Annotated in this window: 56 protein-coding genes and 1 riboswitch (1 of these 57 only partly in view); of the genes, 25 read left to right on the top strand and 31 right to left on the bottom strand. The window is 63.8% G+C overall.

The genetic code is table 11. The annotated features are described in order from the left end of the window. A partial coding sequence (locus tag A9K71_RS19680) for an IS630 family transposase (protein ID WP_156752724.1) occupies positions 1-499 on the top strand: 499 nt, incomplete at its 5' end. 182 nt (positions 500-681) lie between these two features. Here A9K71_RS19680 and A9K71_RS19685 read toward each other — a convergent pair. Beyond that, complete coding sequence (locus A9K71_RS19685; RefSeq protein WP_066999543.1) at positions 682-1,161, bottom strand: isoprenylcysteine carboxylmethyltransferase family protein; 480 nt, start codon at positions 1,159-1,161, stop codon at positions 682-684. Further along, the gene (locus tag A9K71_RS19690; protein WP_066999546.1) at positions 1,158-2,159 is read right to left on the bottom strand and encodes a DUF1624 domain-containing protein; all 1,002 of its coding nucleotides are present in this window, start codon (positions 2,157-2,159) and stop codon (positions 1,158-1,160) included. The genes A9K71_RS19685 and A9K71_RS19690 overlap by 4 nt, the downstream gene beginning before the upstream one ends. 226 nt (positions 2,160-2,385) lie before the next feature. Between A9K71_RS19690 and A9K71_RS19695 the strand changes: the two genes are divergently transcribed. Further along, a complete protein-coding gene (locus A9K71_RS19695) occupies positions 2,386-3,585 on the top strand; it encodes an MFS transporter (RefSeq protein ID WP_066999549.1) in 1,200 nt (399 codons plus the stop codon). Here A9K71_RS19695 and A9K71_RS32680 read toward each other — a convergent pair. Together A9K71_RS32680 and A9K71_RS32685 are read right to left on the bottom strand one after the other, a co-directional pair. Next, positions 3,554-4,177 carry an SRPBCC family protein gene (locus A9K71_RS32680; protein WP_245299685.1) on the bottom strand — a complete coding sequence of 208 codons (624 nt, stop codon included), beginning with the start codon at positions 4,175-4,177 and terminating at the stop codon, positions 3,554-3,556. The genes A9K71_RS19695 and A9K71_RS32680 overlap by 32 nt on opposite strands. Next, on the bottom strand, positions 4,177-4,752 hold the full coding sequence (locus A9K71_RS32685) for an aromatic ring-hydroxylating dioxygenase subunit alpha (RefSeq protein ID WP_245299686.1): 576 nt from the start codon (positions 4,750-4,752) through the stop codon (positions 4,177-4,179). Before A9K71_RS32685 ends, A9K71_RS32680 begins: the two co-directional genes overlap by 1 nt. Before the next feature lie 140 nt (positions 4,753-4,892). Here A9K71_RS32685 and A9K71_RS19705 point away from each other — a divergent pair, with 140 nt between their 5' ends. The 5 genes from A9K71_RS19705 to cobO all read left to right on the top strand — a co-directional run bounded on the left by A9K71_RS19705 (position 4,893) and on the right by cobO (position 8,022). Next, the gene (locus tag A9K71_RS19705; RefSeq protein ID WP_066999553.1) at positions 4,893-5,579 is read left to right on the top strand and encodes a gamma-glutamylcyclotransferase; all 687 of its coding nucleotides are present in this window, start codon (positions 4,893-4,895) and stop codon (positions 5,577-5,579) included. A 70-nt stretch (positions 5,580-5,649) separates the two neighbouring features. Beyond that, positions 5,650-5,848: riboswitch (cobalamin riboswitch) on the top strand. A gap of 36 nt (positions 5,849-5,884) precedes the next feature. Then, the gene (locus A9K71_RS19710; protein ID WP_066999556.1) at positions 5,885-6,064 is read left to right on the top strand and encodes a CbtB domain-containing protein; all 180 of its coding nucleotides are present in this window, start codon (positions 5,885-5,887) and stop codon (positions 6,062-6,064) included. A 15-nt stretch (positions 6,065-6,079) separates the two neighbouring features. Next, positions 6,080-6,877 carry a CbtA family protein gene (locus A9K71_RS19715; RefSeq protein WP_066999559.1) on the top strand — a complete coding sequence of 266 codons (798 nt, stop codon included), beginning with the start codon at positions 6,080-6,082 and terminating at the stop codon, positions 6,875-6,877. Continuing rightward, positions 6,870-7,391: a bifunctional adenosylcobinamide kinase/adenosylcobinamide-phosphate guanylyltransferase gene (cobU, locus tag A9K71_RS19720; RefSeq protein ID WP_066999562.1), complete on the top strand. Its 522-nt coding sequence runs from the start codon at positions 6,870-6,872 to the stop codon at positions 7,389-7,391. The genes A9K71_RS19715 and cobU overlap by 8 nt, the downstream gene beginning before the upstream one ends. Position 7,392: 1 nt before the next feature. Then, positions 7,393-8,022, top strand: coding sequence for a cob(I)yrinic acid a,c-diamide adenosyltransferase (gene cobO / locus A9K71_RS19725; RefSeq protein WP_066999565.1), 630 nt, complete (start codon positions 7,393-7,395; stop codon positions 8,020-8,022). A 6-nt stretch (positions 8,023-8,028) separates the two neighbouring features. On the opposite strand, the gene cbiB is transcribed toward cobO, so the two are convergent. Next, positions 8,029-9,018: an adenosylcobinamide-phosphate synthase CbiB gene (gene cbiB / locus A9K71_RS19730; protein WP_066999568.1), complete on the bottom strand. Its 990-nt coding sequence runs from the start codon at positions 9,016-9,018 to the stop codon at positions 8,029-8,031. On the opposite strand from cbiB, the gene cobD reads away from it, so the two are divergent. After that, complete coding sequence (gene cobD, locus A9K71_RS19735) at positions 9,017-10,066, top strand: threonine-phosphate decarboxylase CobD (RefSeq protein ID WP_066999570.1); 1,050 nt, start codon at positions 9,017-9,019, stop codon at positions 10,064-10,066. The two genes, cbiB and cobD, sit on opposite strands and share 2 nt — an antisense overlap. Before the next feature lie 2 nt (positions 10,067-10,068). Beyond that, positions 10,069-10,578: a tyrosine phosphatase family protein gene (locus A9K71_RS19740; protein WP_066999573.1), complete on the top strand. Its 510-nt coding sequence runs from the start codon at positions 10,069-10,071 to the stop codon at positions 10,576-10,578. Between the two features lie 15 nt (positions 10,579-10,593). Here A9K71_RS19740 and A9K71_RS19745 read toward each other — a convergent pair whose 3' ends face one another. Both A9K71_RS19745 and A9K71_RS19750 read right to left on the bottom strand, forming a co-directional pair. Continuing rightward, positions 10,594-11,391, bottom strand: coding sequence for a creatininase family protein (locus A9K71_RS19745; protein ID WP_066999576.1), 798 nt, complete (start codon positions 11,389-11,391; stop codon positions 10,594-10,596). Positions 11,392-11,457: 66 nt separating this feature from the next. Continuing rightward, the gene (locus tag A9K71_RS19750) at positions 11,458-11,841 is read right to left on the bottom strand and encodes a RidA family protein (protein ID WP_066999580.1); all 384 of its coding nucleotides are present in this window, start codon (positions 11,839-11,841) and stop codon (positions 11,458-11,460) included. A gap of 253 nt (positions 11,842-12,094) precedes the next feature. On the opposite strand from A9K71_RS19750, the gene A9K71_RS19755 reads away from it, so the two are divergent. The 7 genes from A9K71_RS19755 to A9K71_RS19785 all read left to right on the top strand — a co-directional run bounded on the left by A9K71_RS19755 (position 12,095) and on the right by A9K71_RS19785 (position 18,778). After that, positions 12,095-13,099 carry an ABC transporter substrate-binding protein gene (locus A9K71_RS19755; RefSeq protein ID WP_066999582.1) on the top strand — a complete coding sequence of 335 codons (1,005 nt, stop codon included), beginning with the start codon at positions 12,095-12,097 and terminating at the stop codon, positions 13,097-13,099. Positions 13,100-13,114: 15 nt separating this feature from the next. After that, positions 13,115-13,933: an ABC transporter ATP-binding protein gene (locus tag A9K71_RS19760; RefSeq protein WP_066999585.1), complete on the top strand. Its 819-nt coding sequence runs from the start codon at positions 13,115-13,117 to the stop codon at positions 13,931-13,933. Further along, positions 13,920-14,771, top strand: coding sequence for an ABC transporter permease (locus tag A9K71_RS19765; protein WP_066999589.1), 852 nt, complete (start codon positions 13,920-13,922; stop codon positions 14,769-14,771). The genes A9K71_RS19760 and A9K71_RS19765 overlap by 14 nt, the downstream gene beginning before the upstream one ends. A gap of 12 nt (positions 14,772-14,783) precedes the next feature. Next, the gene (locus tag A9K71_RS19770; RefSeq protein WP_067000839.1) at positions 14,784-16,082 is read left to right on the top strand and encodes a cytosine deaminase; all 1,299 of its coding nucleotides are present in this window, start codon (positions 14,784-14,786) and stop codon (positions 16,080-16,082) included. Between the two features lie 2 nt (positions 16,083-16,084). Further along, entirely contained in the window at positions 16,085-17,482 is a 1,398-nt protein-coding gene (locus A9K71_RS19775; RefSeq protein ID WP_082980613.1) for an FAD-binding oxidoreductase, read from the top strand. A gap of 127 nt (positions 17,483-17,609) precedes the next feature. After that, on the top strand, positions 17,610-18,191 hold the full coding sequence (locus A9K71_RS19780) for an NAD(P)H-dependent oxidoreductase (protein ID WP_066999594.1): 582 nt from the start codon (positions 17,610-17,612) through the stop codon (positions 18,189-18,191). Next, positions 18,191-18,778 carry an NAD(P)H-dependent oxidoreductase gene (locus A9K71_RS19785; protein WP_066999596.1) on the top strand — a complete coding sequence of 196 codons (588 nt, stop codon included), beginning with the start codon at positions 18,191-18,193 and terminating at the stop codon, positions 18,776-18,778. The genes A9K71_RS19780 and A9K71_RS19785 overlap by 1 nt, the downstream gene beginning before the upstream one ends. Positions 18,779-18,923: 145 nt before the next feature. Here the strand turns inward: A9K71_RS19785 and A9K71_RS19790 are convergent, their stop codons facing one another. The 5 genes from A9K71_RS19790 to A9K71_RS19810 all read right to left on the bottom strand — a co-directional run bounded on the left by A9K71_RS19790 (position 18,924) and on the right by A9K71_RS19810 (position 26,593). Continuing rightward, positions 18,924-21,371: an FAD-dependent oxidoreductase gene (locus A9K71_RS19790; protein WP_066999599.1), complete on the bottom strand. Its 2,448-nt coding sequence runs from the start codon at positions 21,369-21,371 to the stop codon at positions 18,924-18,926. Beyond that, complete coding sequence (locus A9K71_RS19795; RefSeq protein ID WP_066999602.1) at positions 21,368-22,549, bottom strand: pyridoxal phosphate-dependent aminotransferase; 1,182 nt, start codon at positions 22,547-22,549, stop codon at positions 21,368-21,370. Before A9K71_RS19795 ends, A9K71_RS19790 begins: the two co-directional genes overlap by 4 nt. Beyond that, positions 22,549-23,448, bottom strand: coding sequence for a homocysteine S-methyltransferase family protein (locus A9K71_RS19800; RefSeq protein ID WP_066999604.1), 900 nt, complete (start codon positions 23,446-23,448; stop codon positions 22,549-22,551). Before A9K71_RS19800 ends, A9K71_RS19795 begins: the two co-directional genes overlap by 1 nt. After that, positions 23,445-25,898 carry an FAD-dependent oxidoreductase gene (locus A9K71_RS19805; RefSeq protein WP_066999607.1) on the bottom strand — a complete coding sequence of 818 codons (2,454 nt, stop codon included), beginning with the start codon at positions 25,896-25,898 and terminating at the stop codon, positions 23,445-23,447. Before A9K71_RS19805 ends, A9K71_RS19800 begins: the two co-directional genes overlap by 4 nt. A gap of 107 nt (positions 25,899-26,005) precedes the next feature. Next, positions 26,006-26,593 carry an XRE family transcriptional regulator gene (locus A9K71_RS19810; RefSeq protein WP_179294566.1) on the bottom strand — a complete coding sequence of 196 codons (588 nt, stop codon included), beginning with the start codon at positions 26,591-26,593 and terminating at the stop codon, positions 26,006-26,008. 235 nt (positions 26,594-26,828) lie between these two features. Between A9K71_RS19810 and A9K71_RS19815 the strand changes: the two genes are divergently transcribed. Further along, complete coding sequence (locus A9K71_RS19815; RefSeq protein ID WP_066999610.1) at positions 26,829-27,533, top strand: nitroreductase; 705 nt, start codon at positions 26,829-26,831, stop codon at positions 27,531-27,533. Between the two features lie 27 nt (positions 27,534-27,560). Here A9K71_RS19815 and A9K71_RS19820 read toward each other — a convergent pair whose 3' ends face one another. The 5 genes from A9K71_RS19820 to A9K71_RS19840 form a co-directional block, all read right to left on the bottom strand. Next, positions 27,561-29,003 carry an MFS transporter gene (locus tag A9K71_RS19820; protein ID WP_066999614.1) on the bottom strand — a complete coding sequence of 481 codons (1,443 nt, stop codon included), beginning with the start codon at positions 29,001-29,003 and terminating at the stop codon, positions 27,561-27,563. Positions 29,004-29,200: 197 nt separating this feature from the next. Beyond that, positions 29,201-29,788, bottom strand: coding sequence for a sarcosine oxidase subunit gamma (locus tag A9K71_RS19825; RefSeq protein WP_067000845.1), 588 nt, complete (start codon positions 29,786-29,788; stop codon positions 29,201-29,203). Between the two features lie 22 nt (positions 29,789-29,810). Then, entirely contained in the window at positions 29,811-32,804 is a 2,994-nt protein-coding gene (locus A9K71_RS19830) for a sarcosine oxidase subunit alpha (protein WP_066999618.1), read from the bottom strand. Continuing rightward, positions 32,801-33,094, bottom strand: coding sequence for a sarcosine oxidase subunit delta (locus A9K71_RS19835; protein ID WP_066999621.1), 294 nt, complete (start codon positions 33,092-33,094; stop codon positions 32,801-32,803). Before A9K71_RS19835 ends, A9K71_RS19830 begins: the two co-directional genes overlap by 4 nt. 12 nt (positions 33,095-33,106) lie before the next feature. Further along, positions 33,107-34,366, bottom strand: a complete 1,260-nt coding sequence (locus A9K71_RS19840; protein WP_066999623.1) for a sarcosine oxidase subunit beta — start codon at positions 34,364-34,366, stop codon at positions 33,107-33,109. Positions 34,367-34,571: 205 nt separating this feature from the next. Here A9K71_RS19840 and A9K71_RS19845 point away from each other — a divergent pair, with 205 nt between their 5' ends. The 5 genes from A9K71_RS19845 to A9K71_RS19865 all read left to right on the top strand — a co-directional run bounded on the left by A9K71_RS19845 (position 34,572) and on the right by A9K71_RS19865 (position 41,778). Continuing rightward, entirely contained in the window at positions 34,572-37,061 is a 2,490-nt protein-coding gene (locus A9K71_RS19845) for a mechanosensitive ion channel family protein (protein WP_066999626.1), read from the top strand. 142 nt (positions 37,062-37,203) lie between these two features. Further along, positions 37,204-37,467, top strand: a complete 264-nt coding sequence (locus tag A9K71_RS19850) for a hypothetical protein (protein WP_066999629.1) — start codon at positions 37,204-37,206, stop codon at positions 37,465-37,467. A gap of 352 nt (positions 37,468-37,819) precedes the next feature. After that, positions 37,820-40,381, top strand: coding sequence for an FAD-dependent oxidoreductase (locus A9K71_RS19855; protein WP_066999631.1), 2,562 nt, complete (start codon positions 37,820-37,822; stop codon positions 40,379-40,381). A gap of 92 nt (positions 40,382-40,473) precedes the next feature. Further along, the gene (locus tag A9K71_RS19860; protein WP_066999634.1) at positions 40,474-41,322 is read left to right on the top strand and encodes a DUF1194 domain-containing protein; all 849 of its coding nucleotides are present in this window, start codon (positions 40,474-40,476) and stop codon (positions 41,320-41,322) included. Positions 41,323-41,436: 114 nt separating this feature from the next. Further along, positions 41,437-41,778, top strand: coding sequence for a peptidase inhibitor family I36 protein (locus A9K71_RS19865; protein ID WP_067000849.1), 342 nt, complete (start codon positions 41,437-41,439; stop codon positions 41,776-41,778). Positions 41,779-41,921: 143 nt separating this feature from the next. Here A9K71_RS19865 and A9K71_RS19870 read toward each other — a convergent pair whose 3' ends face one another. From A9K71_RS19870 to A9K71_RS19875, 3 genes are all read right to left on the bottom strand, one after another. Further along, positions 41,922-42,860: a GlxA family transcriptional regulator gene (locus tag A9K71_RS19870; RefSeq protein WP_348626470.1), complete on the bottom strand. Its 939-nt coding sequence runs from the start codon at positions 42,858-42,860 to the stop codon at positions 41,922-41,924. 340 nt (positions 42,861-43,200) lie between these two features. After that, positions 43,201-43,335, bottom strand: coding sequence for a hypothetical protein (locus A9K71_RS32930; protein ID WP_082980636.1), 135 nt, complete (start codon positions 43,333-43,335; stop codon positions 43,201-43,203). A gap of 336 nt (positions 43,336-43,671) precedes the next feature. Next, positions 43,672-43,857: a hypothetical protein gene (locus A9K71_RS19875; protein WP_066999640.1), complete on the bottom strand. Its 186-nt coding sequence runs from the start codon at positions 43,855-43,857 to the stop codon at positions 43,672-43,674. Positions 43,858-44,077: 220 nt separating this feature from the next. Here A9K71_RS19875 and A9K71_RS19880 point away from each other — a divergent pair, with 220 nt between their 5' ends. Beyond that, complete coding sequence (locus A9K71_RS19880) at positions 44,078-44,977, top strand: LysR substrate-binding domain-containing protein (RefSeq protein WP_066999645.1); 900 nt, start codon at positions 44,078-44,080, stop codon at positions 44,975-44,977. 1 nt (position 44,978) lies between these two features. Here A9K71_RS19880 and A9K71_RS19885 read toward each other — a convergent pair whose 3' ends face one another. The 3 genes from A9K71_RS19885 to A9K71_RS19895 form a co-directional block, all read right to left on the bottom strand. Next, the gene (locus A9K71_RS19885) at positions 44,979-45,938 is read right to left on the bottom strand and encodes an alpha/beta hydrolase (protein ID WP_066999648.1); all 960 of its coding nucleotides are present in this window, start codon (positions 45,936-45,938) and stop codon (positions 44,979-44,981) included. A 231-nt stretch (positions 45,939-46,169) separates the two neighbouring features. After that, complete coding sequence (locus A9K71_RS19890) at positions 46,170-46,355, bottom strand: hypothetical protein (protein WP_066999651.1); 186 nt, start codon at positions 46,353-46,355, stop codon at positions 46,170-46,172. Between the two features lie 185 nt (positions 46,356-46,540). Continuing rightward, complete coding sequence (locus tag A9K71_RS19895; protein WP_066999654.1) at positions 46,541-48,610, bottom strand: ASKHA domain-containing protein; 2,070 nt, start codon at positions 48,608-48,610, stop codon at positions 46,541-46,543. A gap of 89 nt (positions 48,611-48,699) precedes the next feature. Between A9K71_RS19895 and A9K71_RS19900 the strand changes: the two genes are divergently transcribed. After that, the gene (locus tag A9K71_RS19900) at positions 48,700-48,942 is read left to right on the top strand and encodes a hypothetical protein (protein ID WP_245299687.1); all 243 of its coding nucleotides are present in this window, start codon (positions 48,700-48,702) and stop codon (positions 48,940-48,942) included. A 79-nt stretch (positions 48,943-49,021) separates the two neighbouring features. Here A9K71_RS19900 and A9K71_RS19905 read toward each other — a convergent pair whose 3' ends face one another. From A9K71_RS19905 to A9K71_RS19935, 7 genes are all read right to left on the bottom strand, one after another. Beyond that, the gene (locus A9K71_RS19905) at positions 49,022-49,999 is read right to left on the bottom strand and encodes a methyltetrahydrofolate cobalamin methyltransferase (RefSeq protein ID WP_066999662.1); all 978 of its coding nucleotides are present in this window, start codon (positions 49,997-49,999) and stop codon (positions 49,022-49,024) included. Positions 50,000-50,137: 138 nt separating this feature from the next. Beyond that, positions 50,138-51,232: a methylenetetrahydrofolate reductase gene (locus A9K71_RS19910; protein ID WP_066999665.1), complete on the bottom strand. Its 1,095-nt coding sequence runs from the start codon at positions 51,230-51,232 to the stop codon at positions 50,138-50,140. Further along, positions 51,229-51,828, bottom strand: a complete 600-nt coding sequence (locus tag A9K71_RS19915) for a methylenetetrahydrofolate reductase C-terminal domain-containing protein (protein ID WP_066999668.1) — start codon at positions 51,826-51,828, stop codon at positions 51,229-51,231. The genes A9K71_RS19910 and A9K71_RS19915 overlap by 4 nt, the downstream gene beginning before the upstream one ends. Beyond that, positions 51,821-52,123, bottom strand: a complete 303-nt coding sequence (locus tag A9K71_RS19920; protein ID WP_066999671.1) for a virulence factor — start codon at positions 52,121-52,123, stop codon at positions 51,821-51,823. The genes A9K71_RS19915 and A9K71_RS19920 overlap by 8 nt, the downstream gene beginning before the upstream one ends. Before the next feature lie 134 nt (positions 52,124-52,257). Continuing rightward, positions 52,258-53,040 carry a formyl transferase gene (locus A9K71_RS19925; RefSeq protein ID WP_066999675.1) on the bottom strand — a complete coding sequence of 261 codons (783 nt, stop codon included), beginning with the start codon at positions 53,038-53,040 and terminating at the stop codon, positions 52,258-52,260. Positions 53,041-53,144: 104 nt separating this feature from the next. After that, entirely contained in the window at positions 53,145-53,720 is a 576-nt protein-coding gene (locus tag A9K71_RS19930) for a DUF4893 domain-containing protein (RefSeq protein ID WP_066999678.1), read from the bottom strand. A gap of 167 nt (positions 53,721-53,887) precedes the next feature. Continuing rightward, positions 53,888-54,517: a DUF1638 domain-containing protein gene (locus A9K71_RS19935; protein WP_066999681.1), complete on the bottom strand. Its 630-nt coding sequence runs from the start codon at positions 54,515-54,517 to the stop codon at positions 53,888-53,890. 56 nt (positions 54,518-54,573) lie between these two features. On the opposite strand from A9K71_RS19935, the gene A9K71_RS19940 reads away from it, so the two are divergent. After that, positions 54,574-54,711, top strand: coding sequence for an entericidin A/B family lipoprotein (locus tag A9K71_RS19940; RefSeq protein WP_019858698.1), 138 nt, complete (start codon positions 54,574-54,576; stop codon positions 54,709-54,711). 86 nt (positions 54,712-54,797) lie between these two features. Here A9K71_RS19940 and A9K71_RS19945 read toward each other — a convergent pair whose 3' ends face one another. Continuing rightward, positions 54,798-55,395 carry the 3' portion of a B12-binding domain-containing protein gene (locus tag A9K71_RS19945; RefSeq protein WP_066999684.1) on the bottom strand. The gene runs 101 nt beyond the window's last position, so the window shows 598 of its 699 coding nt (coding positions 102-699); its start codon lies beyond the right edge, outside the window — the gene reads right to left on this strand; its stop codon occupies positions 54,798-54,800.

Below are 55,395 nucleotides of genomic sequence, written 5' to 3' on the forward strand. Positions count from 1 at the left end.
CGACGAGACCGGAACCACGACGAAGATGACGCGCTTGCGCGGTCGCTGCCTGAAGGGTCGGCGGTTGCGCTCAAAGGCACCGTTTGGACATTGGAAGACGCAGACCTTCATCGCCGGGCTGCGCTGCCATGGGCTTACCGCCCCTTTCGTTGTCGACGCGCCGATGAACCGGCGCATCTTCGAGACCTACGTCGAAACGCAGCTCGCTCCGACGTTGGCAAGGGGCGATGTCGTCATCCTTGACAACCTCGCCGCCCGCAAGAGTCCAGCCGCCGAGGCAGCCATCAGGGCAAGAGGCGCATGGCTGCTCTTCCTGCCGCCCTACAGTCCGGATCTCAACCCGATCGAAATGGCCTTCGCCAAGCTCAAGGCGCATCTGCGCGCAAAGGCCATCAGAACCATCGACGCCCTGTGGCAGGCCATCGGCGATATCTGCAATCTGTTCTCCCCAACAGAATGCAGAAACTACTTCACTGCCGCAGGCTATGGACTCACATGAAAATCCGCCGCTCGTCGCAGACGTTCGAGATTGGCCGGAGCTTTCGAACTTCGTCATCCCACGGCGGAGCAGCCGCGAAGCGGCGTCGCGGCTTGCTTCGCCCTAGGATGTCACGGATGCTTCTGCTAATCGCCGAGGTGCGGGCCCGCTCGCACCCAGCAACCTTCATTGTCGATACAGCCTTAGATCCAGCGCCGGACCCGCTTGGCGTAATCGCGGTATTTCTTGCCGAACTTTGCCGCCAGTATCTTTTCCTCCTTCTCGATCGCCATTTTCTGCGTCGCGAAGGCAGCGAGGAAGGCGAACAGCAGGAACCATACGATGCCGGTGATGAAGGAGACGCCGATCAACAGCAGCGTATTGGCGAGATACATCGGGTTGCGGGTGATGCCGAAGGGCCCCGATGTCACCAGATGGTCGGGCTCGGCATTGGGATTGAGCGTCGTCCTGGCGCGCACCATGGAGCGGATCGCGGTAACCCAGAGCGCTGCCACGCCAAAGAGCGCTACCCAGCCGGCGCCGACGAGGATAGCGCCGAATATGTCCCCGATCCAGGGCAGCGGGTAGAGCATGCCGAGCACGACGCTCAGCGCGATCGCGACGACATAGATCACAGGCGGCCAGGGAATGATCCCGTGTCCGGGCTTTGCGATACCGGTCATTGCTGCCCTCCCTCCATTTCGTCCTCGGTCCCGGCGGTGCAGGTGCTCGCCAGATCGGCCAGATGCGATTTCCAGGCGCTGGACTGGTCGTTGCTGTAGAGCTTGTCGAGAGACGCTTCGCCCTTCAGCGTGTCCAGCATGCAGCCACAATAGCTGGAACAGAACTTGCTGTCCCGCTGCTGTTCGCACTGCGCCTGGCAAGCCGACAGGAAACCAGCGTCCTTGTCTTGTGGCGCGGCCGGCATCACCTGCGAGAACAGCCACACCGAGCCGAACAGAAGCGGCTGGTGGATGAGATAGAAGGCGAGGCTGTGCCGGCCGATGAAAGTCAGCGGGTTCGACCAGCGTCCGGGCATCCAGGTCGCCAGCCGGGCGAGAAGCCCGGATGCCGAAGCGAGCTTGACGACCGCGATGCCGGCAAGCACTGCGCCGAACCAGGGAAACAGCGGCACATAGTCGTTCGAGCGCGGGTTGGTCGGCGACAGCCCGACCCACCACAGCGCCGGATGGTCGAAGACTTCCGACCGCAGATAATAAGGCGCCGCAATCACGGCCGCGGCGACGATCGCCGTCAGCAATGTCGGCAGCCTGAGAAAAGCCAGGCCGAGCAGGCTTGCCAGCGCGATCTCGTGCAGGATGCCGAAGAAGATGAAGCCGTCCGGCGTGGCGATATAGGTGACGACCGAGATGGCGATCGCCGCACCCGCAACCATCGCAAAGCGCTTCCAGAAGCCAGGCCAACGGATATGGCGGCCATGTGCGAGGAACAGGCTGACACCGACCAGGAACAGAAAAGTCGAGGCGATGCAGCGGGCGTAGAGCTTCCACCAACCGAAGGCGGTGAGGCCCGGCGAGGTGTAGCCGAAGTTTTCGAGATCCCAGGTGAAATGATAGCTCGCCATCGCGATCAGCGCGATGCCGCGCAGGACGTCGATGGCGACGATGCGGCCGTGTTTCGGCGCGTCTTGAACGGCGACGCCGGTCGTCTGAAGGGTCATTGATCTCGCAATCCGATTCAGTCGTGCCAAACGACTATCACGGTTCGGGCGAACAACAGAGGGTGGATCGGCTGTTGCCATTCCGGCGGCATGGCAAGCCGCTTTAGGCCAGCGGCGGAAAGCCTTTGGCCGGCTTCGCTTTTCGGCCTCTCGGAGTCGGTTTCCTGCTACCGGTCCGCTACTGGTCCGGCCAGATTTGGCGAGCGATTCACTTTTCGGAGGGCCGATGTCCACCCATGTGCGCCATCCGATCTGGCTTCCGGCTCTCAGGCCCGCCGATGCGCGCACCTTCGCTTCGCTCTATGCGGTCGAATCCTTTGCTCGCGCCACCATCTCCAGCGTCATCCCGATTCAGGCCTACGAGATCCTGCACAATGAGCAGATCGTCTCGATCCTCTACACCATCGTGTCGCTGCTCGGGCTGTCGGTGACGCTGTTCATGCCGATGCTGATCCGCCGCTTCGCGCGGCGCTGGATCTACACGGCCGGCTGCCTGATGCTGGCGATCGGCTCGGTGTTCTTCGTCACCCACACGCTGCCGGGACAACTCGCCGGGATGCTGTGCCGCGTCATGGGGGCGAGCGCGCTGTCCATCACACTTAACCTCTACATCATGGACCACATCCGCAAGACCGACTTCATGCAGGCGGAATCGCTGCGCATGGCTTGGTCGATGTTCGCCTGGACCGGCGGGCCGACGCTCGGCATTTTCCTCTATACGCGCTTCGGGATTTATGCCGCGCACGGCGCGGTCGTGGCTTTCGCGCTGGCGCTGCTGGCGTTGTTCTGGACCTATCGGCTGGGCGACAACCCTTCGATCCGTCCCGGCAAGAGCCGTCCGATCAACCCGCTCGCCAATATCGGCCGCTTCGTCGCGCAGCCGCGGTTGCGCCTCGCGTGGCTGATCGCCTTCGGGCGCTCGTGTTTCTGGACGACCTTCTTCGTCTATGGCCCGCTGTTCATGGTGATCACGGGCGAGGGCAAGCTTGCCGGCGGGCTGCTGGTTTCGGCCGGCAATGCGCTTCTGTTCATGGCGATCTTCTGGGGCAGGGCGGGAAAGCGCTTCGGCGGCCGTCGGACCATGGCTTTCGCCTATTTCGCCATGGCGGCGATGCTTTTCTTGGCCGGCGGCGTCGGCGCCGCCGCGCCGCTGCTCACCGCCGCCTTCCTGCTCGGCGGCGCCTTGTTCACCATCGCGCTCGACGCGCTGGGCTCGACCGCCTTCATGCGCTCGGTGCGTTCCTATGAACGAGCGCAGATGGCGGCTGTCTACCGAACCTATCTCGATTTTTCCGAGCTGACGCCGCCGCTGGTCTATTCGGTGGTGCTGACCTTCTTCGGTCTTGGCTCGGTGTTCGTCACGCTCGGCCTGTTGGCCGCCTTCTGTGGATTCTTCACCTGGCGCTATCTGCCGAAGTCGTTTTGATCGGCTGCAACGCCGCATGGCGCCCACGCACCCACTCGTGGAAGCGGCGCAAATCGTACTCCTCGGGCATCAGCACGCCGGCCTGGTGGCGGATCGAGTGCAGGCCCTTCTGGTTGATCTCGCAGATCGCGGCGTCCTCCTCCAGCACCTGCGCGCCGAAGGCGACGATGTTGTCGATATCGGTTTGTGCCAGGGCATCGGGCGCGAACAGCCATTCGGCGGTGAGTTCCGTCTGCTCCGGCCCTAGCGGGGCGAGACGCACCGTGCGGACATAGTCGACATGGCCGACGACGAACATCGAGGGCAGCGAGGTAGCGTAGGTCTGGCCGGCGGCTCGCTCGGCCGGCGTCAGCCCAGCAAAGACCGGTCCATGGACGCGTCCGTCGCGCGACCAGGTCTCGGCGCCGGCGCGCAGGCCGCCGGAAAACTCCGGCGCATCATTATCCGCATAGCGCGCCCATTCCGGATCGTCATGCCTCGCCATCAGGCCGCGGCCATAGATCGGCACCAGCCGCGACAGGTCCTTATGGACGCCAGGGCAATGCAGGCATTCGTTGAAGTTCTCCCAGAAGATTTTCCAGTTGCAGTTCATCACCTTGGTGAGCCGGTGCCCGGGGACGAGCGTCTCCAGCGGCCAATTCGAAAGATCGCGGGAGGCGGAGTCGAAGGAGGCTTCCGCCGAGCCATCGGATCCTCTGCGAGATTGATGAAGACGAGGCCGCGCCACACTGACAGCGCCACCCGGTAGAGCGGATAATTGTCCTTGTTGAAGCCTTCGGGCAGCGATTTCGATGGGATACGGACGAGATCGCCGCGCAGCGAATAGGTCCAGGCGTGGTAGGGGCAGGTGAGCAGCCTTGCCTTCAGCCGCCCTTCGCTTTCCTGGCAGAGCTGCGAGCCGCGATGCCGGCAGGTGTTGTGGAAGGCGCGCAAGCTCCCGGTCTCGTCGCGCAGCACGACGACCTCCTGCGAGCCGATACGCGCGGTTCGAAAGGCAAGAGGTTCCGCGAGATCGGCTTCGCGGCAAACCATGAGCCAGCTCCGATACCAGATCGCTTCGAGATCGAGCCGGTAAGCGTCGGCTTCCCGATAGGCGCTTGCAGGCAATGTCGGCTCGAGGCTGGTGAGGCCATTGTAGCGGCTGTGTTCGCTAGGATTTGGCTGCATGAGCGGCTCCCCTTGGCTGATGACAGCCGACACCCGGGCAGGACCGTTGTCAATTGCGCGGCCATTGTCGCTTCCGGGTGCTGCCCTTAAGGTCACTTCGTAATCGCCTGCGGTTCCGCCGGCTGCCCAGGATTGCAAGCATGCCTGCAAGAACGATGTCGCTGACCGTGGAACTGGTCGCCCGCTGTTTTCGCGCGGTCGATGACCCGGGGCCCGACCCGGATGCCGAGCATCTCGTGGACAGCGACTATGAAGCCATGCTGGATGCATTCGAGGCCGAGCTACCTGCAACCGAGCCTCTCTGGCTGTTCGGCTACGGCTCGCTGATCTGGAAGCCCGAGATTGAGCATGTCGAGGAGCGCGTCGCCGTGGCACGCGGCTGGCATCGCTCCTTCTGCATGAAGATGACGCGCTGGCGCGGCACCAAGCAAAGCCCCGGCCTGATGATGGCGCTGGATCGTGGCGGCCAATGCAAGGGCGTTGCTTTCCGCCTGAACGGTGGTGACCGCCGGCAGGCCTTGGACAGGCTTTTTCGCCGCGAGATGACGCTGAAGCCGACCAGCTACCGACCTCGCCTGCTGCAACTCGCAACCGACAAGGGACCGTTGAGAGCGCTTGCCTTCGTTATCAATCGCAAAGGCACGACCTATGCCGGCCCACTCAACGAAGACGAGGTGGTCGACAGGCTGGCGACCTCGTGCGGCCACTGGGGTTCAGGCGCCGACTATCTCTACAACACCGTGAAGAACCTCGAACAGCGCGGTATTCACGACCGCCATTTGTGGCGATTGCAGCAGCTCGTCGCCGAGCGGATCGCCGGATCTTAGTCCGAAACCGGTGCCGCAATCACGCTGCGGCGTGACGGAATTTGGTTTGCCGGTCGCGACGATTCTGCCTATAGTCGATGGCGTCGTCGGTTCCGTTTTTGGAGCCAAGAGGGAATGCGGTGAGGGTGGAGTCTTTGCCCTAAGCCGTGGCTGCCCCCGCAACTGTGTGCGGTAGTCCTCTCCATAGACCACTGAGGTTTGTCCTCGGGAAGGTGGGGAAGGGTGCGAATCCGCGAGCCAGGAGACCTGCCGGCGACAGGAAAGTTGACTTCGATGCCCTCGGGTGGAGGGCGAAAGGACAAGACATGAATACCGCTTCCGTCGCCCTCGGCGCCTCCGTCTCCTCGCAGTCGCGCATCATGCAGCTGGCTCTCGCCGCGCTGCTCGGCATTTTCGTCGTCGGTTTTGTCGGCTTCTCGCACATCGATGCGGTCCACAACGCTGCCCACGACTATCGTCACTCGATGGCTTTTCCCTGCCACTGACGAAGGCCCGATATCATGAATCTGTTTCGCAACGTCGTGTTCGTCGCGGCGATCGCAGGGCTCGTGGCGGGCATCGCGCTTGCCTGCATGCAGGCCTATGCGACCGTGCCGCTGATCCTCAAAGCGGAAGTCTATGAAAAGGCGGGCGGCGGTCATCACCACGACCATGCCGCCAACACTGGAACTGGCACTGCCATGAGCTCGGCCGAACCGGCGGGCAATGCGATGAGCAGCGCCGCTCCTGCGTCGACGGAAGCGGCGGCTCCGACCGAGGACGAGGGCTGGGCTCCGGCCGACGGCTTCGAGCGCTTCGCCTTCAACGTTGTCGCAAACATCGTCACCGGCATCGGCTTCGCACTGATCCTGGTCGCGGTGTCGGAATTCGCCGGTGGCATCGGCAGCTGGCGCCAGGGCGTGTTCTGGGGCCTTGCCGGTTTTGCGGTTTTCACGATCGCGCCCGGCCTCGGCCTGCCGCCGGAACTGCCGGCCATGCCGGCGGCGGAACTTCTGCCACGCCAGATCTGGTGGATTTCGACGGTGGCCGCAACCGCGGTCGGCCTTGGATTGATCGCCTTTCGCAAGTCGCTGCCCTTGGCAATTCTGGCGGTCGTGCTGATCGTCGCTCCGCACGTAGTCGGCGCGCCGCAGCCCGTCAGCTTCGAGACGGCGATTCCCGAGGGGCTGCACCATCAGTTCGTGGTGGCGGTGACCCTCACCGATCTGGTCTTCTGGCTGGTGCTCGGTGCGGCCGTCGGTGTGGTGCGCGGGCGCTTCACCGGTACATCGACCAGCCTGCGCGACAGCTTTGCCTGATCGCGCGGACGGCCATCTGACCTTCATCATCGGCGGTGCGCGCTCCGGCAAGAGCGCGCATGCCGAGTGCCTGGTGGCGGCAAGCCCGTCGCCTTGGGCCTATATCGCCACCGCGCAGGCCTATGACGAGGAGATGCGCGAGCGCATCGCGCTGCATCGCTCGCGCCGCGGCAAAGGCTGGGTCACCGTCGATGCGCCGCTCGACCTGGTCCGCGCGCTCGACGCCTTGCCCGATCACCAGCCGGTGCTTATCGATTGCCTGACATTGTGGCTGAGCAATCATATGCTGGCGGACCACGATATCGAGGCCGAGTGCCGGCGGCTCTCGGATGTGCTTTCGCAGCCGCGCGGACCGTGGTTTGTGGTCTCTAACGAAGTCGGGCTCGGCATCGTGCCGGACAATGCGCTGGCGCGCCGGTTCCGCGACGCCGCCGGGCGGCTCAACCAGCAGGTCGCGGCTGTCGCCGACAGCGTGCTGATGATGGTGGCGGGGCTGCCGCTCAAGGTGAAGTGACATGGGCGAGATCAAAGACACGATCATCGACGACAAGGATGCCGAACGCCATCGAGCCAAGATGGCCAAGCGCAAGGCGGTGCAGGATGCCGAGGTGGCCGGCAAGACGATCGAGAAGGGACTGCTGATCGTCAATACGGGGCCGGGCAAGGGCAAGACCACGGCTGCGTTCGGCCTGGCGCTGAGGATGCTCGGCTACGGCAAGCGCGTCGGCGTCGTCCAGTTCATCAAAGGCAAATGGCACACGGGCGAGAAGGATGCCTTCGCCGCCTTTGGCGATCGCGTCGTCTGGCACGCGATGGGCGAGGGCTTCACCTGGGAGACGCAGGACCTGAAGCGCGACATTGCCGCCGCCGAGGCTGCCTGGGCGAGGGCGCTCGAGCTGATTGCCGACCCGTCAATCAGCCTCGTGGTCCTCGACGAGCTCAACATCGCTCTGCGCTACGACTATCTCGAGCTGGAAAAGGTGGTCGCGGCGCTGAAGGCGCGTCGCGAGGGCTTGCATGTCGTCGTCACCGGCCGCAATGCCAAGCCGTTGCTTGTGGAGGCCGCCGATCTCGTCACCGAGATGGGGCTGACCAAGCACCATTTCGCGGCCGGCGTGAAGGCGCAGCAGGGGATTGAATTCTGAGGCGCCTTAGCCGCCGATCAAAATGGTCAGGTAGATCACCGTCGCCGACAGAATCGCGAACAGGCCGATCAGCAGCCCGTCGGCGACGCGATAGAGTTCCAGCGCCTGCCTTATGTCGGTGCTTTCGGCCTCGCGCCTGCCGCCTTCGCCCATGAAGGCATCCTCGACGACTTCGCCGCCATAACTGCGCGGTCCGGCCAGGGCGAGCCCCAGCGCGCCGGCCATGGCGGCTTCCGGCCAGCCGGCATTGGGCGAACGGTGCTTCTTCGCGTCACGCCGCATGACCTGCCAGGCGTTGCGGGGGTCGGCGCCCTTGACGATGAAGGCCGCCAGCACAATCAGCAGGCCGGTGAGCCGCGATGCCGGCAGGTTGACCAGGTCGTCGAAGCGAGCGGCCGCTCGGCCGAAGGCCTCGTATTTCGGTGTGCGGTGGCCGATCATCGAATCAGCAGTGTTGGCGGCCTTGTAGGCAGCACCCCCGGCCAAACCACCGACACCGGTCCATATGGCGGGCGCGACGATCCCGTCGGAGAAATTCTCGGCCAGGCTTTCGATCGCGGCGCGGGCAACGCCCGCCCTGTCGAGCTTGTCCGGATCGCGGCCGACGATGCGCGAAACGGCGATGCGGCCGAGCGTGAGGCCGCCGGTCTCCAGCGCATCGGCGACATCCTCGACATGCTCGGCGAGGCTCTTCTGCGACAGAAGCGAGGAGCTGAGGATGGCCGCGATGACCAGGCCGGACGGAAAGATCAGCCAGAGCAAGACATGCAGCGTCAGGCCGATCGCCGCTGGCACCAGCAGGATTACCAGAAGCGCCTGGACGCCGCGGCGGCGACGCAATTCGTCGGAATCGGTGGCGCGGTTGAGCCTGCGATCGAGAAAGGATATCAGCCTGCCGATCCAGGTTACCGGATGACCGATGGCGTTGAACAGCCAGTCCGGATAGCCAAGGGCACGTTCGATGGCGAGTGACAGGAAAGCGATCAGGATCGACATGAAGCTTCTAAGCGGAGCGGTTGCAGCGGTTGATCACGGCGGCAGCCTTGGCCGGGCAAGCGCGCTCTTTCCTCATGCGCCGCAGCCTTTCCTTGACCTCTCGACAGGTATCAATCCGCACTCCTATCCGCTTTTCGATCTGCCCGCCACCGCCCTGTCACGATTGCCCGAGCCAGGACGACTGCGCGAATTGGCCGAAATTGCGGCCAAGGCGTATGGCGCGCGGTCGGCGGCGCATGTCGTGGCCGCGCCCGGCACGCAGATTTTGTTGCCGCGGGTCGCTTCGCTGGTGAAGCCAGGCAAGGCACTGGTGCTGGGTCCAACCTATGCCGAGCACGCCAGGGTGGCCGCGATTGCAGGCCACGCGGTTGTGGAGGTGGGCGACTTCGACGCCTTGGCGGACGCGGACCTTGCGGTGCTGGTCAACCCGAACAATCCGGATGGGCGAGTGATCGAAAGGCACCGCCTGGTCGGCCTTGCTGCGCGGCTTCGCGCGAAGGGCGGCCTGCTGGTGGTCGACGAAGCCTTCATGGATGTCGGCCCGGTCCAACACAGCCTTGCCGGCGATGTGGGCCAGGGTGGTATGGTGGTGCTGCGCTCCTTCGGCAAATTCTTCGGCCTTGCCGGCGTCAGGCTTGGTTTCGCGCTGGCCGACCAACTGACAGCCGAGCGGCTGGAGGCGCAGCTTGGGCCATGGGCTGTCGCCGGTCCTGCACTTGAATACGGAATCCGCGCATTGGCGGATGCCGGGTGGCAGGATGACATGCGACAGGGCCTGGCAGCCGATGCCAAGCGCCTCGACGCGCTGCTCAGCCGATTCGGTATCGCGGTCGCCGGCGGCACCAGTTTGTTCCGCTATTTGTCGTTCTCCGATGCTGCCTCCCTGTTCTCCGCTCTTGGCGAACGCGGTATCTTGGTCCGCCATTTTGCCGATCGTCCGCACGCCTTGCGCGTCGGTCTGCCCGGCAGCGAAGAGGAGTGGCAGCGGCTCGAGAGCGCGCTTGCAGCGTGGGCCTCGCGGCGCGACGATGCGCCGAAGGAGTGCTGACGATGATCCATGTCTGTTCGCTGTCGAAGGTGGAGGAGACCGTTGCGAGAACCGGCGCGGAGCGCTTGCTGTCGCTGCTCGCCGACGGTACCGAGATGGTCCGTCCGGCCTCGATACTGGCCGAAAACCATCTGCATCTCGTCATGCACGACATCGTCGCCGCGCAGGAAGGCATGACCATGCCGGGCGAGGAGCATGTGCGCGCGCTGCTCGACTTCGCCTATCGCTGGGACAGGGCCAAACCGATGGTCGTGCACTGCTATGCCGGTATCAGCCGCTCGACGGCATCGGCCTATATTATCGCGGCGGCACTGGCGCCCAAACGCGACGAGGCGGAGCTGGCGAAGACGCTGCGCTTTCTCTCGCCGTCAGCGACGCCCAATCCAAGGCTGATTGCCGTTGCGGATATGTTGCTTGGGCGAGAAGGCCGGATGATCGCGGCGGTCGAAGCAATCGGGCGCGGTGCAGATGCCTTTGAAGGGATTCCGTTCGAACTCAGCATTAGAGATTGAGCTCGCACTGTTCCGCTACGCCAGCCAGTCGGCAAGCCTCGCCTTACGCACATCCCTGGCCAGGCTGATGAAGCCATCGGCCTGATGCTCGGCGGTCAGCCGGCCTTTTTCAGCGGTGGCGATGCTGGCGTCGCCCACCACGCCGTTCGGATTGAGGTCGCTGGCGATCCAGGCGAAGGCGTGCGTTCCGGTGTGGCGCAGCAGGGCGAATTCCTTTTCAGCGCGACCGACATTGGAGACGAAATTGTCGGCCTTGCCCATATCGACGAGATCTGGCCGAAAATACAGCATTAGCGAGGTCTCGACATCGCCGCCATGGATGCCGTGACGGTCTTCGAGCTCGGTATACATGCCGGCGGGACGGCCGAAGCGCTGCCAGCTCGTCTTCACCGCCAGCATTTTTGCGCGCACCCGCAATTCGCGCGTGACAATGCCCATGATCTCCTCGTTGCCGCCATGCGAGTTGACGACGATCAACTTTCTGACCCCGGCGCGGGCGACCGAGAGGCCAAGCTCGGTCCAGGCGTCGACCAGGGTGGTGGCCGGCAAGGTAAGAGTTCCCGGCGCATGCAGATGCTCGTTCGACTTGCCCACCGCCTGCACCGGCAGGATGCGGATGTCGATGTCCTCGGGCAGGCGCGCAATCACCGTCTCCAGCATGCCCGTCATGATCGAGGTGTCGGTCGAGACCGGAAGGTGAGGGCCATGCTGCTCGACCGCCGCCACCGGCAGAACGGCAATCGTCGCTTCCGCGTCGATCGAGGCGTATTCGGTCGTCCGATAGTCGCCCCACCACACACGTCTTGTCGTCACTGTGGTCTCCCGATGGTCTGCTGTTCGGCCCGAAGGTCTAAAGCGCCTGGCCATTCCGGGCAACAGCTAGCCTGCTGCCAGGACCTCCACCTCGACCTTGAATTCCGGGCGGGCAAAACCTGAAACGATCATCAGTGTCGAAGCCGGCGCCGGATCGGAAAACAGGCGATTGCGAACGTCCATATAGGCCTGCAGGTGCGCGCGATCGGTGACGAAGGCGTTGATGCGCACGACATCGTTCAGCGTCAGCCCGGCCTCGCTTAATATTGCGGCAATATTCTTGAAGCAAAGCTCGGTTTGCGCGCCGGCATCATCCGGGACGGCGTCATCCGGCGTGATGCCCAACTGACCCGAACATAGCACAAGGCGCTTTCCCGCTGGAATTTCAACGCCATGGCTATAACGGGCAAAGGGCGGCTTGATCGACTTGGGGGCGAGATAATTGAGCATGGCATTCTCCTGTCGGCAGGCAGACTAAGGCCGGATTCATGAAAGCTGCAAGATGCGGTGCATGCCGCCGGGCGATTATGGACAGGCGTCCAAAAAATGGGCACGATGCCATTTGTACAGCATGACCCGTCCGGTCTCGGCAATGACTGCCGCGCAAGCAGGCGGCCCAAGGCGGTGGCATGTGTCTTGCTTCTTGAACCAATGGAGTGGAGCCCAGCGCGCAGCGCGCCGGAGCCAAGAGAGGGTGATGTTTATGTACGGAAAAGAAAAAATCCTGGCGGGTGCGATCGCGCTGCTTGCTGCCAGCACGCTGGGCGCTGCGGCCAACGAGAAGGTCATCTTTGGCACCAACTGGCTGGCCGAGCCGGAACATGGCGGCTACTACCAGGCGATCGCCGACGGCACCTACGCCGCCTGCGGCCTCGACGTCACCATCATGCAGGGCGGCCCGCAGGTCAGCGGCCGGCCGATGCTGCTGGCCGGCAAGATCGATTTCTACATGGGCGGCAACCTGCTCTCGGCCTTCGACGCCGTGCAGCAGGGCATTCCGATGCGCGTCGTCGCCGCCGACTTCCAGAAGGACCCGCAGGTCATCATGTCCCATCCGGGCGAAGGGCTGGACAAGTGGGAGGACCTGAAGAACGCCGACCAGTATATCCTCGGCGACGAGGGCGCGCAGACCTTCTTCCAGTGGATGGTGACCGATCTCGGCTTCGATGCCGCCAAGCGCGTGCCATACACCTTCAATCCGGCGCCCTTCATCGCCAACAAGAAGTCGATCCAGCAGGGCTATGTCACGTCGGAGCCCTTCGCGGTGCAGAAACAGGGCGGCTTCGTGCCGAACCAGTTCCTGCTCGCCGACAATGGCTGGGATACTTATGCCACGACCATCGAGGTGATGCAGGACACCATCGACAAGCGGCCGGAGGTGGTGCAGTGCTTCGTCGATGGCTCGGCCAAGGGCTGGTACAACTACCTCTACGGCGACAACAAGGCCGCCAACGAGATGATCAAGAAGGACAATCCGGACATGACGGATGAGCAGATCGCCTTCTCGATCGAACAGCTGAAGAAGTTCGGCATTGTCGATTCCGGCGATACGGAAAAGCTCGGCATCGGCGGCATGACGGAAGCGCGCATCCAGAGCTTCTACGACAAGATGGTCAAGGCCAAGGTCGCGCAGCCGGGCATCGACATCAAGAAGGCCTATACGCTCGCCTTCATCAACAAGGGGGTCGGGCGGGAGCTGAAGAAGTAAGGCGGCCTGCCTGAGATGATCCAGGAGAAAGTGGCGCAGGCAACGGCATCGGGTGAGAGCCCGATGCTGCTTTCCTTACGCAATGTCGGCAAGGTCTTTTCCAACGGCGTCACGGCGCTGAGCAAGGTCGACCTGGCGATCCGCGAAGGCGATTTCCTAAGCCTGCTCGGGCCCTCGGGCTGCGGCAAGTCGACGGCGCTCAGGTTGATCGCCGGCCTGTCGACGCCGACCTCCGGTCAACTCGACTGGCGCGGCTCAATCGACCGCTTGAATATCGGCTTCGTCTTCCAGGAGCCGACGCTGCTGCCATGGGCCAGCGTCTTCGACAATGTCTGGCTGCCGCTCAGGCTGAAAGGCGTATCGCGCCCGGAGGCCAAGCCCGCGGTGATGGAAATGCTGTCGCGCGTCCATCTCACCGGTTTCGAGAATGCCGTGCCGCGCGAGCTTTCCGGCGGCATGAAGATGCGTGTCTCGATCGCACGGGCTATGGTGACCAAGCCGCGCATTCTTCTGATGGACGAGCCCTTCGCGGCGCTCGACGAGATTACCCGCTTCAAGCTCAACAACGATCTTCTCGAGCTTTGGCAGGACGAGCGGTTTACCGTCGTCTTCGTCACCCACAGCGTCTTCGAAAGCGTGTTCCTCTCCAGCCGTGTCGTCGTCATGGCGGCACGACCGGGCCGCGTCCACGGCGAGCTTGCAATCGAAGCGCCTTATCCTCGCGACGAGGCATTCCGGACCTCGCCCGACTATGCGGCGCTCTGCCGGCAGGCCTCGGACGTGCTGGTCAATGCCATCAACTCAACCGCCGGACCTCATCATGACGGCCATTGAAGACAATGCCCTGAAGCTCGACCCGGAAGAGGCGCGCCGCGTCCGCCAGGAGCGGCTGGAGCGGATCGGCAAATGGGTACTGCCGCTGGCGATCATGGTGCTTGCGATCTGGCTGTGGGATCGCATCTGCATCTGGAACGGGATCCCGCAATACATCCTGCCGCGCCCGGGCGTGGTGCTGCAGACGCTGCATGACGATGCCGGGCTGTTGTTCTCTTCGCTGCTGGTGACGCTCAGGATCACCTTCCTCAGCCTGCTGCTTGCCGTCATCGGCGGCGTCGGGCTGGCGGTGCTATTCGCGCAGTCGAAATGGGTGGAGATGTCGTTCTTCCCCTTCGCCATCGTGCTGCAGGTGACGCCGATCGTGGCGATCTTCCCGCTGATCAACATCTACATCAACAACCAGACGACCAAGCTCCTGCTCTGTGCCTGGATCGTCGCCTTCTTCCCGATCCTGTCCAACACCACGCTCGGGCTGAACTCGGTCGACCGCAACCTGCGCGATTTGTTCAAGCTCAACGGAGCAACCCGCTGGCAGCAATTGCGCTATCTGCGCCTGCCGGCGGCGATGCCCTATTTCCTCGGTGGGCTGAAGATCGCCGGCGGCCTGTCGCTGATCGGCGCCGTGGTGGCCGAGTTCGTCGCCGGCGCGCAGGGGCAATCATCCGGGCTTGCCTCGCGCATCATCGAGGCGGGCTACCGGCTCAATGCTCCCAGGCTGTTCGCGGCGCTGATCCTGATCTCGCTCACCGGCATCCTGATCTTCCTGGTGCTGTCGCTGGTGTCGCATCTCATCCTGCGCCGCTGGCACGAGAGCGCGCTGAAGCAGGAGCGCTAGGGTGCCTGAATGTTGATCCCAGCCTCTGGTCGTTACCAGCTCGCCAACGTCCGCGTTCATCAATCGCTGACGCCGGGCCTTGCCGCAAGCTTCGATGCCGATGGTTTTGCGCTTGCCGACATTGCCGTCGCCGACGGCAAGATTGCTAGCATCATTGCGCACGGCAAAGCCGAGCCGCCATTCGATGCAATCGAGCTTGGCGGCCGCATCGTGCTGCCCTGCTTCGTCGACTGCCATACGCATATCGACAAGGGCCATATCTGGCCGCGCAAGCCAAATCCCGACGGCACGTTCATGGGCGCGCTCAACGCAACTGGCGCTGACCGCGCCGCTCGCTGGACCGCGGAGGACGTGGCGAGGCGCATGGATTTCTCGCTGCGATGCGCTTACGCGCACGGCACCAAGGCCGTGCGCACGCATCTCGACAGCGTGGCGCCGCAGGAGGAAATCTCCTGGCCGGTGTTCGAGACGATGCGGGAAAAATGGCGAGGCCGGATCGAGCTGCAGGCCGCCTGTCTGCTTGGCATCGAAGGCGTGCGCGACAAGGCCTGGTTCGAGCGTCTGGCGAAACGCGTCGCCGCGGCCAAGGGCGTGCTCGGCGTTGTCACTTACATGGTGCCCGACCTCGAGGAACTGCTCGACAAGGTGTTCGCTGAAGCCATCAAGCATGGGCTCGACCTCGATTTCCATGCCGACGAGACCGACGATGTCGCGGCCGTCTCGCTGAAGAAGATCGCCGAGGCTTCGCTGTGGAACGGTTTTGGGGGCAATATCCTGATCGGGCATTGCTGCTCGCTGGCGCGCCAGCCCGACCTCGAAGTTCTCGACACGCTGGACAAGGTGGCGAAGGCCGGACTGGCGGTCGTGTCGCTGCCGATGTGCAACCTCTATCTGCAGGACCGGCGCAACAACGGCACGACGCCCCGCTGGCGCGGCGTGACGCTGCTGCACGAGATGAAGGCACGCGGCATCAAGGTGGCGGTTGCTTCCGACAACACGCGCGACCCGTTCTACGCCTATGGCGACCTCGATATGTTGGAGGTCTACCGCAACGCGACACGGATCCTGCACCTCGACCACCCTGTCGGTGACTGGCCGAAAGCGATAGCGGCGACGCCGGCCGAGGTGATGCGGCTGGAAGGTGTCGGCACTCTCGCCGCCGGCGGCAGCGCCGACTTCATCGTCCTCAAGGGACGCAGCTGGACCGAATTGCTGTCGCGGCCCGAATCGGATCGCATCGTGGTGCGCGAGGGCAGGGCGATCGAGCGCCGGCTGCCCGACTATGCTGAACTCGACGAATTGATGGTGTGATGATGGATATCGCAGCGCTGAAGCGCGATCTCGAAGGCCTCAAGATCGACGACCATCCGGCCATCGTCCAGCAGAAGAGCCGCGACTTCTACTGGTACAGCCCCGTCCTCAAACAACAGCTCGATCATGTCACCGGTGACCTGATCGTGACGCCGAAGAACGAGGACGAGGTGATCCGCGTTTTGGCTGCCTGCCACCGGCACGGCGTTCCAGTCACACCGCGCGGCAGCGGCACCGGGAATTACGGACAGGCGATGCCGCTGTCAGGAGGCGTGGTGCTCAACCTCGCCGAAATGAATGAAGTGAAGGCGATCGCGCCGGGCCGCGTGGTGACCGGGCCCGGAGCAGTTCTGGCCGACATCGATCGCGCCGCGCGGGCACATTCCGCGCAGGAACTGCGCATGTCGCCCTCCACCTACAACACCGCCTCCATCGGCGGCTTCGTCGCCGGCGGCTCGGGCGGTATCGGCTCGATCCGCTGGGGCGGATTGCGCGATCTCGGCAATGTGATCCGGCTGCGGACCGTGACGATGGAGGCGGAGCCGCGCGTCATGGACCTCTCGGGCGAGGACGTGCTCAAGGTCATGCATGCCTATGGCACCAACGGCATCATCACCGAGGTTGAGATGCCGCTGACGGCGTCCTACGATTGGGTCGATGTCATCGTCGGCTTCGACGATTTCATGGGTGCCGCGGGCTTCGGCAACGACCTCGCCGAGCAGGACGGCATATTGGCGAAGCTGATCACGCCGATCGCGGCACCCATTCCTTACGATTATTTCAAGCGACACCAGAAGTTCTTCCGGCGCGAGCAGAGCATCGTGGTGTGCATGATCGCGCCGCACGCGATGGATGGCTTCCTCGCGTTCGTCCGGGCCAGCAAAGGCGAAATCGTCTTCCGGGCCGACCAGGAGACCGACCTCAAGGGATTGCCGCCGGCCTACGAGCTGACCTGGAACCACACGACGCTGCGCGCCATCAGGGTCGATCCGACGATCACCTATCTGCAGGCGCGCTATCCGTCGCCGGACCATCTCGCGCACGTCAAGGCGATGGTCGACCGTTTCGGCGACGAGGTGCCGGCCCATCTCGAATTCATCCGCTTCGACGGCGCGATCGGCGCCGCCGGGCTGCCGCTGGTCCGCTTCACCACGGAAGAAAGGCTCGACGAGATCATCCGTATCCACGAAGACAATGGCTGCTGGATCTTCAACCCGCATCGCTACACGCTGGAAGAGGGCGGCATGAAGCAGACCGACGAGGTTCAGCTTGCCTTCAAGCGCGAGACCGATCCGCAAGGATTGCTCAACCCCGGCAAGATGATTGCCTGGGAGAATCCGGGCTATGACTATCGCTCCGGCAAGCCGTTCCTGTTCAAGGGGCTGCAAAAGGCGAGGTGATCGCGATGAGCGCCCGGCGCTGCACCCACCTCTGGCCTGTCGCCTTTGGCGACATCTCCCCCACAAGGGAGGAGATGTGGCATGGGACAACAGGGGTTTGTCGAGCTGACCTGCGGGATCCACTCCCGTGAACATCCTCGTGCTCTACGCACATCCGGTGGAGACCAGCTTCAACGCCGGACTGCATCGGACGATCGTCGAGCGGCTCGGCGCGGCGGGCCACACGATCGACGACTGCGACCTCTATGCCGAGGACTTCGATCCGCGGATGACGTGCGCAGAGCGGCTCGGCTATCACGATCAGCGCGGGCCGAACGACGCGGTCGCCGGTTACATCGCAAGGCTTCAGAAGGCGGAAGCGTTGGTGCTGTCGTTTCCGGTCTGGAATTACGGCTATCCGGCGATCCTGAAGGGCTTCTTCGACCGCGTCTTCCTGCCCGGCGTATCGTTCAAGCTGGTCGACGGCAAGGTTCGGCCGACGCTGCACAACATCCGCAAGCTCGCCGCCATCACCACCTATGGCGGCAGTCGTTTTCGCGCCATGCTGATGGGCGATCCGCCGCGCAGAATGGTGACGCGCACGCTGCGGGCCACCATCAAGCCAGGCGCTCCCGTCTCTTACCTCGCACACTATTCGATGAACCTTTCGACGGATCAGACGCGCAAGGCCTTCATGGCGAAGGTGGCCGCGAGCATGGATCAATTCTGATGCGCGTGCTGGTGGTCTATTGCCATCCGGTGCCGGAGAGCTATTGCGCCGCGATCCGCGACATGGCGATAGAGGTGCTGACGCGACGAGGCTGGGACGTGCGGCTGCTCGATCTCTATGCCGAGAAGTTCAATCCGGTGATGAGCTGCGAAGAGCGGCGCTCCTACAACGAGCGCGCGCCTGAGGATCCCGCGCTCAGGCCGCATTTCGAGCATCTGCAATGGGCCGAGGCGATCCTCTTCATCTACCCCACCTGGTGGTACGGATTGCCGGCGATGCTGAAGGGCTGGTTCGATCGCGTGTGGGCGACCGACATCGCCTTCAAGCTGCCGCGCGGCAAAGGCCGGATCCAATCGCTGATGACCCATGTGACCAAGGTCGGCGTCATCACCACCTGTGGCGCGCCGACCTGGTGGAGCGTCGTTGTCGGCCAGCCCGGCCGCAAGACGATCCTGCGCGGCATGCGTGCCATCTGCGCACCCCGCTGCAAGACGTTCTTCCTGGCGCACTACCTGATGGATTCCTCGACGCCGAAGAGCCGGACGGCGTTTCTGGCGAAGGTAAGGGCGAGGCTGGAAAACTTTTGAGGATAGCTCTCTTCTCCCCCGTTCAACGGGGAGAAGATGGCGGCAGCCAGATGAGGGGCGGCGCCAAATTACAAAGGTGAGGCGCTGCCCCTCATCCGCCCTTCGGGCACCTTCTCCCCGTAGAACGGGGAGAAGGAACACTGCGCTACATCCTGACCCGTTCAGCCTTCGGGTCGTACATCGGCCTCAACGATGCTTCCGCGGCGAAGCGTTCGCCGGCGATCTCGACCTCGTAGGATGAGCCCAGCACATCCGCCTCGCTCTCGCCCTCGCAGGGCACATAGCCGAGCCCGATCGCGCCGCCGAGATGGTGGCCGTAATTGCCCGAGGTGATCGGACCGACGATCATGTCGTCGCGCAGGATTGCTTCGTTGTGGAATAACAGGGGCTGCGGGTCCTTGAGGCGGAACTGCACCAGCCTGCGGCTCAACCCGGCTTCCTTCTTCCTGAGCACCGCGTCACGGCCGATGAAGTCGCTCTTGGCCGTCTTCACCGCAAAGCCAAGGCCTGCCTCCAGCACATGGTCCTCGTCGGTGATGTCGTGGCCGAAATGGCGGAAGGCCTTTTCGATGCGGCAGGAATCCAGCGTATGCAGGCCGCAGAGCTTCAGCCCGACATCGGCGCCGGCTTCAATGATCGCCTCGAAGACATGGGCGGCCTGATCGGTCGAGACATAGAGTTCCCAGCCGAGCTCGCCGACATAGGTAACGCGATGGGCACGGGCCAGCCCCATGCCGATCTCGATGTCCTGGCAAGTGCCGAACGGATTGGCCTGGTTGGAAAAATCGTTGGGGCTCACCTTCTGGATCAGCTTTCGCGAATCGGGGCCCATCAGGCAGATGACGGCTTCGGCAGCGGTTACGTCGGTAATGACGACGAATTCGTCGGCGACGTGCCGCCTCAGCCAGGCGAGGTCACGCTGCAAGGTGGCGCCCGGCACGACGAGGAAATAGGCGGTCTCGGACAGCCGCGTCACGGTGAGGTCGCTCTCGATGCCGCCTTTGGCGTTGAGCATCTGCGTGTAGACGATCTTGCCCGGTTCCACGTCCATGTCGTTGGCGCAGAGCCGCTGCAGGAAGGCACAAGCGTCGCGGCCTTCAACGCGGATCTTGCCGAACGAGGTCATGTCGAACAGGCCGACGCCGTTGCGCACGGCGAGGTGTTCCTCGCGCTGGTTGTCGAACCAGTTCTGCCGCTTCCAGGAATAGCGGTATTCGCGCTCCTGTCCTTCGCGGGCAAACCAGTTGGCGCGCTCCCAGCCGGCCACCTCGCCGAAGACGGCGCCACGAGCCTTCAGATGCTCGTGCAGAGGCGAGCGGCGCACGCCGCGCGAGGTAGCCATCTGGCGATAGGGGAAATGATCGGCGTAGAGCAGGCCGAGCGTTTCGGAGACGCGTTCCTTGAGGTAGCGACGGTTCTTCTGGAAGGGCTGGGCGCGGCGGATGTCGACCTCCCAGAGGTCGAAAGGCGCCTCGCCGTCATTGATCCACTGCGCCAGGGCCATGCCGGCCCCGCCGGAGGAAACGATGCCGATTGAATTGTAGCCGGTCGCCATCCAGTAGCCGGAGAGTTCCGGCGCCTCGCCGAGATAGTAGCGGTCGTCGGGAGTAAAGCTCTCGGGGCCGTTGAAGAAGGTGTGGATGCCGGCCGTGCCCAGCATCGGCATACGGTTGACGCCCATTTCGAGGATCGGCTCGAAATGGTCCATGTCCTCGGGCAACTGGTCGAAGCAGAAATCCTCGCGGATGCCGTCCATGCCCCAGGGTTTCGCCACCGGCTCGAAGGCGCCGAGCATCATCTTGCCGGCGTCTTCCTTGTAGTAGGCGCACTCGTCCGGCACGCGCAGCACCGGCAGGCGGGTGAGGCCGGGGATGGGCTCGGTGACGAGGTAGAAATGCTCGCAGGCGTGCAGCGGGATGGTGACGCCGTTCTGCCGGCCGAGCTCGCGCGCCCACATACCGGCGCAGTTGACGACGATGTCGGTCTCGATCGTGCCCTGGTCCTCGCCCTGAGCCCAGGAGACAGCGGAGACGCGGCCGTTCCGGGTGTGGACCTTGGTGACCTTCACGTTCTCGATAACCGTCGCTCCGCATTGCCGCGCGCCCTTGGCCAGCGCCATGACGATATTGGCCGGGTCGCACTGGCCGTCGAGAGGCAAATGTACCGCGCCGACCACATCGGAGACGTTGAGATGCGGGTACATCTCCTTGACTTCGCTGGGCGAAATCTCGCGCACGTCGACATCGAAGGCGCGGGCTAGCGAGGCCTGCCTGTAAATTTCGTGCTTGCGTTCTTCGGTCAGCGCCACGGTGATCGAGCCGACCTGGCGCATGCCGGTGCCGACGTCGGTTTCCGCCTCGAGCTTGACGTAGAGGTCGGCCGAGTATTTCGCCAGCCGGGTCATGTTCTGCGAGGCGCGCAACTGGCCGATCAGGCCGGCGGCGTGCCAGGTCGTGCCCGAGGTGAGCTGCTTGCGCTCAAGCAGCACAATGTCGGTCCAGCCGAGCTTGGCCAGATGATAGGCGACCGAGCAGCCGGAGACGCCGCCGCCGATAATGACCGCGCGAGCTTTGGTTGGAATGGTTTTGGTCATGCGGCCTCGCGGCGGTAGTCGGAAGCGAAGCGGCGCACGCGAAGCGCTGCTTCCTGAAGGACAGGTTCAGGCTGGCAGAGGCTGATGCGGATGTGGCCGGCGGCGGCCTCGCCGAAGCTCGAGCCAGGCATGACGCCGATCTTCTCCTTGTCGAGCAGCGCCCAGGCGAATTTCTCGTCGTCGGGCTCGATGGCCGATATGTCGAGCATGACATACATGCCTCCTTCGGAGCCGCGCACGGTGACTTCATTTGCGCCGCGAATGGCGTCGAGGAACACGGCGCGGCGCCCGGCGTAACGCTCGGCTATTTCGTCCACGCCGTAGTGGTTTTCAAGCGCCTCGGCGCAAGCGATCGAGATGAAGGCCGGCAGGCCGTAGGTGGTCACCAGGTTGAGATCGGTCATCAGCGCGATCATCGCCTTCGGGCCGGTGAGCCAGCCCATGCGCCAGCCGGTCATGCCGTGGCTTTTCGACATGGAATTGATGACCAGCGTGCGCTCGGACATGCCGGGCAGCGAGCGCGGCGAGATGTGCTCGCCGCCGCCGAGCGTCCAGTAGACCTCGTCGGATAGCAGCCAGAGATCGTGCTCCTTGCAGATTTCGGCCAATTGCTCGAGCCGTTCGCGCGAATAGACTGCGCCTGTCGGGTTGTTCGGGGTGTTGATCAGGATGGCGCGCGTGTTGGGCCTGAGCGCCGCGCGGATCCTGTCGGCGCGCGGCTGGAAGCCGTCCTCGGCCGGCGTCTCGACCACGGTGAAGCTGGCGCCGGCGGCGCTGAAGGTGTTGGGGTAGGTGGCATAATAAGGCGCGACGACGATCGCGTGATCGCCGGGGTCGAGCACGCCCTGCACGGCGGCGTAGAGCGCGCCCTGACCGCCGGCCGTGGCGATGACCTCGTCGGGCTCCGTCAGGACGCCGGTGCAGGCGGAGGAGGCCGCCGCCATCGCCTTGCGCAGGCGCGGCAGGCCGGGAAGCGGCGTGTAGTGGTGGTTGCTGCCGCGGACGGCGTTGACGCAGGCCTCGATCGTTTGCGACGGCGTGTCGAAATCATGGTCGCCGACCGAGAGCACGATGATGTCCTCGCCGGCTGCCCTGCGGGTCCAGGCGGCGAAATGGACTTCCCAGCCGTCCTTGCCCGATGGCACGATGCCGGTAATGCGCTTTGATGGTTTTGGCATCAGGCTACTCCCGAGATGTGATGGCCGGCCTGGATGAGCCGGCCGCGTAGCGCAGCGATGTGAGCCGGCCCGACTTCACAACAGCCGCCCACAATGCTGGCGCCAGCCTCGACCCAGCCCATCGCCTGGTCGGCATAGGCGTGCGGATCGAGATCATGGCGCGCGTGCAGCACGTTGACCGTGCCGCCATGCTTGAGCGCCTCGACCGAGGTGAAGCCATTGGCATAGGCGCCAACCGGACCGCCGAGGGCCAGCAGCTCCGGCAATGCGGCGGCAATGGCTTCGGGCCGGCAGCAGTTGAGCAGCCGTGCCGCCACCGGCAGATCGCCGAGGGCGCTAGCCGCGGCGGCAATGCTCTCGCCGCTGCGCAGGCGGGGCGTGCCGTGGTCGGCGAGCGTCCAGGAAATCCAGACCGGCTTGCCGCTCTCGCATGCCGCGGTGACCGCCGCGCGGGCCTCGTCGGCGGAAGCCATGGTCTCGCACAGGAATAGATCGACGCCTTCTGCCTGTTCGGCGACGATGCGGCGGTAGATGCCGAGCGTCTCCTCGAAGGAGATGGTCAGCGCCGGCGCGTAGCTGCCGAACAGAGGCGAGAGGCAGCCGGCGATGGCGGCTTCACCCGCTTCGTCGCGCGCCTGCCGGGCGAGCTCGATGCCGCGCTTCTGCAGAGGCTTAAACAGCTCTTCCGCGCCCTCGCGCGCCAGGCGCTCGGGCGTGGCCGAATAGGTGTTGATGGTGATGACGCGAGCGCCGGCACGGATGAATTCCGCATGCAGGTCGCGCACCAGTTCCGGTTCGTCGATCAGCACTCTGGCCGACCACAAAGGCGTCGGTTCGGACTGACTGCGACGGACCAACTCCTGGCCCATGCCGCCATCGGTAAGAATGACGGATGTCATGCTCTCAACCTTTCGTTCTTCGGATCCCACAGCGGCTCGTCCTTCTGCACCACCGCCTTGAAACGGTCGCCGAAGATTTCGACCTCGACCGCCGTGCCGGGCTCGGTCAGGTCGGAACGCAGCATGCCGAGCGCGATCGACTTGTCGACGCGATGGCCCCAGCCGCCCGACGTCGTCTCGCCGACAATCTTGCCGTCATGCCAGAGCGTCGACATATAGGGCGCGTCGCAATCGCCGGGGTTTTCTACGACCAGCGTGACGAAGCGCTTCTTCACGCCCTGCTGCCTTTCGTTGAGCAGCGCCGCCTTGCCGCGGAAGTCGGGCTTGTCCCATTTGACGAAGCGTTCGAGCCCGCCCTGCAGGATCGAATAGTCGGTCGAGAGGTCGCCTTTCCAGGCGCGGTAGCCTTTTTCCAGCCGAAGCGAATCCAGCGCGTACATGCCGAAGGGCTTTAGGCCATGCCTCTGGCCGGCGGCCCAGACCGCGTCGAAGACGGTAGCCGTGTCCGCGACCTTGGTGTGGATCTCCCAACCGAGCTCGCCGGCGAAGGAGACGCGCACCAGCTTCGCCCAGCGGCCGGCGATGGTCGTCTCCTGATGCGTCAGCCAAGGCAGGGAGAGATCGGCGTCGCAGACGTCAGCAAGGATAGCGCGCGAGTTCGGGCCGGCGAGAATCTGGGTTGAGTATTCCTCCGTGCGATCGGTCAGCCTGAAGGCCGCATCGGCCGGCATGCGCGACTTCAACCATTCGAAGTCATGCCACTGCGCGACGGCCGCGGTGATTAGCGTCATCTGGTCCTCGCCATGGCGCACGACCGACATTTCGGTAACGATGCGGCCCTTATCGTCCGCGAAATAAACCAGGCCGATGCGGCCGGGCTTCGGCACGAGGCCGGTGACCTGCAGGGCCAGCCATTCGGCGGCGCCCGGACCTTCGAGGTTGAAACGCGAGAAGCCGGGCAGGTCGAGGATGCCGGCTGCGTCGCGCACAGCCAGGCATTCCTCGCGAACGCGCTGCTGCCATGGCCCGTCGCGGCGGAAAGTCAGCGTTGATTCTTCCGAAATGTCGTCGCCCGGTTGCGCATACCAAGTGGCGCGTTCCCAGCCATTATAAGCGTCGAACTGGCCACCCTGCGCTTTGACGCGCTCATGCAGCGGCGAGTGCTTGCGGTCGCGGCCGGCCGGCCAGGCGTGGCGCGGGAACTGGATGGCGTATTCGTTGCCGTAGATCTCCATGCCTTTGGCAACGCAATAGTCGGGTGCCGAAGCAAAGGCGGTGAAGCGGCGCGGATCGCAGGACCACATGTCCCATTCGGTCTGGCCCTCGGTCACCCATTCGGCCAGCACCTTGCCGGCGCCGCCACCTTGCGCAATGCCGAAGGTGAAGACGCAGGCCTCGAAAGCGTTCGGCACGCCGGGCATCGGACCGATCAGTGGATTGCCGTCCGGCGCATAAGGGATCGGCCCGTTGATCACCTTGGAAAGGCCTGCGGTGCCGAGGATCGGCACACGGGCAACGGCGTCGGCAAGGTAATGCTCGAGACGGTCGAGATCGTCCGGGAAAAGCTGGAAGGAAAAATCCTCCGGCATCGGATCGTTGTGGCCGACCCAATGCGCGCGGCAATTGCGCTCATAGGGACCGAGATTCATGCCGGTCTTTTCCTGGCGCAGGTAGTAGGAGGTGTCGACGTCGCGCAGCAGCGGCAGTTTCTTGCCCTGTTCCTTGGTCCATGCGGCCAGCTCGGGGATTTCCTCGAACAGGATATATTGATGGCTCATCACCATCATCGGCACTTCGCGGCCGAACATTTTTCCAACTTCGGCGGCGCGATAGCCGGCGGCATTGATCACGATCTCGCAGCGGATCTCGCCCTGCGGCGTCGCCACCACCCATTCGCCGTTTTCGCGGCGAACGCCGGTGACCGGGCAGAAGCGGATGATTTTCGCGCCCATGTCGCGCGCACCCTTGGCAAGCGCCTGCGTCAATTGCGCGGGATCGATGTCGCCGTCGCTCGGGTCGTAGAGCGCGCCTTTCAGCTCATGCGTCTCGATGAAGGGGTAACGGCGCTTGATCTCGTCGAGGCCGACGACGTCGATGTCCATGCCTTGATAGCGGCCCATGCCTTTGGCGCGCTGGAACTCCTGCATGCGCTCCTTGGTGTGGGCGAGCCGCAACGAGCCGGTGACATGGCAGTTCATCGGATAGTCGACCGCGTCGGCGAGGCCCCGGTAGAGCTCGGTAGAATAGCGCTGCATGTTCATCAGCGACCAGGACGACGAGAAGGTCGGCACGTTGCCGGCCGCGTGCCAAGTCGAGCCGGAGGTCAGCTCGTTCTTTTCCAAGAGCACGCAGTCGGTCCAGCCCGCCTTGCAAAGGTGGTAAAGTGAGGAGGCGCCAACGACACCGCCTCCGATGATCACCACGCGTGCCGTGGTCGGCAAACCGGCCATGTTCTCCTCCAACGTCCAAAGCGCGTCGGGACGCGCTTTTGATTCTTTGTTTCACGCAGGCCCTGTCCCAAAGACCGCTGCACAGTTTTGGGCGCCATGCATTTGGTTCAGTACACCGGTGGCGAAACCACCCAGATGACGACCGCCGGCTCGGCGCCAGGATTGCGCCAGCGGAACGGCTTGCCTTCGAAGCGGAACGAGTCGCCTTCGCTGAGCCGATGCCAGACGCCACCGATCTCGAGTTCGAAAGTGCCCGACGCGACGTAGCCCGCTTCCTCGGTCGGACGCCGTGCTTCGGTGTTCAGTTCCGCGCCCGGCGCGAAGACCGAGCGCAGCATCTCGAAGCTACCGCCAAGATCGGGCGACAGAAGCTCCTCCACGAGGCCCGATTCGCTTGTGCCAAGCGAGCGGCGGCTGCCGGCGCGCACAACCACGCCGCGCTCCTCTTCGGCAGGCACATCATGGCTAAAGAACAGGCTAAGCGGCACTCCGAACAGTTCGGCGAAGGCCCGCAGATCACCAAGCGAAGGGACCGACAGGCCGCGCTCGACCTGGCTGACCCAACCTACCGAGCGGTCGAGCTTCAGAGCGATCTCGGCAAGCGTCAACCCGCGGGCCTTGCGCAGTGCACGGATGTCGCCGGCCAGCAGCCGCTCGCCATTGTCCTGCTCCGATCTGATGGCGGTCGAGGTCACCCGCTCCTCGTGAAAAAATCTGCTCAAATTTCATGAAAAAGCAAGCGCATGAAAAAATCAAGTGAATTTTCATGCTACGCAAGATTTGCTTGCGCCATTTTGGCGGTTGATGCAAAGCCTCGCCATCGAATGGCGAGTGGGGCGTCCGGTCGAGGACCAGTTAGTTATTTGTGTCTGCCTATGGTCGTTGCGGGAATCGGGTTGCCGGGTCCAGCCATGCGTGAAGGGACGGCCCATGCTGGAGAAGAATAACCGGAGCGCGCTCGACGCAGCGATCGTCGACGAGGCGATCATGTCGCGCCGGTCGGTACGCGCGTTTTTGCCCGACATGGTCGACGACAGCACAATCCGCGCCATCCTGACGGTCGCGGCAAGGGCACCCTCGGGCACCAACATGCAGCCCTGGCGTGTCTATGTGACCAAGGGCGAGGTGAAGCGGCGCATCAGCGACGCCATCCTCAATTCGGGCATCCGCGCCGAAAAGGCCGAATGGGACGAGTACCGTTACTATCCCGACCAGTTCTTCGAGCCCTATCTCAGCCGGCGTCGCGCCAACGGTTTCGGTCTCTACGGCGCGATCGGCATCGGCCGACGCGAAGTCGACAGGATGCGGGCGCAGCACGACCGCAACTTCGTCTTCTTCGACGCGCCGGTCGGCCTGATCTTCACGGTCGACCGGCGGCTGAACAAGGGCTCGTGGATCGACTACGGCATGTTTCTGCAGAACATCATGGTCGCGGCACGGGGCAGGGGCCTGCATACCTGTCCGCAGGCGGCTTTCGCGCCCTATCACCGGCAGATCCGCCCGGTGCTCGACATTCCCGACGAGGAGATCGTGGTCTGCGGCATGGCACTCGGCTATGAGGACACGTCCAAGCCCGAGAACGAATTCCGCACCGACCGCGCGCCGCTCGAAGACTGGGTGACGTTCGCGAAGTAGCTCCGGCGCGGACCGCAGCCCGATGTGCTAATCCGTGCTGATATGCCCGCCATGGCCGCTGACATGGGCACCGTCCTGCGGCGTGAGCCTGAAATAGGCGAGCAGCGCGCAAAGCGTGATCAAGCCTTCGACAATGAACAGGAGCCGGTAGTCGTTGACGCTCGCCTGGCCGCCGCCGGCGAGCAGCGAGAGCATCGCAGCGGCCAGACCGACGCTGATCGCCACCGCCAGCTGCCAAAGGATGTAGTACAGGGCGCTGAAGCGCGAGAGCTGCTCGGGCGCGATGTCCGAGTAGGCGAGGTTGCCGGTCGAGGCCCACTGCACCGAACGGAAAAGGCCGAAGGCGAAGATGTAGGCAAGCACGATCCAGGTAGGCGTGCTTTCCTGCATCAAGGCAAAACCGGCGACCAGCAGGGCGGCGATCGGCGTGTTGACGATCAGAACCCGCTTGAAGCCGAAGCGGTTCAAGATGCGCGGCATGAAGAACCGCATAAGCAGCGAGCCGATCGCCGCGACGAAGGTCAGCGATCCGGCCTGCACCGCGCTCATACCGAAGCCGAGCTGGAACATCAGCGGCAGCAGGAAGACAACGGAGCTTAGCCCTATCGTGTCGAGCCCGCCGCCGGTCAGAAAGCTGATGCGGAAGGTGCGGATACGCAGAAGATTGAGGTCGAGCAAAGGGTTTCGGGCCCGCAGACAATAGAAGGCGGCGACGGTGAGGATGGCGATTGCCAGGCCAAGCTCGACGCCGATAATGCTGGCGGCGGCGTCCTTCGCGGCAAGCGAATCCATGCCGAAGACGAGCAGCGCCATGCCGCCGCCGACTAGCAGGAAGCCGGGAAAATCGAAGGGCGTGCAGACCGGCTTGGTGGTCGTGGGGAACAGCGAGGCCGCGAGCAACGCGGCCGTCAGCGCGATCGGTATGTTGATGTAGAAGATCCAGCGCCACGAGACGTAAGTGGTCAGCGCGCCACCGACGAGGGGCCCGACCAGCGGGCCGGACTGGCCGGCGAGCGAAATATACATGTTGATCCTGAGCGTGCGGTCGCGCGGAAAGCTCGACAGGATCACGACCTGCCCGAGGGTGCCCATCAGCGCACCGCCGAAGCCCTGCAGCGCGCGAGAGCCGACCAGCATCCAGATGTTTTCCGACAGGCCGCAGAGGGCCGAGGCGCTGGCGAAGACCAGCAGCGCAAAGCAATAGACGTTGCGCAGGCCGAAGCGGTCGGCCAGCCAGCCGCCGAGCGGCATCGTGACGATGAGGCTCGCGACATAGACGGTGATCAAAAGCCCGAGCTGACTCGGCGGGCGGCCCAGGCTTTCGCCGATGCCGGGCAGCGCGGTCACAATGACATTCTGGTCGAGGCTGGTCATGAACACGCCGCAGGCGACGGTCGCCGGCAACAGCAGCGACGGGTCGCCCGCCGGAGCAAAGCGGGTCGTGGCTGTCGCCGTAGTCTCTGCGGTCATGGAAGGATGTTGTCGAACTGGTTGCCTGAGGCTCCGAGAGCCCGCGTTTCCTTATCTATCGTCTTCGCTGGCCCAAGGCTCAAGCGGCAGTTGTGGCCGTCGATAGTGCCACGCGCCGGCCCAACCAATCCCCGAGTGCGGCCTGCTCAGAGGCAAGTCGGCAGGGAAAACCGCCACGCAGTTTCCTGCAATTGCGCTCAGTGCACCTCGTAGCCGACTTCCTCGCTCGCGTGGCACAAGGCCTTCCAAAAGGAGCGCGCGAAGGAGCGGAACACATAGATGTCGAATTGGTCGCCACCGGTGCGCTGGATCTGTGCAAAGACATCGTGGTGGTTGGTCGAGCGGCCGGCTGCGAGCGGGAAGGCCGGCAAGGCGAAGTCGATAGCGAAGAATTTCGCCATCACCCACTCCGCTTTTGGCCCAGAAATGCGAATCGCGGTGCGGCCATGCGAGAGATCGGTAATCGTGCCGATGGACGGCGTGATCAGGCCGGTGAACGCGGAAGCCAAGCCCTCGGCCTCGTCAACCACGGTGAATTTGCCCGGCGCGAATCCGAACGCGGCTTTCGCGCCGTTGACGACGCCGCCGCCGGCTCCATCCGGCAGGGCAAGGCCTGTCACCTTGTATATGCCGGACATCAGCCGCTTCTCCTCGCCCGGCCATGCTGCGAGCTGCAGGATCGAGCCCGGCCGCGTTTCGGACAGGATAACGTCAACGCCATGCTCGAAATTGCCGTGCGAGCCTGGATGATAGACCGGTTCAAGCGGCGACAGGCGCTCAGGCAATTGCCGCTCGGGAAGTTGTCGTTCAACCATGCATGCGGCTCCCGTCCGGATCGTAGAAATGGTTGGAGACGATCTCGACCGGCCCAAACCGGTTGCGCAGCGGATCGGAGACGAAGGCGCGCGTGCCGTGGCGCCCCTTGCCGCCTTTGACCAGCGCAAGCGCTATGTATTTGCCGAGCGCCGGCGAATAGCAGCAGGCGGTGATATGGCCGATCGAATCGTGCGGGTTCGCTGCGTCCAACTGCTCGACGATATGTCCGCCACCGTTGAGCGCGCGGTTGTCGAGAGCGATCAAGCCGACCAGTTCCAGCCGGTCCGGAGCGATCAGGCCTTCGCGATCCATCATGGCGGAACCGATGAAGGGCTTCTTCTTCGACAGCATCCAGTCGAGATGCAGGTCGCGCGCCGTGGTGCGGCCGTCGATCTCCGCGCCAGTGACGTGGCCCTTCTCGATGCGCATGGTGCCAAGCGCCTCGAGCCCGTAGGCGACCAGGCCGAAAGGCTTGCCGGCCTCGATGAGAGCCTCCCAAACGCGCGTTCCATAGCCGGCGCCGGAATAGACTTCGAAGGCCATCTCGCCGGAGAAAGAGAGGCGGCAGATCATCACCGGCACGCCGGCGATCTCACCGTGCACAATGCCCATGAACGGAAGCGCGGCGTTGTCGACGGCCGTGCCCTTCACGCAGGCAGCAAGGATCGCCCTGGCTTTCGGTCCCCCGATCGCGGCCCCCGCCCACTCGTCGGTGACGGAGGTGACGGTGACCTTCAGTTCCGGCCAGATCACGTCGAGGAAATATTCCAGATGCTGCATCACCTTGCCGGCATTGGCGGTGGTGGTGGTCATCAGGAAATCCTGTTCGCCAAGCCGCCATGTGGTGCCGTCGTCGAAGGCAAGCCCATCCTCGCGCAGCATCAGGCCGTAGCGGGCCTTGCCGACCGTGAGGGTGGAAAACATGTTCGTGTAAACGCGGTCGAGGAATTCCGCCGCATCCGGGCCCTGAACGGCGATCTTCCCAAGCGTCGAGACATCGACGATGCCGGCGCTCTCACGCGTTGCCGCGGCCTCGCGGACATAGGCCTGCTCGACCGTCTCGCCGGCGAGGCCGTAGATCATCGGGCGGTACCAGAGACCGGCCGCATACACGGTTGCGCCGTTGTCGATGTGCCAGTCATGCATCGGCGTGAGCCGCTCGGGCTTCAGGTCGCCGAAACGCTCGGCCGCCAGCGAGCCGATCGACACGGCCGTGTAGGGCGGCCGGAACCGCGTCGTACCGACTTCGGGGATCGGCTTGCCCAGCGCCTCGGCCATGATGGCGAGGCCAGGCACGTTCGAGTTTTTGCCCTGGTCGGTCGCCATGCCGAGAGTGGTGTAGCGCTTCAGATGCTCGACCGAGACGAAGCCCTCGCGGTGCGCGAGCCGCACATCCTCGGCGGTCACGTCGTGCTGGAAATCGACGAAGCTTTTGCCCTTGGCCTTGATCTCGAAGACCGGTGCCGGATCCGGTTCGCCCGGGACGGCCTCCACGACGGGTAGCGGAGCGGAGGACGCGCTTCCGCCGGCGGCCTGAATGCCAGCCGCGCGGCCTTCGGCAATCGCTTCCGCGGTCGAGAAACTGCCGGTGAAGGCGCCGGCGCCGATCCAGCGCTGCGTCGGCTGCGGCGGCAGGAAGGCCTGCCTGGCAGGGTTCCATATGGCCCTGGCTCCAGCCTGGCTGGCGAGATGGATCGTCGGCGACCAGCCACCCGACATCAACAGGCAGTCCGCATGGATGCTGCGCTCGTCGCCGCTCAGCGCGCCGTTCATCAATTCGAAGCGCCGCACCTTGAGACCGGTGAGCGCCTTGCCGCCTTCGGTCGCAACCACGGCATGGCCGGCAAGCAGCTCTGCTTCGGCCTGGCTCGCCAGCCTGCTCATCTCGTTCGACACGTCGCTGCGGACATCGACGATGGCGACGACGGCGGCCCCGGTCTTCTTCAGTGCAACGGCGGAACGATAGGCGCTGTCATTGTTGGTGAACAGTGCGATGCGTTCACCGGGCAGCACGCCATATTCATTGGCGTAGCGTTCGGCCGCATGCGCCAGCATGACGCCCGGACGATCGTTGCCGGGGAATACAAGCGGACGCTCGAAGGAGCCGGTGGCGAGAACCACCGTTTTGGCGCGGATCGCCCAGTAGCGCTGGCGCGGCTCGCCCTTGGCCGGAACTTCCTTGTGGTCCGTCACCCGTTCGAGCGCGGCCAGCGTGTTGCCGTCGTAATAGCCCCACACCGTCGTGCGCGGCAGAAGGCGGACATTGTCATTGCCTTCGAGCTGGCCGACGATGCGCGCCGCCCAGTCGGCTGCCGACGCCCCGTCGATGGTTTCGCCCGACCAGTTGGCGGAGCCGCCGAACTTTGCTTCGAGCTCGGCCAGAATCACGCGGGCGCCCTGGTCGGCCGCGGCCTTCGCCGCCATCAGCCCGGCCGGGCCGGAACCGACGACCAGCACGTCGCAGAAGGCGTTCATGCGCTCGTAGCGCGAGGTATCGGGCGCGGTGCCGGCTCTGCCGAGGCCGGCGGCGCGGCGGATGAAATGCTCGCAGAACATCCAGAAGCGCGTGCCTTTCAACGGGCCGATCACCGGTCCCATGAAGGTCTTGTAATAGAAGCCGGCCGACAGGAGCTTGCCGCCGAGCTGGTTGAGCGCGCCGATATCCCAGGCGAGCGAGGGGGAGCGGTTCTGGCTGACCGCGACGAGCCCGTCATAGATCTCGACCATGGTGGCGGGAATGTTGGGCTCGCGCACCTCGCCGCGCAGCACCGTCACCAGAGCGTTCGGTTCCTCGACGCCGGCGGCGAGCAGGCCGCGCGGGCGATGGTATTTGAACGAACGGCCGAACAGCGTCACGCCATTGGCGAGCAGCGCCGAAGCCAGCGTGTCGCCGGCGTGTCCGGTATAGCGCGCGCCGTCGAAGGTGAAGCGGATGGTGCGCAGCCGGTCGATGCGGCCGCCGGTTTCTGTGCGGCGAGGGCTCACTGGTGGCCTCCCGCTTTGTGGCCCGCGGACTTGTGTCCGCCACGGGCAAAGGCAGTGCTCAAGATTTCATGGCTTAAGGTGTTTCGCACCACCCGCAGATGCGCGCGGCAGCCGCCGGAATGCTGCCAGATCTCATTGTGGTCGCCGGCCGGGTTCAGCCGGTCGTAGACATAGGCATTCCAGGCGTCGAGATCCTGCGCGGCCGGCTGCGGCCGCTCGCGGTTGCCGTCGCCCTGGTAGGTGAACTCAATGACATCGCGCGGGCCGCAATAGGGACAAGTGATCAGCATATGATTCGAAACCTAATGCAGCCGCGGCGTCGCGCCCTGGCCTTTGTCGTCGATGATGAGGCCGCGATAGAAACGGTCGAGCGTGAAGGGCGCGTTGAACTCGTGCGGCTCGTCCTTGGCGATGGTCCAGGCAAAGCACCAGCCTGAGGCTGGTGTCGCCTTGAAGCCGCCATAACACCAGCCGCAATTGAGATACATGCCGGGCAGCGGGCCGGTGGTGATGATCGGCGAACCGTCCATCGTCATGTCACAAAGCCCGCCCCAGGAGCGCAGCATGCGCACCCGCGCCAGGCCCGGGAACAGTGCCAGCATCTCGCTCATCACCTCGTCGACGACGGGCAGGCTGCCGCGCTGGGCATAGCTGTTGTAGCCGTCGAGGTCCCCGCCATAGACGAGGCCGCCCTTGTCGGATTGCGAGATGTAGAAGTGGCCCATGCCGAAGGTGAGAACGGTGCCGATGATCGGCTTCAGCGATTCCGAGACGAAGGCCTGCAGAACGTGGCTTTCGATCGGCATATGCGAAATGCCGGCAAGCTGCATGACTTGGCCAGTGCTGCCGGCCACCGCAAGCGCCACCTTCTTGGCGCGGATATCGCCGCGTGTCGTCGTCACACCGGTGATGCGGTCGCCGTCGCGCAGGAAGCCGGTGACCTCGCAATTCTCGATGATGTCGACGCCGCGCCGGTCGGCGCCGCGCGCATAGCCCCAGGCGACGGCGTCGTGGCGCGCGGTTCCGGCACGCGGCTGCATCAGCCCGCCAAGGATTGGAAATCGCGCCGAGCCCGAAACGTCCAGGGCCGGAACAAGCCGCTTGATCTCATTGACGCTCATCAGCTCGGCGTCGACGCCGAGATGGCGCATGGCATTGCCGCGCCTTGCATAGTCGTCGAGCTGAGCCGGTGTGTGCGCGAGGTTCAGGCAGCCCCGCTGCGAAAACATGACGTTGTAGTTGAGGTCATGCGACAGGTTCTCCCACAGCTTCATCGAATGCTCGTAGAAGCGGGTGTTCTGCGGCAAAAGATAGTTGGAGCGCACTGCCGTGGTGTTGCGGCCGACATTGCCCGAGCCCAGCCAGCCTTTTTCCAGCACAGCGACATTGGTGATGCCGTGCTCCTTGGCGAGGTAATAGGCGGTCGAGAGCCCATGGCCGCCGCCGCCGATGACGATCACATCATAGGAGGCCTTGGGGTCCGGCTTGCGCCAGGCCGGTTTCCAGTCCTGGTTGCCGTTGAGCGCGTTCTTGAGCAGCGAAAAGGCTGAGTATTCCGCCATTCTTCCTGTCGTCCTTTTGGTGCGAGCCGGCAGACTATAGAGCAGGCGAGAAGCGCAAAGCCAAGATTGCGCCATCGCTTTTCGACAGGCCGACTTCGATCCGTGCCGAGGCCCGCGGATGGAGACGTCTTGCCGCTTGATAGGCCGGTCTTTATCAAGGGCGGGATTTTCGAAGATTTTTCGGCCGTGAGTCGCCCGTCACGTCATGATTTTCCGACTGCTCCGCCTGATCCTGATCGCCATTGTCGCCGTCGCGGCGCAGTCCTCGCCCGGCGCGATGGCGCAGGCGATCGGCCAGGGCTCCACGCAGCTCATCGCCGACCAGACCAAGGCCATCCAGGATCTGACGGCCAAGACCGACGGGCTGGAGAAGAAGTTAAGCGCCCCAGACCAGGACGACGCCGGTCTTGTCGATATCCGCTTGCAGCTCGAGGATATTTCACGGGCGGCGCTGAACAGCGCGCTCGCGTTCCGATCACGCCTCAACGACATCAATGCGCGCATCCAGGTATTGGGGCCGCCGCCGGCCCAGGGCCAGCCGCCGGAGCCGGCGATCGTCGCCAACGAGCGCGCGGCGCTTACGGCCGAGAAGGCCGAGATCAACGCCGTGGTCGCCGGCGCGCAGAACCTGTCCATCCGCATCAGCGGGCTGGTCGACAGGATCGCCACGCTACGCAGTCAGCTTTTCCGCAGCGTTCTGACGAAACGCTACGAGTTGAGCGATGCGCTGAGCCCGCAGGCCTTTTCCGACGCGCACGACCAGTTCACCGGCCTCTATAAGGCGGTGGCGTCCTGGCTCACCTTCGCATTGAAATTCAAGTTCCAGGCGATGCTTGCGGCGACGCTGATGGCGCTGGCGCTGGCGGCCGTGCTGCTGATCGGCGGCAGGCGTCTCTTCGGCCGCATCTTCGAGGCCGATGCTTCGGTGGAAGAGCCGTCGTACCTGAGCCGGCTTTCGGTGGCGTTCTGGTCGACGCTGCTGCCGACCGTGGCGCTCGGCGCGTTCCTCGCCTCGACCGTGTTCTTCTTCAACTATTACAACGTCCTGCGCGGCGACATCGGCGAATTCCTCAACGCGCTGCTCTCGGTCGTCGCGGTGGCGTTCTGCGTCAACCGGCTGACCAATGCCGCCCTTGAGCCGCGGCTGCCGAACTGGCGGCTTATTCCAGTCGCAACCGGACCGGCGCGTTGGCTGGTGCGGCTGGCCACCGCCATGGCCGTGGTCCTCGGCTTCAACTACTTCCTGTCCGTCGTCAACGAGAAGATGGGCTCGCCGCTTTCGCTGACGATCGCCAGGAGCTTCGTTGCCACCGTCATCGTGGGCGTCATCCTGATCCTGATGGGTGTGCTGAAGCCTTTCAGGGCGAAGGACGGCTCGTGGCGCCCGTGGCCGGCCTGGCTTCGCTTCATTGCCATCGGGCTCGGCGTCTCCACAATCGCCGCGGCACTGCTCGGCTATATCGGTCTTGCGCTTTTCGTCTCTATTCAGGTCGTCGTCACCGGCACCACGCTGATCACCGCCTATATCGGCTTTCTTTCGGCGCGGGCGATCGGCGAGGAGGGCGGCTTCGCCGACACTTCGGTCGGGCGCTGGCTGTCAGCCAATTCCAGCTATGAGGACACCGCGCTCGACCAGCTCGGTCTGGTGGTCAGCATCGCCATCAACCTGATGATCGTGCTGGTGTTCCTGCCGCTGATCCTCTTGATGTGGGGCTTCCAGCCCGGCGATATCGAAACCTGGGCCTTTAAGCTCGCAACGGGCGTGACCATCGGGTCGGTCACCATCTCGGTGCTCGGCATCCTCACCGGCATCGTCGTCTTCGCCATCGGCTATTTTCTCACGCGCTGGTTTCAGGGCTGGCTCGACGGCTCGGTCATGGCGCGCGGCAAGGTTGACACCGGCGTGCGCAATTCGATCCGGCTGGCGGTTGGCTATGCCGGCGTCGCGCTTGCAGCGCTGGTCGGCATATCGGCGGCGGGCATCGATCTTTCCAATCTGGCGCTGGTCGCCGGCGCACTTTCGCTGGGTATCGGCTTCGGCTTGCAGAACGTCGTCTCGAACTTCGTCTCCGGGCTGATCCTGCTTGCCGAGCGACCGTTCAAGGTCGGGGACTGGATCGTCGCCGGCGACATCAGCGGCACGGTCAGAAAGATAAGCGTGCGCGCCACCGAGATCGAGACGTTCCAGCGCCAGTCGGTGATCCTGCCGAACTCGAACCTCATCAACAATGCGGTCGGCAACTGGACGCACCGCAACAAGCTTGGCCGCGTCGACATCAAGGTGGGCGTCGCCTATGGCAGCGACGTCAAGCGCGTCCACGCCATCCTGCTCGGCATAGCCCGCGCCCATCCGATGGTGCTCAAGAACCCCGAGCCCTTCGTGCTGTTTGCCAATTTCGGCCCGGCTGCACTGGAATTCGAGATCCGCGTGTTCGTCGCCGACGTGTTGAACGGCAGCATCGTCCAGAACGACATCCGATTCGCGATCTTCGACATCTTCGAAGACGAGCACATCGAGATCCCGTCGGCGCCCCGCGCCGTGGTCGAGAGCAAGAAGCATGAGCCATGGCCGATCGACGACGACAAGATCGAGGCCGAATTCGCCGAACGCGAGCGGCTGGAAGCGGAGGCCGCGGCCGAGCAGACGCGTCTGGCTAAAACCAAGAGAAGAGGCCGCAAGCCCGACCCCGACTAGCTTTGGCGGCCGCCGAAGCCGATTGTGGCATGAATGCGGCATTCAGTTGCGGTTCACGTTACATCTCATATAAGCTCTCACGCAAAGGGCGAGAATGCCTTGCGAAATTGAACAGAGGCGGTGTGGAAACACCGGAATTGCAATGTGGAAGTCTGTCGTTGCCGCCGTCGCTTTCCTGGCCCTTAGCGGTTCGGCTTTTGCCGCCAGCGCGGTCAACAAGGACGCCCAGACGCGGACCCTGATCGTGACCGAAGGCGGCGGCAAGACCGAGCTGGCGCTGGCCGCCGGCGAGACGGTGGAGTTCTGCCCGAATGGCTGCTTCGTCACCCTGCCCAATGGTGATCTCGAAGCGCTGACCGGTTCGGAAACGGTCGAGATCTCCGGCGGCGTCGCGCGGATCAAGTAAGAACTCCTTGAATATGGTCGGCAAGGCCGGGCGTTTGTCCGGCCTTTTATCGTTTCCGGACGCTTGCCGCCCCGGCATGATCAAGATCGAGGTCGGAGCGCTCGCCCGCGGCCGAGATCGGCCAGCTCGTGGTCAAGCTTTAAGACCGTCGGCTACCAGGTCGGCCTCCAGGCCGAGGACATCTGGGCTTTCGCCGAGCGAAATCGCATCCCGAGCCGAGCTGGCGCGCCGGGTCGCGCGGCATCCGCGACGTGTCGCAAACAGGCGGTAGCTCAATCCGCGTCCTCTGCATATTGTGGCGCAATTCGTACGGGCGCCGGCGCGCCCGCTTTAGCACTTTGGAGTCGCGGGCATGGCAGAGTTTCCGAAAAAGGCGAAGGTCGTCATCGTCGGTCTTGGCGGTATTGTCGGCGCGTCGGTCGCCCATCACCTGATCGAGCGCGGCTGGGACGACATCGTGGGCATCGACAAGTCCGGCATCCCGACCGATATCGGCTCGACCGCGCATGCCTCGGACTTCTGCTACACGACCAGCCACGATTTTCTCTCCTGCTGGACGACGCTCTATTCCATCGATTTCTACGAGAAGATGGGCCATTACGCGCGCATCGGCGGCCTCGAAGTCGCGCGCGTCGGCGACGACGGCCGCATGGACGAGATCAAGCGCAAGATTGCTTCCGCCAAGGCATTCGGCACCCGCGCGCGCCTGATCGAGCCGGCCGAGATCAAGCAGAAGTTCCCGCTGATCGAGGAGCATCTTGTGCAGGGCGGGTTGTGGGACCCCGACGCCGGTCTCGTCATCCCGCGCTCGCAGACGGTGGCCGGCAAGCTCGTCGACCAGGGTGTCGCTTCCGGCAAACTCCAGGCTTTTGCCAACACCTCGGCCAAGGACCTGATCGTCGAGCACGGCCGCATCAAGGGCGTCGCGACCGAGCGCGGCACGATCGAAGCCGATTATGTGGTCGTCTGCACCGGCATTTGGGGCCGGCTGACCGCGGCACTGGTCGGCGAAGACCTGCCGGTCATGCCGATCGACCACCCGCTGACCTTCTTCGGCCCGTATAACGAGTTCGCCGGCACCGGCAAGGAGATCGGCTGGCCGCTGCTGCGCGACCAGGGCAACTCGGCCTATATGCGCGACACCGGGGATCCCAAGACCGCGGAGGGCGGGCAGATCGAATGGGGCTATTACGAGGAGACCAATCCGCGCCTTTGCCATCCGCGCGACCTGCTGGAAAAAGACCAGGCGCGGCTCTCGCCCTCGCAGCGTGACCTCGACATGGAGCAGATCATGGCGCCGCTGGAGCGCGCCATGGAACTGACGCCGATCCTCGGCGAGCTCGGTTACAATGAAGGCCATTCCTTCAACGGCCTGCTGCAGGTCACCACCGACGGCGGCCCGTCCATGGGCGAAAGCCAGAAGGTGAGGGGCCTCTGGTACGCCGTAGCCATTTGGGTCAAGGACGGCCCGGGCATGGGCAAGCTGATCGCCGACTGGATGACCGACGGCCGCACCTCGATCGACCATCATGCCATCGACTATGCGCGTTTCTACCCGCACCAGACGAAGGAAGAGTTCATCTGGGATCGCTGCACCGAGACGGCGATGAAGGTCTACAATCCGGCGGTGCATCCGCGCGAGCCGTTCTCCAAGGGCCGCAACATCCGCCGTTCGCCCTTCTGGGAGCGCGAGAAGGAACTCGGCGGCTACTTCATGGAACTGGGCGGCTGGGAGCGCGCCCATGGCTATGCCGCCAACGAGCATCTCCTGGAAAAATACGCCAACCGCGTGCCGGTGCGCGAGAACGAGTGGGACAACCGCCATTTCTGGCGCGTCTCCAATGCCGAGCATCTGGCGATGAGCGAGGATTGCGGCATCGTCAACCTGTCGCATTTCTCGATGTACGACGTCGAAGGGCCGGACCATGTCGCGCTGCTGGAATGGCTGTGCGCGGCCAAGATCGGCGGCGACAACAATATTGGCAAGGGCATCTACACCCACTTCCTCGACGAGGAAGGCATGGTGCGCGCCGACTTCACCGTGATCCGCATGGCCGATCGCTGCCGCGTGATCGACGGCGCCGACGCCGGGCCGCGCGACTTCCGCTATATGCAGCGCACCGCGCAGGACAAAGGTTTCGATGTCACTGTCACCGACGTCACCGAAAAATACGTCACCATCGGCATCTGGGGGCCGAATGCGCGCACGACCCTGCAGAAGGTGGTCGAGGACCCGAACGGGCTGACGCCGGAGAATTTCCCGTTCGCGGCGATCAAGCCGATCAGGATCGGCGGCAAGGACGTCACCGCCTTCCGCATCTCCTATGTCGGCGAGCAGGGCTGGGAACTGCATATGCGCTATGAGGACGGGCTCGCCGTCTGGGACGCGCTGCGCTCGACCGGTGTCATGCCGTTCGGCGTCGAGACCTACGCCAACACGCGCCGCATGGAGAAGAGCCTGCGGCTGCAGAACGCCGACCTCTTGACCGAATACAATCTGCTCGAGGCAGATCTTGCCCGCCCGAAGGTCAAGGAGAACGACTTCTGCGGCAAGGCCAAGCACCTGGAATATCGCGCCCGCGAGCATCAGCCGGCTATGCTCTGCACGCTGGTGATGACCGAGAACACCGATTCCAAGGGCGTCGCGCGCTATCCGGTCGGCATCATGCCGGTGCAGGATCCCGCGACCTGCGAGACGCTGGTCGACGAGCTCGGCCGGCGCTCCTTCACCACGTCGGTCGCCTACGGCCCGACCATCGGCAAGAACATCGCGCTCGCCTATCTGCCCTGGGCCTACTGCCAGGAAGGTCGCAAGCTGCAGGTGGAGTATTTCGGCGAGACCTATCCGGTCGAGGTGGCCGGCGTCGGCTACAAGCCGCTTTACGACCCGGAGAATCTCAAGCCGCGCAGCTAAGCGAGCGCGCGTTCGTCCGGATTGGTGGAAGGCCCGGTCGACGCCGGGCCTTTTTGCTTTGTTCATGCGCGATTATCGCTTACCGTTGCGTCATGTCCGCTTTGGGCCGAACAAGGCATTGGCTTTCCGGCGCCGCCGCGCTGGCGCTGCTCCTCGGCCCGCCCACGCGATCGAGTGCGATAGAGCCGGTCGATGTCGAGCTGGTGCTCGCAGTCGATGTTTCGCTCTCCATGTCGCCGGCCGAACTCGAGATCCAGCGCCGTGGCTATGCGGCGGCACTGACGGATGACAACGTGCTCAAGGCCATCGCCGACGGCGTCCACGGCAAGATCGCGGTCACCTATGTCGAGTGGGCCGGCACCAGATGGCAGCGGGTCGTCGTACCGTGGACAGCGATTGCCAATCGCGCCGACGCCGAACGGGTGGTTGCGCAGATGAACGCGCGTCCGCCGGACAGCGCGCGACGTACTTCGATCTCCGGCGCACTGGCCTTCGGCAGCGACCTTTTCGCCGAAAGCGGCTTTCAGGGGACCAAGCGCGTCATCGACGTTTCGGGCGACGGACCCAACAACCAGGGCGCGCCGGTCGACATCACGCGCGACGAGGTGGTGAGGCAGGGCATCACCATCAACGGACTGCCGCTGATGACAAGGGGCGGGTACGGCGGCGCCTTCGACGTCGCCAATCTCGACCGCTACTACAGCGACTGCGTGATCGGCGGGCCGGGCGCCTTCATGATCCCGGTCAACGACTGGACGCAATTCCCGGAAGCGATCCGCCGCAAGCTGGTGCTCGAGCTCGCCGGCCCGGCTTCGCGGCAATGGGCGGCAGAAGCGGCGGCTCACCCGCCGGTCGTGCTTGCCGACGACAGGCCGGCCGCCGATTGCCTGGCCGGTGAGAAGATGTGGCGCAACCGCGGCTGGATGATGGATAGCCGGTGACGGTCGGCAAGCTCCGCCGGAGCGGGGTTCGGACTTGCTTCCTCGTGTGGCACAATGGCAAAATGTGATCGGGCCGGCGCCATCGCGCAACGCGATGAAATGAGGAAATATTACATGAAACGTTTGGTCATCCTGGCGGCACTTGCGTCGACAATATTTGCCGGAAGCGCCAGCGCCCAATTTTACGGCGAGGCCGCCTGCGTGCTGTTCGAGAATGCGAACTTCCGCGGACGCTCGCTTGCAATGGGTCCTGACGACGCCGTCAATTTCCGGGGCGGCTTCTGGAACGACCGCGTTTCCTCGGTGCTGGTGCGGCGGGGCTGTACGCTCGTCGCCTATGAGAATGCAGGAAGGCGCGGCCGCTCGATCGAGCTCAACCGCAGGGTCCGCGATTTCGGAGGTTCCGGCTGGAACGACCGCATCTCGTCCGCGGAGTGCTATTGCGACCGATATTGAGCTGGTCGAACCTGCCAGCGGTCATAACGCAACGCTCAAAAACAGCCCGGAATTCTCGGCGCTGAAGGCGCAGTTGACCGAAGACATCCGCATTGAGGCGATACGGACCACACAGCCGCCGTAGGTTTTCGTAGCCTTGTCGCTTAGGCGGCCAGCAACTGCTTGCGGTCGACGCGCTCCTGCTGCGGCGAGCGGGCATAGAGCTCGCGGTAGCATTTGGAGAAGTGCGAGGCCGAGACGAAACCGCAGGCGACAGCCACTTCCACCACGGGCAGCGACGACTGGATGAGCAAATGCCTGGCGCGGTCGAGCCGGATCTCGAGATAGTAGCGGGCAGGCGAGCGGCCCATCTCGGTGCGGAAGAGGCGCTCGATCTGCCGGCGCGACAGATCGACATGGTCGGCGATCTCGATCAGCGACAGCGGCTCGGAGAGGTTCGCCTCCATCAATTCAATGATGGTCAGCACCTTGGAATTCTGCACACCGAGACGGGCGCGCAGCGGCAGGCGCTGGCGATCCGTCGGGCTGCGCACGCGGTCGGTCAGCACCTGCTCGCAGACGCGGTTGACGAGGCTTTCGTCGAAGTCGTCGCCGATCAGCTTTAGCATCATGTCGAGCGCCGCGGTGCCGCCTGCGCAGGTGTAGACATTCTGGTCGATCTCGAAGAGGTCGGCGAAGACGTTGGCCTTGGGAAAGGCCTCCGAGAAGCCCGGCAGGTTTTCCCAATGGATGGCGCAGCGCTTGTTGGAGAGCAGGCCCGCGGCCGCCAGGATGTGCGCGCCGGTGCACAGGCCGCCCACGGCGACGCCGCGGTTGTATTCCTCGCGCAGCCAGGCGAAGGCCGACTTGTTATGATAGCGCTCGACATTCATGCCGCTGCAGACGATCGCCATGTTCGGGCGGTCCGGCCCGGCCATCTTCCTGCGCTCTTCCTCGAGCGAGGTGTTGACGGCGCATTCGACGCCGTTCGAGGCGCGCACGGGCTTGCCGTCGATACTGGCCAGGCGCCAGCTATAAGCCTCGTAGCCGAGCATCCGGTTGGCCGAGCGGAGCGGGTCGAGCGCCGTTGCGAAGGCGATCATGGTAAAGTCGGGGATGAGGAAGAACACAAACGATCTCTTGATCGGGTGCTTTACGGCATTCACGGGAAACCTCACGCGGCCATGACGCGAACAGAATGTCGCTAATAGCATAGCGACATCAGGAAAAATCATTCCTGTCAATCGGCTAGACGGCTAAGCGACGATTAAATTTGCGACACGGGTCGCAAACGGGCAATCGTCGATGGCGCGAGACCGAAGGTTGCTACTTCAGGTTCCAACGAATGCGCCGTCAGAAGAAAAACGCCGCCACGGCGGAGCCGGGCGACGTTGAATTTCATTCAGCGCGACGGCAAACCAGGTGCCGTTCGAAACTGCTGTCTCAGGCAACGAAGCCGAGGCGAGCGGCAGCCATGGCGCCGGTCTGGCCGGGCATGGTCTTGGCAAGACGCTGACGCTCAAGAGCGGTCGTCAGGTTCATTTCGCGACGGGGGAACAGGCGGGCAAAGAGCTTCATCATCATCTCCATTTGGTTGCTCAGACGGGTCGCCTTCGCTTAATGGAGTGGGGCAGCTCGTTTTTGCTGGCGTTGATATAGGCCTGCTTCAGTCAAAACTAAATCGCAAAAACGAAGCGCTTGTTATGAAAAGCGACATCCCACGCGACATTTTTGAGCTCCGTGTTCGAAATTTACTATTATTTACAGCGGTTTATTTCGAAACGGACCCCGCTATGCGAGTGCTTCATATGCGTCATGCGACGGCCGCATGGCTGGAAAAGTCATTTGAGTACAAACAAAAAGGGCCTGCCGGTCTGACACGCGGCAAGCCCTTAGCACGTGATGCACACTTATTTACTTGGCTCCGGCCCAGGTTCCCACGCCGTAGCGCAATCCAGTCTTGGCATCGGCGGCTTCCGGCCAGCCGATATCCTTCTGCAGTTCGATCGGCAGCGCATGGATTGCGCGTTCGGTCTGGTAGCGAGCGCGGGCGGCGCTGAATTCGGTCGCGAGCCGACCGATAGACGACAAGATAGACATTTTCTTTCTCCTCGATTCGGGCAGGGAGGCGCCCGGCAATGGGTTACGTCAGGTCTGTTTCAGCTTCATTTCATGTCGATCGCAGGTCTGTATCATGGTCGTTCGATGGCTGCTTTTGGCAGCATCCTGCATCGATCGAGTTGACTATGCGCTCGAAGTGATGTTCAATCAAACGAAATGGAATGATCATTTGCATCAGAAAAATTGAAGGCAAGCTCCGATGAACGCCCCACTCAACCATCCTTTGCCGCTGCTCGATCTCGACGTGCTGCGCACCTTCGTGGCGATCGCCGAGACCGGCAGCTTCACCACCGCCGCGAATGCGGTCTTCCGCACCCCCTCGGCCGTCTCCATGCAGATCAAGAAGCTCGAAGACATTCTCGGCCGTTCCGTCTTCGCGCGCGACGCGCGCTCGGTGACGCTGACCACGGACGGCGAGATGCTTCTCGGCTATGCCCGGCGGCTTTTGTCGATCAACCGCGAAGTGGTGTCGAAGTTCATCATTCCCGACATTGTCGGTGTGGTCAGGCTTGGCTCCCCGGACGACTATGGCGAGCGCGTGCTGCCCCACGTGTTGAAGCGCTTCGCGCAATCGCATCCGTCGATCGCCGTCGACGTCACCATCGACCAGAGCGTCAATCTGCGCCGCCGCATGGACGACCGTGCGCTCGACATCACGTTGCTCACCAATTCCTACAAGACCAGCGCGGTCGGCGCCGAGGTGCTGCTAACCGAGCCGATCGTCTGGGCCGGCGCCAAGGGCGGCTGCGCGCATCTGCGCGAACCGCTGCCGGTTTCGCTTTGGGAAGAAGGCTGCGCCTGGCGGGCCGGCGCCCTGGAAGCGCTCGGCCGAGAAGGTCGCAACTACCGCATCGCCTATATGAGCGCTCATACCGCCGGCCAGCGCGCCGCCATCATGGCTGACCTTGCCGTCGCGCCGCTGCCGAAGTCCTTCCTCGGCGACGAGATGGTTTCGCTGGGCGCGAAGGACGGCATGCCCGATATCGGCACCTACAATCTCGCCATGGTGGTGGCACCCGATGCCAGTGCGCCGGTGAAGGCGGTTGCCGACCACATCCGTGCGACCTTTGAACTGTTCCGGGAAACCGGCAAGTTCTGAGCTATTCGGCCGCCGGCGCAGGTCGCGCCGCATAAGTGGTTCGGCGCGATGCATGGGCTCGCTGCGGTACGATCTCGGCTGTGAGGAAGTCGACGATGCTGTCACGTGCGCGCCGCGCTTCCGGCATATCGATCAGCGGCCAAACGTGGAACATGCCTTCCTCGTATACGACATCGACCTCGACGCCTGCGGCGCGCGCCCTTTCGGCGAAGATCAGATTGTCGGGGCTGAGCAGGTCGCGCGAGCCGGTGAGCAGCAGCGTCTTCGGCAGCACCGAGAGATCGCCGTAGAGCGGGCTGATGTGCCAGTCGGAGCGGTCGATGCCGGCGCTGTAGAGCCGGATCGCCTCGAGCCCGCCGGGGATGCCCAGCCAGGGGTCGTTGCGTTCGGCTTCGAACACTTCCGGATTGGACAAGGACATATCGAGGCCGGGCGAGATCAGCACGTGGCGCGCCGGCGAGGGCAGGCCTTCCTCGGCGGCCATCATGGTGAGCACGACTGCCATGTTGCCGCCGGCGGAATCGCCCATGAAGACGATGTTCTCGGCATTGGTCTCTTGCAGCATGCGCCGGTAGACGTCGCCGACCATGCCGAACATGTCATGGAAATTGTGCTCCGGCGCGATCGGATAGATCGGCACGGTGATGCCGAAGCCCAGCCGCTCCGCCATCTCGGCAATCAGCACCCAGTGATAGGACGTGATCTGAAAGACGAAGGCGCCGCCATGCAAATAGAGGATACGCCGGCGCTCGCCCGATTTCGGTGCGATCTCATAGACGGGGAAACCATCGACGCTGGTCTCCGCGATATCCAGCCGCGCCTTCAGAAGAGCCGGCGGATGATAGTCTTCGGTCTTGCGGGCGTAGGCGATCCAGCGCTGCAGATTCTCGGGACTGGAAAAGGCCTTCTTGCGGCTGTGCCTGAGAATGAACGAAACGACGTGGCTTTTCAAACTGGGCATACGGAACACGGATCGGTCGAGCCGACTAAGAGAAATTCCCCCTGCTATGCGAAGATTGTAGTCCGGTTGAAAATGTCAAGGTTCGCAGCGGGCACATCGGCGTGATGCGACGCCGGTCGCGTCAACGGCGCCCTGGCAGCAGCGCGGCGCGCAACTTGTTGTCGCCGATCGCCGAGGCCGCTTGCCGGCCTCGGCGCTTGCCGAGCAGCTTACATTTGTCGGCGAAGGTCATCAGCGGGCGGTGCCCAGGAGCAGCGCGTGCAGGACTGCCTGCGGGTCGCTCGGCGGCGAAGCCGGCCAGCCGATATCCTTCTGCACATGCACGGGCAGGTCGTTGAGCGCGCGGATCGCCTTGCTCCGGGCATGAGCCTGCCTGATGGTCACGCCGAAGCGGCCGAGGTTATCGAACATCGACATAGTGGGTTCCTCCGGAAGGTCGCGCCGGCTCGAAGACATTTCGCGCCAGCCCTTCGATGGCGGGCTAAATGCGCCCGGCATGTTTCCGGCGGATTTCACGAAAACAGCGTTCCGGTTTCCGGATCGATGGATCCGGAAACGTTTGCATGCATACGAACCAAAGATAGGCTTCGGGCGAAGGGAACCTATTCGCGCCCGCGCCGCGCCGCCCGTTCCTCGCGCGAGCGCCGGCGCGGGGTGGCGTCGCCCGCGGTGCCATCCTCGCCGACCGTCTTGCGCGGCGGCAGCTTCACTGCGGCCGCGAGCTTCGGGAAAGGGTCAACCTTGTTCGGCAGCGCCATGGCGTAGACGAAGTGCTCCTGGAATTTAGGCTCCAGCGCGGTTTCGATCTTTTCGATCCTGCTCACCGTCTCCTCGATCTCACGGCGGTAGCCGCGATTGAGGAGCGCCATGCGCGCGCCGGCGCCGGCGGCGTTGCCGACGGCCGAGACCTTGTCGAGATCGCAATCGGGAATGAGCCCCAGCACCATGGCGTATTTCGGGTCGATGAAAGAACCGAAGGCACCGGCGAAATGGATGCGGTCGACATGGTCGGTGTGCTGCTTTTCCATCAACAGCTTGGTGCCGGCGTAGAGCGCCGCCTTGGCGAGCTGGATGGCGCGCACGTCGTTCTGGGTGATGGTGATCTTCGGCTCGCCGTCCTTCAGCACATAGGAGAAGGTGCGGCCGTTGGCGACGATGCGCGGCGAGCGCGCACCAAGCGATCCGTCGACGACGCCGTCCTCGGAGATGATACCGGCGAGATACATCTCGGCCACCACTTCGATGATGCCGGAGCCGCAAATGCCAGTGACGCCGGTCGCCTGCACGCTTTCGGCAAAGCCCGGCTGATCCGACCAGAGTTCCGAACCGATGACGCGGTAGCGCGGCTCAAGCGTGTCGGGATCGATGCGCACGCGCTCGATGGCGCCGGGCGCCGCGCGCTGGCCGCCGGAAATCTCGGCGCCCTCGAAGGCCGGGCCGGTGGGAGAGGAGGCCGCAACGACGCGCGTGCTGTTGCCGAGCACGATCTCGGCATTGGTGCCAACGTCGACGATCAGCATCATCTCGTCCTGGCGGTGCGGACCCTCGGAGAGCGTGACCGCGGCTGCGTCGGCGCCGACATGGCCGGCGATACAAGGGAGCATATAAAGGCGCGCGCCCTGGTTCAGTTTCAAGCCGAGATCGGAGGCCTTGATGCGCACGGCGCCGGAAACGGCGAGCGCGAACGGCGCGCCGCCGAGCTCGGTCGGATCGATGCCGAGAAACAGATGATGCATGATCGGATTGCCGACGAACACCGCGTCGAGGATGTCGTTGCGCTGGACATTGCCTTCCGCACAGACCTTGTCGACCAGTCCGGAAACGGCCTCGCGCACGGCGACCGTCATGCCCTCGCGGCCGTCCGGGTTCATCATCACGTAGGAGACGCGGCTCATCAGATCCTCGCCGAAGCGGATCTGCGGATTGGAGGTGCCGGAAGAGGCGGCGACGCGGCCCGACAGCAGCGACACGAGATGCATGGCAATGGTCGTCGAGCCGATGTCGCAGGCGAGCCCGTAGGCCTCGTTCTTCAGGCCTGGCCACAGCGCGATGACGCGCGCGATGTCGCTGTCCGCATCCTTGTGGATGGCGGCGGTGGCGGTCCAATTGCCCTTGCGCAGAATGCCCTGCACCTGCGGCATGAGATAGAAGTCGAACTCGACATTCTTGAACCCCCAGTCCTTCATCAAGGCGATCTTGAGTCGGTCGAGGTCGCCGAGCGGCTTGTGCATGTCGGGCTCTTCAATCTCGACATAGCACATGCGGATTGCCGTATCGCGAGCGATCACCCTGGTGTCGGCTGCCTTGCGGATGGTCTGGGCGTTGATGACCGTGTCCTGCGGCACGTCAATGACGAGGTCGCCGAGAATCTGCGCCGAGCAGGAGAGGCGGCGGCGCTCGGGCAGGCCGCGCACGCGCTCGTAGCGCTCTTCCTTGGCGCCCTTGGGCGAGATGTGGTCGTTGGCAGAGACGATCTTGTGCTTGGCGAAATTGCCTTCCTGCACCTCGATCTGGCAGCGCCCGCAAGTGGCGCGGCCGCCGCACACGCTCTCGACATAGACGCCGAGCTGGCGCGCGGCGTCCAGCACCGGCGTGCCAACGGGAAACCGCCCGCGCTTGCCTGACGGCATGAACAGCACAAGCGGATCGGTGATGTTGGGCGGGGGATTCATGCTGGCACGCGTCTCGATGGCAATTGCCGATACCGTTTAACGGATCGTTTTACTGTTGGGTGGAGTGTACGTTGGTCCAGGGGCCAAACATGTCGGATATTCTGCTGCCCGCCATCTTCACCGCTTTCACCATGGTGCGCGTGCTCAAAGGCCCATGGCTGCGCAATCCGCAATATCTGGCCTCCGGAATTCTCGGCGCGATCGTCGGAGCGCTCCTGCTCCACGCATTCTGGCCCGCCTACGACGATGATGTCATCGTCGGCGGCGGCACAGGCATCTTCGGATCCTGGGCTGGAATGGCGTTGTTCGACGCCATATTGGGCGTCGCCTGACCGCAAAGCAGACTTCTCCGACCGCATCGACGATGCGACCGGATCAGGGCTGTTTGCAATGCGGCTCACGATTGCGCGCTTACCCCCTGGCCATGCGGGCTTCACGACCGCCGCGGCGACGCCCGCCGACAGCGGCGGCGCCATCGCCAGGGGCGGTGACCGCGACCGGAGCCGCGACCGCATGGCCGCCTTCGAACGGCTTGTAGTCCTTGTAGGTGCGGATCCAGTTGGTGCAGTTCTCGTCGGTGCCGTTGAGCACGTTGGCGCCGCGCACGGCCTCCATCTCCTGCGGGCGGACCGGGTTCATGATGGCGCTCGTCATGCCGGCGCCGATCACCATCGGGATGAAGGCGGCGTTGATGCCGTGGCGATGCGGCAGGCCAAACGAGATGTTGGAAAGGCCGCAAGTGGTGTTGACCTTGAGTTCCTCGCGCAGCCGGCGCAGCAGTGCGAACACCTGGCGGCCGGCATCGCCCAGCGCGCCGATCGGCATCACCAGCGGATCGACGACGACGTCATGCGCGGGAATGCCGTGATCGGCGCAGCGCTCGACGATCTTCTTGGCGACCGCGAAGCGGACGTCCGGATCCATCGAGATGCCGGTCTCGTCATTGGAGATGGCGACGACCGGAACGTTGTATTTCTTGACCAGCGGCAGGATGGCTTCGAGCTTCTCTTCCTCGCCGGTGACGGAGTTGACCAGCGGGCGCCCCTTGGCGACCTTCAGCGCCGCCTCGATCGCGGCGGTCACCGAAGAGTCGATAGACAGCGGCAGATCGACCAGGTTCTGCACGATCTCCAGCGTCTGCACCAAAAGCGCCGGCTCGGTCGCATTGGGGTCGACGGCGGTGACGCCGGCATTGACGTCGAGCATGGTGGCGCCGCAGGCGGCCTGTTCCAGCGCATCCTTGATGACGGTCTCGAAGTTGCCGGCCACCATCTCGGCGGCCAGCTTCTTGCGGCCGGTCGGGTTGATGCGCTCGCCGATCACGCAGAAGGGCTGATCGAAGCCGATGACGATTTCTCGGGTCGCCGAGGCGACGATGGTGCGGGTCATGCAATCTCTCCGTCGGGATATAAAGAGTTCTTTATATCGTTATCTGGTCTTGTTCAAGCGGACGGGTGCCGGCCGCGCCTTGGACTTTAAGTTCATGTATGTCGCCCAAAACCGGTTCCCAATTTTGGGCGACATACATCAATGCGCGGTCTTCACCATGTCGACCTGGGTTTCGGTAATCTCGTCGTGCAGTATGTGGTCGAGCCGCTCGGCGACGATCTGATCGTCGCGGCGGATCTCCCGCTTCCAGGGTTGGCGGCCTTTCAGCACGCCGGATTCATCGACGATCTCGGCGACATACTCTTCCTGGCGGTAGGCCATCACATGGACGCCGGCGACGCCCGGAATTTCCTTCACCTCGTTGATGATGTCGATGCAGAGCTGCTTGCCTTCCTTCTTCTGGTCCTGCGCGCCTTCGAGCCGCTTGATCACCGCATCGGGGATATGGATGCCCGGCACGTTGGAGCGGATCCATTTGGCGGTCTTGGCAGAGGCGAGCGGCCCGACGCCGCACAGGATGAACACTTTTTCGGTGTGGCCGAGGTCGCGCGCCTTTTGCATGAAGGTTCGGAACATCGGCACATCGAAGCAGTATTGCGTCTGCACGAATTGCGCGCCGGCGGCGATCTTCTTGCCGAGATGGATGGGACGGAAATCGTAAGGCGGCGCGAAGGGGTTTACGGCAGCACCGAGGAAGATCTGCGGCGGCGTCGTCAGCTTGCGGCCGGACAGGAACTTGCCGTTGTCGCGCATGATGCGGATGGTTTCGAGCAGCGACATGGAATCGAGGTCGAAGACCGGCTTGGCGCCCGGCTGATCGCCGGCCTGCACGCCGTCGCCGGTGAGGCAGAGCATGTTGGCGACGCCCATTGCCGCCCCGCCCAGCACGTCGCCCTGAATGGCGATGCGGTTCTTGTCGCGGCAGGCGATCTGCATGATCGGGGCGTAGCCCATGCGGGTCAAAAGCGCGCAGATGCCGACCGACGACATGTGGCAGTTGGCGCCGGAGGCGTCGACCGCGTTGATGGCGTCGACCCAACCGTCGAAGATCTTGGCGCGGTTGTAGACGTCTTCAGGGTCGGCGCTGTCGGGCGGGTTGAGCTCGGTCGTCACCGCGAACTCGCCGCGGCGCAGCACGCGCTCCAACCGACCGCGCGACGAATGGCCGGGCAGGGGATCGAGCGGCAGGTGAACGCCGGCCGGGTTCTCGTCGCGCTGGTGGCGGATGCTCATGCTGAAGCTCCGGGGTTCTGCGGATTCTGGGCGGCTTCACGCGCCGCGGCCGCCTGCGCGGTCACCCTGAGCCAGGCCGAGGTTTCGCGCAGCGACTGATCGACCGGCTTCTGCACGGTGAGGATCTTGTCGCCATGCTTCATGTTGCGGGAGCCTTCCCAGGCCTTGACCCAGACGCAGGGCATGTCCGGCTCGACCTCGCAATTGCCGTTGGCGCGCACGCCGCCGCACGGGCCGTTGCGCAGCTGCTTCGGGCAGTTCATCGGACACGACATGCCGGTGGAGGAGAGCACGCACTGGCCGCACATGCGGCAGTCGAACATGAAGCCCTTGACGCGTTTCTCGACGAATTTCACAGGCGCTTCGACGCGGCCGTAGCCGATGCCCTTCCACAAAGGATGCAAGAGCAGGAAGACATCGGCGAACCTGCCATAGAACCATTCGAGCAGTCGCGAATGGCGGATGGACCACAACCTCACGGCAAAAGTGCGCTGGACGCGGCGTTGCGGCGACACGTCCGCGGGCTTGTAGTCGGACTTCGGCGCCGCCTTCTTGACCAGGGTGGCCTGGGTGACCGCCGGCTGCTTCTCAGACATTTTCTTTCCCGCCAGCCTTGACCAGAGCGACCAGCCGCTCGCGGTCATATTTCGTATCGAGTTCCTGGTAGGCCTTCTCAACCTCGGCTTCGATGTCGTCGCCGACCGGAACCGGATCGGCCTTACGCCATTCGGCGAGGTAATCGTCGGTGCCGCCGGCGCCGGTGCGCATGGCGCACATGTCGATCGCCTCGGTGAAGCGCAGCGGCAGCTCGCGCTTGGCGTTCTGCCGGCCTTTCTTGACGATGACCTGCGCAGGGATATCGCGCCAATAGACGACGATCAGATCGGCCATGAATTCTCACTCCTCGATGTTGGGAGCATTGCCGCATGCGCCCTTGTGCCGCTTGTTATGGGACGACGCGCGCGCCTTCAAAAGCGACGCTGGCGATGACGCAAAGCGAGTGCTGAATTTCCGACGCTGGCAGATTACCAGACGCGCTTCGTCAGGCCGGTCCAGAGGTAGAACCAAATCGTCGGGTGAAACCACTGTTTCGAGGGCAGGCCGGGATCGATCATCGTAAGTTTTCCCGCCAGCGTCTCGGCCACTGCCTGGACGCAGATGTCGCGGGAAAATGCCGCCTGCCGCAGCGCGTAGCTGGCGATGGTGTCGCCGCGTTTCGACTTGCCGCGCGCCTGCTTCAGCACTCCGCCGGTGTCGACGCCGGCATCGACCAGATGTACGGTGGTGCCGAAATTCACTCGATCGCCGGAGGCCAGCGCCCAGTAGCCGCCATTCATGCCACGATATTTCGGGGCAATGCCGGCGTGATAGTTAAGCACCGGGCAAGGCATCTTCGCGAGCGTATCCCTCGACAGCAGCCGGCAGCCGGCGAGGAGCACGACGCCCGGCCCGATCTTCTCGATCGCCTGAAGGCATTCCGGACCGTTGGCGGAAGGCACATGAATGATCGTCTGGGTCGGGCGAGGTTCTGTCTCGAGCTTTTCCTCGGCAATCAGCCGTGCAGCATGGCCGGCAAAGAACCGCTTGCCAAGCCTGGTCAGCAGCATCGTGCCGAGCTGGCCGATGGCCGAGATCCAGCCCTGGCGGCGGGCGCGGCCGAGCAGCAAACGCTTTTTTGATTCAGGGGTTTCGAGGATGACGCTGACAGGGCCGACGCGATCGGCGATGGCGTTGACGATGGCCCAGATATGCGGACCGCCTTCGGTGACGACCACAATCCGTCGCGGACTGGATTCCGACGTTGCCATGGCAAGCACCCGCTCTCAAAGTCGGGCGCATGCTAGGGCGAGCGGGTTAACCCTTGGTGAGACGCATGATCCTGGTCCGAAAGTCTGCAACTTTTCGGGCTCAGTCAGCGCTTGAATTCCATGATGTCGAGCTTCGATTCGTAATAGGGCGCGGGGAATTCGATGCGCCACTCGGTGGCGCTGTTGCGGAAGGCATAGCCCACTTGGTCGCTTTCGGCGCCGCTGCCATAGGGCTTGGCCTTGTCGTCATTGACCGAAAACGAGCCGAGATAGATGGCGCGCTTCTCACCGTCGTCGAAGAACCGACCGGTGGTGCGCTGGGAGCCGCTGATCTTCTGCAGCCGCCAGCCCGAGCCGTCCTCGGTGACCTTGCATTTGAACCAGCCATAGATGACGAGCGGGCTCAAGCCGCCGGCCTTGATGGTGCGACATTTCCAGTTGCCGGTCAGATCCTTGTCGGAGAAAGCGACCAGCGGCTTCGCGAGCAGCGCATCGAGTTGCTTGACCTCAGCCGGATCGCCGGCCTTTGCCTCTTCGAGAGCCGCCTTGCGCGTTTCGCCATATTTGTCGAGCCGCGCCTTGTCGGCGGCGGTGATCAGCTTCTGCACCTCGCCATCGGCATAGGCCGGCAGGGCAAAGCCAATAAGGCAAAGGGCGGCAAGCAGCAGGCGAGGGATCATGGACGTTCCCCGAATCGGTGGCTGGAACAGCTGTTTGGTCTGCTGGGGCACAACTTACCCGTTCGCAGGCCGCTGTCATCCGGCTTAACAGCGGCGGCGAGGGGGCTTCGTCTGCAAGTCGATCGTCCGTTCCGCTGGCCGCCGTTTGAAGCAGCCCTGCGAGAGCCTCAAGCGTTGGCTGCCGCCCGTGCCAGTTCACCCGTGAGATCGCCATAGCCGGTCGAGCGGCGCTCGTAGGCGAGGTCGAGCATGGCGGCGGCTTTCTCGGCAACCTTGTCGAGTTCCGGATCGTCGGTTTGCGCGAGATAGATCAGCTTCTCGTAATTGCCGAAATAGTCCTTGATAAGCTCGGGATGCCTGTCGAGCCCGAGCGGCTTGATGAAGAAGGCGTCGAATTGGCGGCAGAGGAAGTCGGTCATGTAGAACGACATCATGTCGCCGTCGGCGACCTTCGCGTAGGCGTCCATGCCCTGGTAGAAGGCGAAGCAATGGGGGCCGGCCATGCGCTCCACGCCATGCTTCTCGATCACGCGGTCGAGCATGCCGCCGGTGCCGCAATCGGCATAGCCGACGAAGATGTGGTTGTAGCCTTCCGCCTTGGCCTTTTCGATGGCCTTGTCCATGGCCGGCGCGATGCGGTCCGGATAGAAGTGGAACTCGGCCGGCAGGCAGGTCAACTCAAGGTGATCGAGCTTTAGCTGTTGCTTGACGGCCAAAACTTCGCGCGCAATCATCCCGCAGGCGATGACGAGCAGCCTGTCTGTTTGATTCGGTTTCGTTTTTTGCGTTTTGACCATGAACCAGTCGAGCCGGTTTTCGCTGCGGGGCTAATTATCTGTTGAGGGAGACACCCATGAAACTGCTACGCATCGCGCCGATTGCCATCCTTGCCTGCGCGCTTGCACTCACCGCCTGCGCCAACACCATTCGAGGCGTCGGCAAGGACGTCAAATCGACGGCGAGGGCGGTCAAAGACACTGTCGCCAACTGATCGTTCAGCCTGATCATCATCATCTGGGAACAAAAAAGCCGCGCTGCAAGGCGCGGCTTTTTTCGATCCATCCTGATGCCCTGGGATCAGGCGGAAGCGCGAACGTTGTGCTTGCGCTTCATGAAATCCTTGGCGGTCTCGACCGCCACCGCGGCATCGCGGCAATAGGCGTCGGCGCCGACGGCCTTGCCGAATTCCTCGTTGAGCGGCGCACCGCCGACCAGCACGACGTAATCGTCGCGAATGCCCTTTTCCTTCATCGTGTCGATAACGACCTTCATATAGGGCATGGTCGTCGTGAGCAGCGCCGACATGCCGATGATGTCGGGCTGATGCTGCTCGATCGCTTCCAGATATTTCTCGACCGCGTTGTTGATGCCGAGGTCGATGACATCGAAGCCGGCGCCCTCCATCATCATGCCGACGAGGTTCTTGCCGATGTCGTGGATGTCGCCCTTGACGGTGCCGATCACCATCTTGCCCTGCTTGGGCGCGCCGGTGGCGGCAAGCAGCGGGCGCAGGATGGCCATGCCGGCCTTCATGGCGTTGGCCGAGAGCAGCACTTCCGGCACGAACAGGATGCCATCGCGGAAATCTTCGCCGACGATGCGCATGCCTTCGACCAGCGCCTCGGTCAGCACCGTGTAGGGCTGCCAGCCGCGCTCAAGAAGGATATGCGTGCCT

It is taken from the genome of Mesorhizobium sp. WSM3873 (assembly GCF_001672445.1).
GTDB lineage: Bacteria > Pseudomonadota > Alphaproteobacteria > Rhizobiales > Rhizobiaceae > Mesorhizobium.

What these genes read in the sequence shown, in the direction of transcription:
- A9K71_RS19685 (WP_066999543.1), bottom strand. Translation starts at nt 1,161, where the DNA reads ATGACCGGTATCGCAAAGCCCGGACACGGGATCATTCCCTGGCCGCCT.
- A9K71_RS19690 (WP_066999546.1), bottom strand. Translation starts at nt 2,159, where the DNA reads ATGACCCTTCAGACGACCGGCGTCGCCGTTCAAGACGCGCCGAAACAC.
- A9K71_RS19695 (WP_066999549.1), top strand. Translation starts at nt 2,386, where the DNA reads ATGTCCACCCATGTGCGCCATCCGATCTGGCTTCCGGCTCTCAGGCCC.
- A9K71_RS32680 (WP_245299685.1), bottom strand. Translation starts at nt 4,177, where the DNA reads ATGAACTGCAACTGGAAAATCTTCTGGGAGAACTTCAACGAATGCCTG.
- A9K71_RS32685 (WP_245299686.1), bottom strand. Translation starts at nt 4,752, where the DNA reads ATGCAGCCAAATCCTAGCGAACACAGCCGCTACAATGGCCTCACCAGC.
- A9K71_RS19705 (WP_066999553.1), top strand. Translation starts at nt 4,893, where the DNA reads ATGCCTGCAAGAACGATGTCGCTGACCGTGGAACTGGTCGCCCGCTGT.
- A9K71_RS19710 (WP_066999556.1), top strand. Translation starts at nt 5,885, where the DNA reads ATGAATACCGCTTCCGTCGCCCTCGGCGCCTCCGTCTCCTCGCAGTCG.
- A9K71_RS19715 (WP_066999559.1), top strand. Translation starts at nt 6,080, where the DNA reads ATGAATCTGTTTCGCAACGTCGTGTTCGTCGCGGCGATCGCAGGGCTC.
- cobO (WP_066999565.1), top strand. Translation starts at nt 7,393, where the DNA reads ATGGGCGAGATCAAAGACACGATCATCGACGACAAGGATGCCGAACGC.
- cobD (WP_066999570.1), top strand. Translation starts at nt 9,017, where the DNA reads ATGAAGCTTCTAAGCGGAGCGGTTGCAGCGGTTGATCACGGCGGCAGC.
- cbiB (WP_066999568.1), bottom strand. Translation starts at nt 9,018, where the DNA reads ATGTCGATCCTGATCGCTTTCCTGTCACTCGCCATCGAACGTGCCCTT.
- A9K71_RS19740 (WP_066999573.1), top strand. Translation starts at nt 10,069, where the DNA reads ATGATCCATGTCTGTTCGCTGTCGAAGGTGGAGGAGACCGTTGCGAGA.
- A9K71_RS19750 (WP_066999580.1), bottom strand. Translation starts at nt 11,841, where the DNA reads ATGCTCAATTATCTCGCCCCCAAGTCGATCAAGCCGCCCTTTGCCCGT.
- A9K71_RS19755 (WP_066999582.1), top strand. Translation starts at nt 12,095, where the DNA reads ATGTACGGAAAAGAAAAAATCCTGGCGGGTGCGATCGCGCTGCTTGCT.
- A9K71_RS19760 (WP_066999585.1), top strand. Translation starts at nt 13,115, where the DNA reads ATGATCCAGGAGAAAGTGGCGCAGGCAACGGCATCGGGTGAGAGCCCG.
- A9K71_RS19765 (WP_066999589.1), top strand. Translation starts at nt 13,920, where the DNA reads ATGACGGCCATTGAAGACAATGCCCTGAAGCTCGACCCGGAAGAGGCG.
- A9K71_RS19775 (WP_082980613.1), top strand. Translation starts at nt 16,085, where the DNA reads ATGGATATCGCAGCGCTGAAGCGCGATCTCGAAGGCCTCAAGATCGAC.
- A9K71_RS19785 (WP_066999596.1), top strand. Translation starts at nt 18,191, where the DNA reads ATGCGCGTGCTGGTGGTCTATTGCCATCCGGTGCCGGAGAGCTATTGC.
- A9K71_RS19790 (WP_066999599.1), bottom strand. Translation starts at nt 21,371, where the DNA reads ATGACCAAAACCATTCCAACCAAAGCTCGCGCGGTCATTATCGGCGGC.
- A9K71_RS19795 (WP_066999602.1), bottom strand. Translation starts at nt 22,549, where the DNA reads ATGCCAAAACCATCAAAGCGCATTACCGGCATCGTGCCATCGGGCAAG.
- A9K71_RS19800 (WP_066999604.1), bottom strand. Translation starts at nt 23,448, where the DNA reads ATGACATCCGTCATTCTTACCGATGGCGGCATGGGCCAGGAGTTGGTC.
- A9K71_RS19805 (WP_066999607.1), bottom strand. Translation starts at nt 25,898, where the DNA reads ATGGCCGGTTTGCCGACCACGGCACGCGTGGTGATCATCGGAGGCGGT.
- A9K71_RS19815 (WP_066999610.1), top strand. Translation starts at nt 26,829, where the DNA reads ATGCTGGAGAAGAATAACCGGAGCGCGCTCGACGCAGCGATCGTCGAC.
- A9K71_RS19820 (WP_066999614.1), bottom strand. Translation starts at nt 29,003, where the DNA reads ATGACCGCAGAGACTACGGCGACAGCCACGACCCGCTTTGCTCCGGCG.
- A9K71_RS19835 (WP_066999621.1), bottom strand. Translation starts at nt 33,094, where the DNA reads ATGCTGATCACTTGTCCCTATTGCGGCCCGCGCGATGTCATTGAGTTC.
- A9K71_RS19840 (WP_066999623.1), bottom strand. Translation starts at nt 34,366, where the DNA reads ATGGCGGAATACTCAGCCTTTTCGCTGCTCAAGAACGCGCTCAACGGC.
- A9K71_RS19845 (WP_066999626.1), top strand. Translation starts at nt 34,572, where the DNA reads ATGATTTTCCGACTGCTCCGCCTGATCCTGATCGCCATTGTCGCCGTC.
- A9K71_RS19850 (WP_066999629.1), top strand. Translation starts at nt 37,204, where the DNA reads ATGTGGAAGTCTGTCGTTGCCGCCGTCGCTTTCCTGGCCCTTAGCGGT.
- A9K71_RS19855 (WP_066999631.1), top strand. Translation starts at nt 37,820, where the DNA reads ATGGCAGAGTTTCCGAAAAAGGCGAAGGTCGTCATCGTCGGTCTTGGC.
- A9K71_RS19860 (WP_066999634.1), top strand. Translation starts at nt 40,474, where the DNA reads ATGTCCGCTTTGGGCCGAACAAGGCATTGGCTTTCCGGCGCCGCCGCG.
- A9K71_RS19865 (WP_067000849.1), top strand. Translation starts at nt 41,437, where the DNA reads ATGAAACGTTTGGTCATCCTGGCGGCACTTGCGTCGACAATATTTGCC.
- A9K71_RS19870 (WP_348626470.1), bottom strand. Translation starts at nt 42,860, where the DNA reads ATGATCGCCTTCGCAACGGCGCTCGACCCGCTCCGCTCGGCCAACCGG.
- A9K71_RS32930 (WP_082980636.1), bottom strand. Translation starts at nt 43,335, where the DNA reads ATGAAGCTCTTTGCCCGCCTGTTCCCCCGTCGCGAAATGAACCTGACG.
- A9K71_RS19875 (WP_066999640.1), bottom strand. Translation starts at nt 43,857, where the DNA reads ATGTCTATCTTGTCGTCTATCGGTCGGCTCGCGACCGAATTCAGCGCC.
- A9K71_RS19880 (WP_066999645.1), top strand. Translation starts at nt 44,078, where the DNA reads ATGAACGCCCCACTCAACCATCCTTTGCCGCTGCTCGATCTCGACGTG.
- A9K71_RS19885 (WP_066999648.1), bottom strand. Translation starts at nt 45,938, where the DNA reads ATGCCCAGTTTGAAAAGCCACGTCGTTTCGTTCATTCTCAGGCACAGC.
- A9K71_RS19890 (WP_066999651.1), bottom strand. Translation starts at nt 46,355, where the DNA reads ATGTCGATGTTCGATAACCTCGGCCGCTTCGGCGTGACCATCAGGCAG.
- A9K71_RS19895 (WP_066999654.1), bottom strand. Translation starts at nt 48,610, where the DNA reads ATGAATCCCCCGCCCAACATCACCGATCCGCTTGTGCTGTTCATGCCG.
- A9K71_RS19900 (WP_245299687.1), top strand. Translation starts at nt 48,700, where the DNA reads ATGTCGGATATTCTGCTGCCCGCCATCTTCACCGCTTTCACCATGGTG.
- A9K71_RS19905 (WP_066999662.1), bottom strand. Translation starts at nt 49,999, where the DNA reads ATGACCCGCACCATCGTCGCCTCGGCGACCCGAGAAATCGTCATCGGC.
- A9K71_RS19910 (WP_066999665.1), bottom strand. Translation starts at nt 51,232, where the DNA reads ATGAGCATCCGCCACCAGCGCGACGAGAACCCGGCCGGCGTTCACCTG.
- A9K71_RS19915 (WP_066999668.1), bottom strand. Translation starts at nt 51,828, where the DNA reads ATGTCTGAGAAGCAGCCGGCGGTCACCCAGGCCACCCTGGTCAAGAAG.
- A9K71_RS19920 (WP_066999671.1), bottom strand. Translation starts at nt 52,123, where the DNA reads ATGGCCGATCTGATCGTCGTCTATTGGCGCGATATCCCTGCGCAGGTC.
- A9K71_RS19925 (WP_066999675.1), bottom strand. Translation starts at nt 53,040, where the DNA reads ATGGCAACGTCGGAATCCAGTCCGCGACGGATTGTGGTCGTCACCGAA.
- A9K71_RS19930 (WP_066999678.1), bottom strand. Translation starts at nt 53,720, where the DNA reads ATGATCCCTCGCCTGCTGCTTGCCGCCCTTTGCCTTATTGGCTTTGCC.
- A9K71_RS19935 (WP_066999681.1), bottom strand. Translation starts at nt 54,517, where the DNA reads ATGGTCAAAACGCAAAAAACGAAACCGAATCAAACAGACAGGCTGCTC.
- A9K71_RS19940 (WP_019858698.1), top strand. Translation starts at nt 54,574, where the DNA reads ATGAAACTGCTACGCATCGCGCCGATTGCCATCCTTGCCTGCGCGCTT.